Below are 57,671 nucleotides of genomic sequence, written 5' to 3'. Positions count from 1 at the left end.
GCACCCCACCGATCCGTTCTGCGGCGTGACCCCGCTCGAGGCCGCCGGCCTGTCCGTCGACCTGGACGTCAAGGCCCGCACCTACAACATCTCATTTATCGACAATGACGGCAGACCGGGCGGCATTGTCGGTATCGACCTGGACGGCGTCGACTCCGCCGAAGTCGAACGGATCCAACGGCGCCTCGCCCCAGGCGCACACAACGCCGGCCAGCTCACCCTCGTCGGCACCGGCCCCGGCGGCGTCACCTACGTGGACACCTCCGCCCGCCCGCGGGAGATGGCATACGAGACGCTGGCCAGCACCGCCAAGAACGAGATCCTCTCCGCGTTCGGCGTGTACGAGTCCGTCATCGGCAACGCCAGCGAGCGGACGTTCAACAACGCCGACCGCGAAGAGTGGAACTTCTGGGCACACACCGAGCTGCCCCACCTCAACCTGATCGCCTCGGCGTTCGACCCAGACCTGTCCGACGACTGGGTGATCCGGTTCGACACCTCCCAGGTCCAGGCCCTGGAGTTCCCCCGCCGCCAGGCCCGCGAGGAAGCCCGCAAGGAGTTCGAGGCCGGGCTGATCACCATCGACGAGTACCGGGAGATCGCCAAGCGCCGGCCGTTCAACACCCCCCAGTCCCGCGCGCTGTGGATCAGCCCGCAGAAGGCGCCCGTACCGGCCAACGACCAGGACGCGGCCGCCCTCGGACTCGCCCCTGACCCCGGCCTCGGTGGCGACCCCGCCCTTGACGGTGGCCTTGGGGCCGACCCCGCCGCGGCGCTGCCCCCGGCCCCCGGAGACGGGCCCGCCGCCGCGGACGTCGCCACAGCCCGCGCACTCGAGACGTCCCCGACCGCAGCGGACGACGTCGCCGCAGCCCGCGGGCAGGCGCCCCTCGAGCTGCCGGCCGGACCGGCGGCGACCGCCGCGGACGACGTCGCGGCGGCCCGCGCCGAGAGCACCGACGCACTCCCCGGAGATGCGGCCGACGACGTCGCGCGCGCCCGCGCCACCCGCATGCAGCCCGACTCCGGGCCCGCGGCCGAGGACGTCGAGAACGCGCGCGCCCCGATCGAGACTAAGGCACTCCCGCGGGACGGGTTCGAGGTCACCGACGCCGATTTCGACGCCCTGGCCATGGCCGTGCAGGCGGCCCTCACCGCGCTTCTGGCACGGCAGGAGGGCGTCATCGTCGCCCGGCTCCGCGCCCCGAAGACCCGCAAGTACACCCGGTTCTGGGAGCCGGAAAACGAACACGACACCCGCGGCGGCGACGCGAACATCGACGAGGACCGTGTCGTGTCCGCCGCCCGCTGGGCAGAGGAGACCACCAACACCCTCGCCCCGATCCTGCAGCGCGCCGCCACCGCCACCGCCCGCAAGCTGAGCCAGGCCCTCACCGGTACGGACACGGTGCCCCCGGCCGTGGCCGCGGCCGCGCTCGTCACCGCGATGTACGCCGGCGAAGCCATCACCGCCTTCCTCGGCGAGCTCGCCGAAGTGCTGCGGGAGACGCAGGACAACGACTCAGACCTTGACCTCGACACCCTCGTGCACACAGTGGGCGGCTACTACAACGCGGCCGTGCCCGCCCTGGTGGCCCGGACTGCCGAGACGTGTGCCGTCGCCACCATCAACGGGGCCGCGGACGCCGCGGCGGAGAGCGCTGGCCCCGACGTCGTCCGCACCTGGGTCACCCGCCGGGACGACCGCGTCCGGCCCGCGCACAAGGCACTGCACGGCAAGACCCTGCCCGCCGGCACCCCCTACCAGATCGACGGCGCCCAGCTCCGGTATCCCGGCGACCCCTTCGCGCCGCTCGCGCTGACGATCAACTGCCGATGCCGCCTCCACTACGCCACGGACGAAGAGGTGAGCTGACGTGAACATCTACCCCGCCACGCTCCAGCACCTGGTCGACGCCGACACCTACGACCTGAACATCGACCTCGGCTTCGGGATCAGCACCCGCCAGCGCGTCCGCCTCCTCGGGCTGAACACGCCGGAGAAGAACACCCCCGAGGGCAAGGCCGCCAAGGCGTGGGCCGCCGACTGGTTCACCCAGCACGCCCCGGGCCTGGTGGTGCGGACCCACCACAAAGAGAAATACGGCCGCTGGCTCGCCACGATCACGGCCGCCGACGGCGCATCCCTGAACAGCGCCCTCCTCGACGCCGGTCACGCCGCTCCCTACGACGGCACCGGTCCCCGCCCCGTCCCCGCCGCCAAGGAGTCCCCGTGAAGACTGCCGTGCAATTCCTCCGCCGCCACACCAGCCGCATCCTCTGGGGAACGTGGGCCGCGTTCTTCGTGATCTACGAGACGGTCACTCTGGTGAACAAGCAGGACGACGACACCCTCAGCGAGACCACCCGCAGAGCCTTCCGCACCCGCACCTCGAAAACCGGAAGGGCCCTGTTCACGGTGACTGTCGCCGGCGGCGCCGTCTGGTTCCTCTTCCACATCCTGACCGAAACGATGTAGGCCGCCGCCGTGGTGTCGCGCCCGCACGCCAGGGCGCGACGCTAACCACCTGCACTGTGCATGGTCCGCGGCATGCTGAATCGCCCCGCTGCTGCGCACGCTGAGTTGCAGGCCCTGAGTGACGCCCTCGAGGTCAAGGCCGCCCGCCGTAAGTGGAACCCCGCCCTGCACCCGCGCGACAGCAAGGGCAGGTTCATCGAGACCGGCGGCACTGTCCGCCTGTGGGGCGGCAAGCTCGCGCGCGTCGTCCGAGCACTCCCGCATGACCGCATCCTCGTCCAGGACCAGAGCGGCCCGAACGAATTCCGCGGCCGCCGACACACCACCAGCGCCAAGTGGGTGTCAATGGTCACCCGCCCCGACGGCACCGCGCCCACCGAGGACCAGGACAAGGTCGCGGCGGAGGACGAGAAGCGCCGCAAGGACCCGCGCCGCGGCAACGGCCTGGCCCGGGACGACGACGGCGACCCGGACACCCCGAACGACCCGCACGACGTCGACGACCAGGGCCGCCCCATCGGCGACGATGACGGCGACGGCCCGGACGACGATGACGACGAGGACGAGCCGGCCGACGGCCGACACCCCCTCAACACCGACGCCCTGCCGAACAAGCGGCACGAGAAAGGCTCCCGATTCAAGGACGTCGCAGCCGTCCGCCAGCACTTCCACCAGCTCGCCGCACGACCCGACACAGGGCCGGACATGGACCGGTTCCTGCGGTCCGTCGCCGAAGACGACGACCTGGTGACCAACCGCACCGGCGGCCTGGCAATCCTCCGCGACGACTCCAGCGGCCGCTGGTACCTGACGGCCACCGGCACCGGTCAGCGCATGGACGCCGCCGGCGACTTCGACTCCCCGCAGGAAGCCTCCCGGTTCGCCGACCACCTCGCCCAGACCACCGCCGACACCGCGACACCCGGCGGGTTCGACTTCTCCAACCCCGACCTCGACCGGGCCGCCGGCTCCTGGCGCTCCACCAAGGGCGAGAACATCCAGGCCGCCATCACCCGGGCCCGTACAGAGTTCGACACCACCCCCCGGCCCACGGCGAAGAAGACCACAGCACCCAAGAAGCCGAAGACCGACGCTCCAGGCGGTGAGCGCCGCTTCGCCACCATCAACGCTGTCCGCAAGCACTGGGAGAACGGACCCGACCCGGTTCGAGAAGGAGACGACAGCGAACGCTCCCGCAGGATCCAGGCGAAGAACGGAGAGACCGCCGCCCGCAAGCTCCCCCGCGCCCAGCTCTCCCCCGCCGGGCACTTCGTCCTCGTCCGGCGAGGAAACGTGTGGGACCTTCACCACACCGGCACGTCCCTGCTGGTCGCTCACGGCTTCGCTTCAAAGCCTTCGGGCATGGCGGCGGCCCGCGACCTCGAGGCCGTGCGCGGTGATGACGGGCAGCCGCTCGACTGGAGCACTCCCGGAAGCTACACGTCCCACACCGAGGGCACGGGCAAGGCGGCCATCGCCAAAGCCCAGGCAGACGCTGACGCTTCCCAGGCCAACAAGCGCGCACAGAACCAGCCTGGCCAGAACGAGAACGCTCCCGGAACGCAGAACGACCCGGCTGCGGGCACCGGCGAAGGAAACACCGACGCGTCCAGCAGCGACACCCCAGAGACGGTCAGCCGCGACAGCCTCAAGCACGGCGACCGCGTCACCGTCACCATCAACGGCCGTGACATCGAGTGGCCGGACAGCACCCGCAGCATGCCCAAGCCGGGAACGGTCACCGTCGAGGGCACTATCGCCTCGACCTACTCGCCCGGCCCGGGAACGACCGGCGCGCCCCTGGTGGACGTCACGCTGACGGGCCCGGACGGCAAGGTGATCGTGTCTGGCGACACCGCCCGCGTTCTGCGGATGCCGACGCAGGTGCAGGTGTCCGGGAACACCGACGGTTTCACCCCCGAGGAAGTCCGCGCCGACCGTGTGCGCGTTGGTGACGTCGTGGCACGTGGCATGTTCGGGCACGTCGTCACCCGCGTGGACCGGTACGAGGGCGGCCGCACCTTCACCACCCGCAGCCTCGGCGGCCGCGAGGAGATCGATCAGTTCGGCGCGCGCCCCGGCGACATGCTGTCCGTCGTCCCCAGGTCCCGCCGGCGTCTGGAAGACGTGCAGCGCGACAGCGGTGCCCGTATGCAGGCGCATCCCGCCGTTGGTGATGCCAGGGTCGCGGCCAGGGATGTCATCAGCGACTGGGGCAAGGTCAACGAGCTCGCCGAGCGGCAGTGGCCGGACGGGGCGCCGGAGGAGTTCCGCGCCCTGGCCCAGCACATGCAGAACGTTACGGACGCCCCGAAGGGCCCCGAGGGCTACCAGCAGAACGCGGACGCGATGCGTGGCGCTCTTGCCGCCCTCGAGGGCCTGGACACCGAGAGTCTCGACCAAGACCTGCAGCGGGCACTGCTGCAGCTCGATGACCGCCTCGACGCCAACGCCGACCGGTTCGAAGCCGACGCCCGAGCGATCCGGGAGGCCAGGCGGAAGAAGGAGACCGCGGCACAGGCACAGCAGCGCGCGCAGGAACTGCAGGCGCGGCCGCCGGTCGCCGATCTCGACACCGAGCAGCTCAATGCCGAGCGGGCTGAGCTCGCCAGCGCTCGCCCGTCATACGAGACCGACGAGATCACCAAGATCCGTAAGCAGCGCCTGACCGACGTCGAGGCCGAACTCGCGCGCCGCGAGAGCGACAACAACCGCAACAACTCGGAGCCGGCGGATGAGCCACTGCGCTACGCGTGGGACAAGCCCGAGGACTTCATCACCCTGACCATGCCGGAGGCCCTCGCCGACTTCCTCAGCACGGAAGAGACCGCGGCGATGGAGGACCCGGACACCCGGAAGGCCCTCAAGGAGGCCAAGAAGGGCCGCAACGGCACGCTCAGGGTGACCGGGCCGGTCGAGGTCCACCGCGCTCTCCTCGAGTGGGCGTGGACGATGGCGGGCGGCGAGGGCCTGGAGTCCGACCCGGATGAGGTTCGGGCGTACAACACCTACACCAAGCGCGTTGACCAGGCTGCGGCTGAACTGCGGGAACGCCGCGCGCAGAGAGAGAAGGACACGCAGGCGCCGGACGCCGACGGCACCGATGACGCCGACGGCACCGATGACGCCGACGGCACCGATGACGCCGACGGCAGTGGTGACGGCGGTGATGGTGACGGCACCGTCAGCATGTCGCCCGACGAGGTGTCCGAACAGCTCGACGCGATACGCCCGGAAGGCTCCAAGGCCCCGTCCACCATGACGGACCCGGAGATCCGCGAAGAGATCGTCGCCCTGATGGAGCGGGACATGGCCGGGGAGCTGTCTGGCGCCGACCGCACCCGCATGCAGGTCCTCGAGGCGGAGGAGGCCCGCCGCGCCGGCCGCAAGCCGAAGCAGGAACCGAAGCCGAAGCCGAAGCAGCCCGTGGAGGAGCCGGGCGGCCTGTTCGACGTCGACCAGCCGGCCAACACCGGGCCGAACAGGGCCGCGGACCTGAACAACCCCGACGACCGGGCCGCCGACGAGTTCGGCACCCCCGACATGTTCGCGGACGCCGAGGGACGCGACACCACCAACCTCCGGGAGGCACAGCTTCGCGCGCCCATGGACCTGGAGTCCGGGGACCGGTTCCTGGACAGCGGAGGCCGCGCGCGCACCGTGGCGCGGAAGCCCGTGCTCACCGGTCGCGGTCGCGTCCTGGTCGTCGACGAAGACGGCAAGGAGCACCTGCTCCCGTCCGATGTCGAGGTGCGGGTGCTGTACCCGGACGAGGCCGCGCCCGAGGTGCCGGACACGGACGCGCCGGAGGCCCCCGAAGGTGACGCCCCGGCCACGGACGCGCCCGAGGCGCCGGAGAACAGCGCTCCGGAGACCCCGGAGAGCGACACCCCCGCCGCGGGCACTGTGAACCAGCCGCCAGCCCCGCAGCCGGAGGGCGAGGCGGGCAGCACCGACCCGATCGGCGACCGCGAACCGGCCGACATGAGCGCCGAGGAGATCGAGAACGAGGTCGACGGCCTGGAGGACGTCACCCGCGCCCTGGAGGAGTCCACCGACCCGCTGGAACTGGCGTACCGGCTGCGCGCTGAGCGCCGGCTGTGGGCGCTGCAGCGGGAGGAAGCCGACCGCTGGGAGCGGGAACCGGAGTACGACAAGGACGGCAAGCTGGTCGAGCCGTCCCGCGGCAGCATCCTCCTCGACCGCGTCGGCGGGTACGGCCTGAACCAGGACGAGGCCCGCGGCGCCGTTTCCAGCGTGGACGAGCTGCCGCCCGCGAAGCCCGGAGGCTACTCGGACGCCGACTGGGAGCGGATCGAGGCCCAGGCGTCCGCCGGCGAGGCGTACCCGCCCACCGACGAGCAGCGGGTCATCATCGAGGGCGCCGCCCGCCGCGGCCTGGACATGCGTGTCATGGCGCTCGCTGGCACCGGCAAGTCCACGACGCTCAAGATGCTGTCCCGGCGCATGCCGAACAAGCGGATCCTGTACCTGGCGTTCAACCGGTCCGTGGCCGATGAGGCGATCGAGTCGCAGCAGCGCGGCGAATACGGGAAGAATCTCACCCCGACCACGGCCAACGCGTACGCGAACAGCATGGTCGACAAGGACCTGCTCGAGCGGTTGAAGTGGCCGCGCCTCAACGATCAGCAGCTCGCCGACCGCATGCGCTGGTACGAGCCGATCCAGGCCGGCGGCGACTCGCTGTCCCCGCGCCGGGCCGCACACTACGCCAACGAACTGCTCTCCGCGTGGGTCAAGTCCGACGACGACGACTTCGCCGAGCACCACCTGCCCGAGGAGCTCCGCAACCGGGCGGCCGTGTTCGCGGCGGTCAAGCCGCTCGCCGAGCAGATGTGGGCCAACCTCACCGACCCGAAGGCGAAGAACAAGGACCGCGACCTGCCCCTGTCGTTCGACCACCCCGTCAAGATGTGGGCACTGTCCCGCAGGGTGCCGGACACCGATGTTCTGTTCTGGGACGAAGCGCAGGACGTGAACCCGGTCATGGAGGGCATCGTCCGCAACATCCGCGCCGCCGGCATCCAGGTCGTCGCGGTCGGTGACTCCAACCAGGCCATCTACGGCTTCCGGGGCGCCACGGACGCCCTGGGGCGGCTCCCCGCAGACGCCACGGCCACCCTCACCCAGACGTTCCGCTTCGGTGACGCTGTCGCCGACGCCGGTAACCGGTTCCTGCGGCTGGTCGGCTCCCGGATGCGCCTCAAGGGCTGGGACCGCAAGAACTCCCACATCGGGGAGATCAACCCGGGCGACGAAACCATGCTCATCGCCCGCACCAACGCCGGCGTCGTTCTCGGCGCCGTGGAAGGACTACAGGCCGGTCGGAGGGTTGCCGTCTCCGGAGGCCTCAACGACCTGCGGAAGTTCCTGGAAGCAGCCGAGGCGCTCCGGGACGGCAAGCGCACCAAGCACCAGGACCTGGCCCAGTTCAACGGCATGGCCTGGGAAGACATCCGCGAAGAGGTCGCGGGCGACAAGAACCTCAAGCAGCTCGACAGCATGTTCAAGCTGATGGAGCGCCACAGCGAAGACCTCGAGGCGCTCCTGAACGCGGTGCGCATGCCGCGGCCGCTGGTGGAAGACGACGGCGAGCACATGTGGGTCAAGCTCGCTTTCGGCGACAGCAACTTCGAGACCACGAAGGAATGGCTCAAGCGCCAGGGCTTCGGCTGGGACGGCGTCAGCAAGCGGTGGGGGTACCCGCCGCCGAGGAAGGGCGATTACGTCCCCGAGGACGAGCGCGCCCGGATCCTGCAGAAGGTCGAGCAGTACATCGCCGACCGGTACACCGCCCCGCCCAGCAGCAGCGGCGGGCAGGTCGTCGACCAGGCCGCCCCGCACGATCTCCTCGTCTCGACCGCCCACAAGGCCAAGGGCTTGGAGTCCGAGCGCGTCCGCATCGCCAGTGACTTCTTCACCCCGAAGGAGACACCCGAGGGAGGTATCGACTGGGACACCATCCCCGGAGACGAGGAGCTGCGCCTGGCGTACGTCGCGGTCACCCGCGCGACGGACGTCCTCGACATGGGGTCCCTGGGGTGGGTCATGGACGCCACCCGGGGCGACGACCCCATGGAGGAGCCTGACGGCGACTACACCCGGGACTGGAAGATCAGCGACTTCCAGGCTGGCGACCGCGTCACCTTCTGGTCTGAGGACGGGGAGAGCGTCCTCGCGGGGACCGTCTCCGCGATCGACGGCGTGGAGCTGCGCGTCCGCACGGAGGACGGCCGCACCGCGCCGATCACCGCAAGCCGTGTCGTGCGCCGCAACGGGCAGGACCAGCCGCGCCTGGACGTGGCCAGCCCCGAGGAACTGGACGCGGCCCTGAACAGCGGCCAATTCGTCCCGCCGCAGCAGGGGGGTGCGGTCCGCATCCCGCGGCAGGAGGTTCAGGAAACCCTCAATCAGATCCGCCCCGAGCCGACCGGTGGGCAGGACGACAACGACAGCAGCGACAACACCGATGCTGGCAGTACCGGTAACGGTGGTGACAGCTCCGAACCCGCCGCCACCAGTGACGACGATGGCGACGAGACGTCGATCGCCCGCACCCTGCGCGACCGGTTGCCCGCGCTGCCCCCGCTGCCCCCGGACCCGGGCGACCACATCCGGCACATGGGGAAGCGGGAAATACTCCTGCAGATCCGCCGCCCTTACGAGCACGCTGCGGCCCACCTCGACGGCATCCTGTCGGGGAACCCGCCGACCGGCGACAACCGCGAGGACCTGCGCAGGGCCCGCGTCCGTATCGCAGAGACCGCTGAGGCTCTCGACCGGTATGAGGCCGAGCTGCCGGACCTCGAACAGACGCGGTCCGTGCGCGCAGAGCTGCAGGACATGGACGCCGTCATCGACCAGGCCATGTCCGCACTCCCGGAGCGGACCCCGCAGCCTCGGGGCGAAGGCCCCAACGGCGGCACGCTCTACCACCCGTCGGACCTGCGGGACGGCGACCTGATCAGTTTCCAGGGCACTGAGCCGATGGACACACGGAACCAGGTCCACACCTACCGCGGCATCTTCCACGACCTGTCGATGGGCACCCCGAAGGACCACGAGACGGGCGAGACGGCCATTCGCCTTGAGCGGATGCTCTGGAACGAGGAAGCCCAGCAGTGGGAAGGCGACAACCGGGTCGAGTACGGCTACCTTGCGCCGGGCGACCTGGTGGAGAAGTTCACCCCGGAGCAGTGGGACGCTCTGCAGCGCCCCGAGCAGTCCAACACCGACGACTCTGCAGGCGCCGAGGAGATTCCGCTGGCGCCGATCGGCGACACACCGCCGATTGCGATGAGCGACGACGAGATCGCGGCGGAACTGGAGGCTCTGGAAGCGTGGCGGCAGCGGCACGTCGTGCCGAGCGGCGAAGGCCCGCGCGTGCCCCGCAGCGATCTGTCCCCCACGGTGTCGAGGATCGGCAACCGCCGCGGTGCGCTACTCGAGGCGCAGAACCAGCGTCAGGCCGTCCGTATACGGGAGGAGCAGGACGCGCAGAAGGCCCGGGAGAAGGCCGACGCTCTGGCTCGTGCCGTGGTAGGCAAGAAGGCCGCCGACGGTAGTTCACCGGTGTCTCTTGACGGTGAGCAGATCGGCACGGTTGAGAAGCTGGGCAGCAAGTGGTCGTACACGCACGTTGACGGCACCAGCAGCGGCCCCCTCCTCAAGTCCAAGGCCGATGCCGTGGCTGGCCTCGTCCACCTGGTCGACTTCCGCCGCGAGCAGGAGGAAGAACTCGCGCGGAACGACGCCGCACGCAGTGAGACCCCCGACGGCTGGGTTCTCGGAGACCGCGAAGACGTCGCCGAGAACGACATCATCCGCGTGCCACGCATGCGGAAGGACCGAGATGGCCGCCCGTATCCCGAGGGCTGGAACGCGCCGGTCCGTGTCACCCGCGTGGAGCGCAGGGACGACGGCACGACCACCGTGTCGTTCGTCAACTCCGACGGTTCGTATGCGTGGGGAAGCCCGCTGTTCCTGCGCGGTCCCGACGACACGTTCGCGTGGGCCAGCGACCGCACACGGCCGGAGCCGACCCCGGCGTGGCACCACGAGCTGCGCGCCCGCATGCGCGACATCCACGACGACATTCTCACCCTGCGGAACCACTCCGAAGGGATCGACGACCAGGACCGCATACAGCGCCTCCAGGACCTGCTCGAGCGCGTTGAGGACGGTAGCGAGGACCTGCAGGCCGACCTTCGCCGCCTCGTCGGCGAGACCGCGTGGCTCAAGGAGGAGTTCGACAACCCTGATCTGCCGTACGAGACGCGGAGATACAGGTCTTGGGCCTCTGCTGCGCACAACAAGGCGCGGCGGGCGCTCGAGCACCCCGATTTCCAGCAGGGCAGCACGGATCCGGTGCAGGACGACGAGTTCGCGGCGGTGCGGCAGCGCTACGACGGCGACATGGTTCCCGCCTCCGAGATCCGGCTCGGGGACTGGGTGCACACCGTCTCTGCAGACCCCGCTTACAACGAGCCGATGCACATGGTGGGGCGCGTCATCGGCGTCACACCGGTGCTCAGCAACGGACAGGTCCGCATCGAGGTTGAGGCGGATGTAACGCTCAACGGCACGGACACCGTCCGGGCCGAGTTCGCGATGATCCGCGCCACTGACCTGGTGGAGCGGCTCCCGGAGGGCAACCCCGGACGAGAGGACTCCTCCGACCTGGCACGTCGGATCGAGGCCGATCACGGTCGGCGTCGTGCGGCCAAGGTGCGTGTGCCGGAGGGCTGGCAGGCCGTTGACGGCTCCCAGATCCAGCCCCGCCCCGGCGACCGCTTTCGGATCGTCGCGCGCAGGGGCGGCGGCTCGGGCCCCAACTCGGGCCCCGAGCACATGAACATCACGGTGGAGCGGCCGGCCCAGCGAGACGGCTACTGGCGCGTCAAGAACCAGCCGCTGAGCTTCCGCCCGAGCGACATCGTGGCCATTCCCGATGGTTCCGATGCGCGCGGCAGGGACGACGACGCACCCGAGAGCGGCAAGCCGAACACGGACGGTCCGGGCAACGCTCCGGTCCTCGGTGGTCAGGCCGCCGCTGCTCCCGACGCGGGCCCTCGCCGGTTCTCGAGCGTGGACGAGGTGCGGGACCGCTGGAAGCGCGGCGACTTGGACCCGGCACCTCACGCCGACATGGTGCTGCCGTCCCACAAGCACGGCATGCGGTCAACGGATGCCGACACCGACACGCTCGAGCTGTCCGAGGGCGGCCGCCTGGCGGTCTTGCAGGTCTCCGAGGACATTGGGCCCGTTTGGTCGGTCGTGGCGCCGGGGTCCATGGCGGTCATCGCTCGCGCATACAACCGTGACGATGCCCTTGCACAGGCGCGGATTTTGGAAGGGGTCCGTGACACCGATGGCAACCTCTTCCCGTGGGACGCACCGGATGCGGCGGAACGCGCACTGACGTTCCGCGGCCCCGACGGTGAATCGCTGGGGACAGTGGTCGCTCAGCGCATGGTCTCCCAGGGCGGAGACGAGGGGGTACACAGCTTCTGGCAGAAGGAAGCGCGGAGGTACCTCGACAGCAAGCGCGAGCTCAGCAACTACTACGACGAGTGGCGCACGCGGCAGGAGGCGGACGGGTACACGATCCCGCTGAACCCGTTGGACACCCAGGCCGGCGATGAAATCACGGTCCTGCACGCCTATCCCGGCCCTTACGACTCGGGCCCCCGCACCGCTGGTATCACGAACCGCGCCCGGCTCGAGGATTCCGCGCGCCCTGACCCGCTCGGCCAAGGCGCGATGTTCCCCTTCCTGGTCGACTCGCATTGGTCGGTGCGGACTGAGGAGAGCCCGGAGTTTACGGACGAGCAAGCCGATAAGACGGGAAGGGCACTGATTCGGTCGCTGCGTTTTCGGAGCACGGCCGACCGCCCCGAAGCCTTCCGTCGGCCGAGGCCTGGGGAGCGCGACGCGGCAAGCCAGGACGGCGACGACCGAGCGGCGCGTGCGCAGGCTCTGTTCGGCGAGGGCCTGAATGCCGTGGGCGGCGAGTCCCTCCCCGAGATGCAGGAGCTGCGTGACCGCCTGGACCGCGCGGACGACGCCGACGACCGGGACGCGGAGCTCCGCGACATCGCCGACCGCATGGACGCGCTCGCCGAGCAGTACGAGCTCGCGGGCCCGCAGGGCGAGCACGCCGCCGACCGGTTCCGCCTCGCCTCCCGTGCCGCTCGCGGTGAGCGGGACCAGGACAACGAGCAGCAGAACAGCCAGGACGAGGAGCAGCAGAACCAGAACACCCCGGAGAACGAGGGCGAGCAGGACAACGACAACGAGCAGCAGGACCAGGACAACGAGGAGGACAACCAGCGACGCCGGGACAGCGACCTCGACGGAGGAGCAGCCGACCCCGACGGCGAGCCTGACGGGGGCGGTGCAGACGCGCCTGGCGACGGAGGCGACTCCGGCGACAACGGCGACGGGCCCGACAACGCCGACGGTGGGGAGGACGGCCCGGACGACGGCAACGACGACCAGGAGGAGGATGAGGGGAAGCGCCGGCGTCGGCGGAGGCGTCGTAACCGCGACGGCGGCAACGGCGGCCCCAATGGAGGCGGCCCCGGCGGGCCTGGCCTGCCACACATGAACATGCCGGAGTCCGATACGCCCTCCGGTGAAGGCGACGAGGGCGACGGCCGGACCCCGGCCCGGCACCGTGACGTCGACTCCCTGCGCAGCGCGTGGAAGGCCGGCGACGGCCTCACCCCGGCCGAGGACACTCCAGAGCGGCGTGCCCACCTGGCCGAACTGGCGGACCGTGAAGGCCTCGCCCTGTCGCCCGAGGGCGGCCTGGCGATGTGGCCCGAGCAGCAGGACGACGGCAGCACCGTGTGGCGCTTCGCTCAGGCCCGCAACGGCACCAACCTGCCCGGCATCGCCCTGACCTCCGACAACCCCGAAGAGGCCAGCGAGCTCACCGCACGGTTCGAGGACCTCACCGACCGCAACGGCGACCTGTTCGACTGGAATCAGCCCTGGGGCCCGGCGGCCGTGGCCGCATGGCGCGACGGGGAAGGCCGCAACCTCCCGCAGGCACTCCGCGCGGTTCAGGAGGACTACGAGCGAGAGCGGGCCAGCGCGTTCGTCCTGCCCGAGGACCTCACCACCCTGGACGACGCCGAGCTCGAGGCCGCCTACCTGCGGGGCTTGGGCCCGAAGGACGAGCTTCGCGTCATGGCGGAGATGGACCGCCGGGACGGCTACGTCGACGAGAAGGTCCGCGCCGCCATGGGGGACACCCCGCCGGCGAACGCCGAAGAGGCCGAGCGCGAAGGCAAGGCCATGGACGCGGCTCTCGGCTTCGGGGACACGGACGTCACCCAGCCCGCTCCGGCCACCCCAGGGAACCTGCGCCGGGAGTTCGACGCCCTCGATGAGGAGCGTTTCCAGGCCGCGATGGAGGCCACCGGCGGCCGGTTCCTCTCGCCGGAGGCTGAGGCCGCCGGCGTCGACCCCCGCGAGGTGTTCTCCGGCCGCAAGTACAGCAACAAGCGGGCGAAGGAACTGGCCTCGCCGGAGCTGAACCTCTGGCTGTTCGGTGACGAGACCACTGCGGGCAATGGCCGGCTCACGTACTCGCAGTACCGGCAGCGGGAAGCCGACCGTGCGCTGCACCTCGAGTTCGCCGACTGGAACGAGGCCCGCCACCGAGCCGCGATCGAGTTCACGAACGGCTACTTCTACAAGCAGAAGTACAAGTACAGCGCGGACAAGCCCAACGAGACGGAACTGTTCTCCGGCGGCAGCCTGTCCGCGGGTGACCGGTGGAGGGAGTACGCCAGCGAAGAACTGGTGGAGTGGTACGACCTCAACGGCGGCCGCGTCACCTTCAACCAGTGGAAGCAGCAGCGCCGCGAGAACGACCGCATCGCACGGCACCAGTACGAGGAGGAGCAGCGCGCCGGGTCCGCAGAGACGGACACCCCGCAGCCCCTCACGGCTGACGACGTCGCCCCCGCCCGGCCGTTCGATCCCCAGCGCGCCGAGAACATCGACGACGCTGTGCTCCGATACGGAAGTGCTGACCGAGCCGACGCGTTCGCCGACCGTGCGGAGCTGCGCCCGGACGGGGACGGCGGCGCACAGGCCGTATGGCTGGACGGGCGCCGGATCGGCACCGTCTCCATCCATTCCGCAGCCCCCGGTACGGACCCGGTCTGGGACGCCCGGCCCTTCTTCGGCCTGGGCAACGACCGCGCCAGCCGCACCCGGGACCGGAACCTGGCCGTTGCCAACCTGGTCGTGCAGGCAATGCAGGATGGCCCCGCGGACCCGGCCAACCCGGGCGAGGACGTGTGGGACTCGGTCATGCTGCGCCTGGCGGGCACGGACCGGACCCTGCCGGAGCTCCCGGAGTCCCTCCGAGACATCCCGGAGGCCCGCGCCCGGTACGACCGGCTCGCCGCGATGGTGGACGCCTTCCGCGACGGACGCTCCCCCAGCGGAGATCTGCGGGACGACCTGGTGCAGGCACGCGATGACTTCGCGTGGCTGCGCACCGTACTGGCCGACAGCGAAGAGGGCGGACAGCCCGAAGCGCTCTTTGACCTCGACGCCCGCGCGGCCTGGGCCGGTCGTCTCCTTGACGGCTTCGCCCCGGACAGCAGCCGCGAGCGGCCGCACACCTACGACCAGCCGGGTAGCACCGACGCGTCGTCGACCACGCCGGCCACGGACGGCAGCACCCCGAGCCCCGCGGACCCCGCCGACGGGTCGAGGAAGCCGGAGCCGGAGGGGGAGCCGGCCCCGGTCGGTGGACAGCCCGCCCACTGGGCCCGCGTCGAGGACCTGGTGCCCGGCGACATGGTCCGCATGGACGGCACCACCAGGAAGGGCAAGCCGCTCCAGCGCGCCGGGTACGTCTACAAGGGGCCCGAGCTCGTCGACGTGACCCGCCGCGGCCGCACCACCCAGGAGTGGCGCACCTGGGTCACCGAGAACCCCGACGGCACCGGTGCGGGCGGCAACGTCTACACGACGCTCAACGCCACCGCGGCGCGCGCCGAAGCCCCGGACGACGTCACGCCCGGCTCCCCGGCCACCGGCGCCCAGAGCGCGGTGCAGACCGGCAACATGCCCGAGCGGGTCCCGTCCGACCGCAACGGCCGTGCCCTCTTCCCGGGAAGCGCCGTTACCGGCGTGCGGGGCATCCGTACCCAGGAAGGCACCGTCACCGGCGCCACCGATACCACCGTGTCCGTGCGCTGGGACGACGACGACACCGAGGACGGCATCAGCCCGACCACGCTCGCCGTCACCGACAGCGCCCGCCCCGACGGCTGGACGTCCGACGGCCACCAGGTGCGCCCCGGGCACGTCGTCACCGACACCGACGGCGCGCTCCTCGGGCCCGTCGACGAGGTGGAAGGCGACAAGGTCACCGTCAGCACCGCGCAGGGCACCACCACGCGTAGCGCCGGCGATCTGCGTGTCACGGGCGAAGTCAGCGACACCGCCCCCGGCACGGCCCCCGTGACGGACATCGACCACCCGGCGGCCGCCGACCTCAAGGAAGGAGACGTCATCATCCTGGACCGCGATGGCGCGCTCGCCACGGTGGCGGTCACCGGCACCCGCCGGGACGGCGACCGGGTCACGGTCGAGTACGCCGACACCACCACCGGTGAGGTAGGCGAGATCGACATGGACGCCGCGGCGATCCTGCCGCGCGCGAAGGGAGAGAACGGCAACGCCCCCGAGCTGGGCCCGGACGACGCGCCGGACGAGCCCGAGGACCTGACCGTGCACGAGCCGCCCCGCCCCGTGGATCCGGTGACCGGAACCACCATCGACCCGGACCTCACCGAAGGTGACCGGGGCGTCATCGACGACCACGCCAGCGGCCCGGACGACAACCCGGACGCGCAGCAGGCCGCCGCCCGTATCGCCGCGGACCTCCCCGTCACCCCGGAGCAGGCCGCCGCACTCGCTACGCAACTGCGCCAGTCCGCCGACCCGGCGACCCCTGAGGGCCGCGCGGCCCTGCGCGCCGCCGACCACCTGGACCAGGCCGCCGGCCGGACCCCGCCCGCGGGCTTTGACCGGCCCCGCCCGTCGAACGTGGCGCAGCTCGGCGAGGGCGACCTGATCGCCATGCCGGACGAGCGCAACGGCGACCGGTTGGGCATCTTCCGCGTCATCGACATCGAGGACGCCCCCGGCGGCGTGCGCAGCCTGCTCTTGGAGGACGAAAACCAGGTGTGGCGGCGCCGGATCGTGCATGGGGCGATGCCTGTGTGGCAGCTTCCCGAAGCGCACCCTGCACCTCCGGAGCCGCCCGCTCAGGGTGACGGCCAGGGGGAGGACAGCGCGCCGCGCATGAGGGTTGAGGCCCGCTACCTCAGTATCGGTGAAGTGGTGAGCGTGCCCGTCAACGGCGAACAGCGCCGGATGCTGGTGGCTGAGGCGCAGCGCAGCGAGGATCGCAGGACGGTTCAGCTCCGTCTCGTCGGCCATGACGGGAGGTTCATGAGCGCCACCGTAGGCAGCAGCGAAGGCTTCGAGGTGGTGGAGACTCCCGCCGCGGACGGGCCGGGCCGGGCCCTGGACCAGGAGGGCACCATGGCGGTGCAGGCCTCGAAGCTCCAGCCGGGGCAGCACCTGGTGGTGGGTAACGGCCATTCGGACGGGGGCTGGTACACGCGCCGTATTGAGGCCGTCGATGTGAGCGGCCGATGGGTGACGGTGGAGCTCGTGGGGATCGCCGGCGGCCCGACCGCCACGGTCCGCTATGAGCTGTTGGGCGGTCTCCTCGCCGAGACCGTGCTGGTCGCTGGCCGGCCGCGGCGGGCCGTGGAGTGGTTCGTGGGGAACCGGGATCGCCTGGTGGTCACCCCGGACATGGGTGACGAGCCTTCGGCCTCCGCGGCGCCGAGCACCCCGGCCTCCGCGGCGCCGAGCACCCCGGCCCCCGGCCCGGCCCCCGCGGCGGGCGCCCCCGCCCCGGACGCCGACACCACCGACGGAGACGACGACACCGACCCCTCCGGCCCGGACACCGGGAACGCCCCGGCCGCGGCCGTCCCCGACGAGCCGTCCGTGCCCATCGCCCAGGTCCGCCCCGGCAACCTCCGCGCCGGTGACGTCATTGACGCCCCCGTCAGCCGGGCCGGCTACCAGTTCAACGGCCACCGTCGCCTGACGATCATCAGCGCACCCCACCGCAACGGATGGTGGATGCAGCTCACCGGCATGGACGAGGACGGCAACGTCCACGACTTCGGCCTGCACGCCGGCCGCGCCGTGAACGTCTACGACCGGAACCGGCCCACCCCGGCCCTCCCGCCAGTCGGAGAGCTCCGCGACCCCAACCCGACCCCGCAGTCCAGCACCGACCGGATCGCCAGCGACCAGGCCCGCAGCCTCGCCGCCCGCATCATCGGCGAAGCTGTCGCGGGCACGGAGCCGCCCGGAGACATCCACGCCCTGCGCGAGCAGATCGCCCAGCGCCTCACCCCCGAGGCTCTGCGCAACGTCCGGGACGAAACCAGCCGTGACGGCGCCGATGCCCTCGACGCCGCGGGCATCACCGGCAGCGACCGAGACGCCGCACAGCAGACCCTCCGTGACACCCGGGAACAGGCCCACACGGACACCGTGCGGGCGGCCCTGCGCACCATCAACGACCTCGAGCCGCTCCCCGGCGAGAGCAACGAGGACCTGGCGGCCCGCGCCCGGGACCTCCTGCGCCTCATCCCCGGCCAAGTCGCCGACGCGCGCACGGCAACGGACCCGGATGCCGACCCCGACGTCGCGCGGGCGGTCACGGGGCACGTCGACGACGCGATGAACGCGCTCCTGCAGCAACTCCAGGCCGCCGGCGTCGACCCGGGCGACGCCGAGCGGATCGCCCGTATCGTCACCCGGCAGCTCGACGGATCCCGGCAGGCCACCGCCCGCCGGATCGCCCGCCGGATTGCCGCAGCGTCCCCGGAGGCCGCCCGGCAGCCGGGCCTCCTCGCCCGGATCGTCGCCTTCCTCATCCGCCTGGCCAAGCGCCTGGCACTGCTGGTGAAGGCCGGCGCCCGGAAGATCGCCGAGAAGTACCGGTCGGCGCGTGAGCGTCTGCGCCGCCTGCGGGCATTCCTCGGGCGCCTGGTCCGCCGGGTGAGGCAGTGGCCGGAGTCCCGGCGACTGGCCCGCCTGCACCGTGCGGTGAACCTGCCTGACACGGACGGTGGCTCGCTCGCCGGCCGGATCTCCCACTGGGCCGGTCTGATGCCGGAGCCGGGCCGGTTCGGGCAGGCGCAGCGCCGGGTCACCCTCTGGCGGCCGACGACGTGGGGGCAGCTCGCCGCGGGCCGCCTCCCGGGGATGTCGGACCGGATCCAGTGGGCGCCGGACCGGGCGGCCGACGGCGGCCCCGGCCTGGCCGCGCTTCGCCACATGGCGGCCCTGCGGGCGGCCGGCGGCGACGTCGACCAGGACGTCACCCGCCGCCTGGCCGCGGTCCTCGGGGACGACTTCGGGGACGACCCGCACGTCACGCTGCAGCACGCCGACGACTACGTCGCCACCAGCGAGCGGCGTCTGGTCAACCTGCAGGCGGCCCGTAGCAGCGCGACCATCCCGGATGACCCCGACCTCGAGATCGAGATCGACGCGGCCCGCATGGAGCTGTCGACCGCCCGCCGGGAGTACGCGGACCTGCGTGCCCGGTACGCGGCCGCGGTGCCCGACGCCGTGGCCGCGGCCCTGGCCGAAATCCGCGACGTCGGCCCCGACGGCAGCGCCGGCATCGTGTTCGGCCCGGACAGCACCCCGGACGCCGAGCGGGCCGTGCGGGGCGTGCAGCGCGTCCTTCCCCGGTCGTGGCTCGCCACCGGCGCGGTGCGCGGCGTGACGGCCGTGGACGGCGACGAGGGCCGCTACGAGCCGAGCGGGCAGCGCATCACGGTCGCCGACCTGGCCGACGAGGGGCTGAGCACCGCTGGGCACGGTCTGGCGCAGCACCTCGCCCGGCACATCGGGGACCTGGACGCGGCGCAGCGGGCGTTCTGGTTCACCCGGACCCACACGGGCCGGCCGGGCGCCCGCCGTATGCGGTCGAGCGCCCTGGACCGGCTCCTGCGCCGGCAGCAGACGCAACCGGACACCGGTGACAGTCTCGCCCGGTCCGTTCAGGCGATGTTCAACGGCGACTGGTACCAGGACGACGACCTGCGGGCGTTCCTCCTGGGCCTGATGGCCACGAGGTAAGGAGGAAGGCCGTGCTCACCGTCACCGGCTCGTTCGACGACGGTGCGACCTACACAGTGCAGATCACCGGGCGGGCCGCCCGCCCGGTGATCGGGTCGTACCGGGCTGCGGCCCTGGTGGAGCTCCACCTGGGCGAGTCTGTCTCCCTGTCCCCGACCGGCCCCGTCAAGACCGTGGCCGGGGATGACACCGCGTCCGTCCTTGCGGTGCTGCAGACGTTCACCAACGTCATCGAGACGAGCGGGGAGGTGCTGAAGAGGACCCGCGTTCCGGAGAACTGATCCCGGAGACTTGCCCAATTGGGCAAGAATGATCTTGGTTGGGGTGGCGGGTGCGGTGCGCAGGGAGCACTGCCCGGGACACAAGCCGTCGCGCTCGTCATCCTCCGCACTGTGACCAGATACGGATTCGCCATCAAGGCTCTCCCCCAGGGCGGCAAGCCTTTCGGGGAGGAAGACGACGACGAGAACGAGGAGACCGAGGGCACCGAAGAGGCCTCGCTCAAGGGCGCCGAGCCTGGCGTTTCCGACAGCGAGCCCTCCGAGGATCTCCCGGAGGACCTGCCCGAGGATCCTGCCGCGACCGCCGAACCGGCCGATCCCGCGGCGCCCCCGGCCACGGACATGCCACCGGAGGAGGCAGGCGACGCCGAGGACCCGGCCGCAGCCCCCGCACCGCCCGAGGACGACTCCCGCCCCTGGGCCGGCGACATGTACGACGAGGGCGACGAGACCACCCCCGAAGACGCGTACTGCGCCTACACCGGCAGCAACGGCGAACAGGCTTGGCTCGACCGCGCTCCGGACGGCACACTGACCGGGTGGGTCCGCGACGAGACCGGACAGGTGTGGCGGTACACCGACCCGGACGCGTGGGCGACCGACGTGGACGGCGCCCAGATGACCCGCACGCACGGCCCCGAGGGTGAGGACGCTGCGTCCGACCCCGCGGCGCCGGCCGACCCGGCACCGCCGGGGGACCGCGGTGTCCAGGACTCGATGTTCCAAGGCCAGTAAGGAGAGCCGAGAGTGCAGCTCGACCGCCAGGCCTACCTGGTCCGATTCAACGAGGGCAAGGCCGCATACGCCGCGGGGGACCCCTCCGACGCCTGCCCGTACGACCGCATCGGCGACAAGGAACAGCGGTTCGGATACCGCTACTGGACCCGGGGCTGGAATGCAGCCCGTTCCCAGGCTGAGGCGCACCCGCAACAGTCGGCGCCCAGAACAGGACACTAGGCAGACGCGAACGGCACGGTGCCCGGCGGCCCACTGTCGACCGCCGGAGGTTCCCCGCCGTGCCGAGCGCTGCTCCACCCATCAGATCCCCACGCCCCAGCACCAGTCAGCGAGGCACCAGCCGGGCTATCTACGCCGTCACCGGCGTGGTCGACGAGGTAAACGACCTCATCGTGCCCGGTGCTTTCGCCCGCACCCTGGCCTCCCGCCCCGTCAAAACCGTCTGGCACCACGGGTGGAAGGACCCCGTCGGCGTCGTCATCGAGTGCGAGGAGTGGCGGCCCGGCGACCCCCGATTCGCCAGCGTCCCCGGCTGGCCCGCCGAGGCCGGCGCCCTCGTCGCCACCGTGATCTACAACCTGCGCACCCAGCAGGGCCGCGACGCCTACGAGCAGGTCAAGCAGTGGCACGAGCACCAGCAGGCCGCGTTCTCCATCGGCTACCGCGTGCCGACGGAAGGCGCAACGCTCCGCGGCGACGGCGTCCGCGTCATCCACGACCTGGACCTGTTCGAGGTCTCCCCGGTCCTGCACGGCGCGCACCCGCTGACCCGCAGCCTTGAGGTGAAGTCCGCCGCCGGGCACGTGGGCCTCGAGTACAAGACCACGCCCTCCCACGTAGAGATCGACGTCGCCACCCCCGCGGAAGGCAAGGGCGTCAAGGTTGCGGGCCTGGTCGTGAAAGCCGCCGACACCGGCCGCGTGCTGATGCTCCAGCGCGCCCTCAACGACGACGACCCGGCCGCCGGCACCTGGGAATTCCCCGGCGGACACCTGGAAGACGGGGAGGACTCCCTCGCCGCCGCAGTGCGCGAGTGGAGCGAGGAGACCGGCTCGACCCTGCCCGGCACCGCGAGCATCGTCGGTACCTGGGTCGCCCCGAACGGCATCTACCGCGGCTATGTTGCCGTTGTTCCGACCGAGGCGTCCGTTCCCATCAACAAGCCCAGCGAAGAACGCCGCGTCGCCAACCCCGACGACCCCAAGGGCGACGCCACCGAGGTCACCGCCTGGTGGCCGATCACGTCCCTGCCCGACATGCCGCTCCTGCGGCCGGAGTGCCGCGAAGCCCCGTGGGAGCTCCTGGCCGGCGCGGCCCTCCCGCAGGGCCCGGCCCCGAAGCCGATCCGCCCTGTCTCCCCGAACATCCTCGAGGGCATCCTCAAGGCCACCCGCAACGGCGTGGCCCCCACCGAGGAGAAGTCCGCGCGCGCCGCCGTACGGGCCGCCCGCGCTCTGCCGCGCATCGAGCACAAGTCCGCCCGATCCATGGTCACCGAGGCCAAGAATGCCCCCCTGGAGGCCCCCGTGATGTCCCCCAAGCCCCTGCCCGAGTCTCAGGAACAGTTCCGCGCCCGGCTCTCCGACAAGGTCCGCGAGCTCCTCAACCAAGACGGCCAGACGTGGACGTGCATCGAGGGCACCTACCCGGACCGCGTCATCGTGTCCGTGCACTCCGAAGACGAACGCCGCAGCGCCTACTACGCGATCCCGTACACGGTCACGGCCGCCGGCGACATCACCCTGTCCAAGCCGCAGTCCGTCGAGCTCGCCACCATCGTCGTGCCGGAGGGCACCACCGCGCACCGTGCCGCCACCGAAGACGAGGACGTCGACGCGCGCGTCGTACAGCCCACCGTCGACGCACTCACTGACGCCACCGCCCGCGTCAGCAGCACCACCGCCGGCCCGGAGCAGCTCGGAGGCGTCCGCGACAAGGTGCGCGAGCTGATCGCGGCCCTGTCCGCGAAGGGGCTGGACGTCGCCACCGGCAAGGACGAGAGCGAGGAGGGGGACGTCACCACGTTCGCGCGCCGGCCGACGGCGCCCGCCCCGGTCGGACTGGACCTGTGGGACGACGACACCTTCGGCGACGACGAGGACACGAGCGACGAGGACACGAGCTGGGACGACGAAGACGACGAGGACATGGGGGCGGCCGCCCCGCCGGAGGACGAGACCGTCCGCCTGGACGCGGAGGAGGTGAAGGCCGCACTCGCCCTGATGCAGAGCTGAGTTGCACCCCAGAACCCACCCGATTCCGGCGACCCTTCCCTGCCGCCGACAACAAAACAGCAGGTCAAACTCCATGCGCTGCCCGCTCTTGACTACCCGAGCGGGCAGCGCGCGACGTTAACACCCCTCTCCCTCTTCCATACCGCCTCGCGTTGAGGCGTCCCGGTGCTGGCCGGGCGAGCGACGCACGTCAACCGCACCCCAGCATCAGGGAGAGCACCCCAATGCCCACCAGCCGTATCCAGGAGCTGCAGAAGGCACTCCAGGCGAAGTCCGCCGAAGCCGAGCGCATCAGCCAGACGTTCAAGGTCGAGGACGGCGGACAGTTCGTCGTCTCCAGCGAGCAGGCCAAGGCCTTCCGCAAGGTCTCCGGCGAAGCCGCGGAGATCAAGGCCCTCATCGACGCCGAGCAGAACCTGACCGAGGTCAAGCAGTACCTCGACGCCCCGGAGGCGCCGCCGGCCGCGGCCAGCCACTACGGCCAGCGCCCCGGCATGGAGGAGAAGTCGCTCGGTGACCTGTTCGTCGAGTCCGACTCCTACAAGCACGCCATGCAGGCCGGGTTCCGTGACAAGCCGTACATCCGCGCCGACATCGAGGGGAAGTCCATCTTCTCCCTGTCCGCCGGCACGGTGACCCACCAGGTCCTCGGCTCCGCCCAGAACCTGGGCATCGCCGAGCGGCCGTTCCGGAAGTTCCACATCCGGGACCTGTTCCCGAAGTCCACCACCAAGAACGCCGTCCTGTACGGCGCGCGAGAGACCGGCTGGACGAACAACGCCCGCCAGGTCAAGGAGCGGTACGCCGCCGACGGCACGTCGCCAGCGACCGGCGCCGAGACCGACACCTGGGGCCGGGCCCCGCGGTCCAAGCTCACGCTGACGCCCGTGATGTACCCGGTCGCCGAGGTTGCGCACCTGCTCGACGCCCACAAGAACATCCTGTCGGACGAGCCTCGGCTCAAGACTTTCGTGAATTCGCGCATGGTCGAAGGCGTGAAGTACGCCGAGGACTGGGACCTCCTCCACTCCGTCGGCGACGGCCAGTCGATCACCGGCATCTACAACACGCCGGGGGTTCAGCAGTACACCGGTCTGGCCACCGACCAGTACAGCGTCCAGATCCGGCGCGCCATCACCAAGGCCCTGCTCGCCGAGTACGACCCCACCGGCATCGTCCTGTCCCCGACGATGTGGGAGCACGTCGAGGTCGAGGAGGACAAGAACGGCGCCTTCCGCGTCGCCATCGCCGTCGCCATCGGCGCCGAGAAGAAGGTCTGGCGGTTGAACGTCGTCGAAACGACCGCGATGTCCGACACCGACTTCCTGATCGGTGCGTTCGGTCTTGGCGCGCAGCTCCACGACCGAGAGAGCGTCTCCGTCACCGTCTCCTCGGAGAACGGGACGAACTACGAACAGGGCTTGATCACGTTCCGCGCGGACGAGCGTCTCGCGCTGGAGGTGCCCCGCCCGGAGTCGTTCGTCATCGGTACCTGGACCACGCCGACCACCGGCTGATCCCGGCCCGCGCGAGGGGGTGCACCCGGGCCCGCGGGTGCGCCCCCTCCCACGTACCACCCTCACAACTGACGGAGGACGCTCGGTGATCGAGAAACAACCCGTAGGCCTCGCCCAGGAGCTGGACGCTCTCACCGGCGCCCCCGCCACCCACCGGGGCCCCCGCTGCAGCGTCGGCGCCCTCCTGGAAGCCGCGGACCCCGACGTGGCCGCATCCCTCCGCACGGTGCTGGACACCCCCAGCGTCACGGCCACGGCCATCGCTGAGACGCTCAGCCGCTACGGCGACCCCATCACGGCCTACACCGTCGCCCGGCACCGACGGCGCGGCATGCCCAACGGATGCCGGTGCGAGCGATGACCCTGAACCACGAGCTGCAGGCGCTCCTCGAGCCTGCCACCCACTCCCAGAGCCAGCCCCCGCAGGCACAGCGCCTGCAGCCGGCCGCACCCCGCGGCTGGGAGGAGGGTGTGCGGTACGAGCCGGGCGGCACCATGGTCGTCACCGCCCCGCCCGCGGAGAAGCCACCGAACGGGGACGACGAACTGCGCCAGCGGGTCGAGGAGATGGGCCTGTCCATTCCCGACGGGTTCCGTGTCCGCCTAGTGGAGGCCAAGCACGACCCGGCCGCCTGGCACCGCGACAGGGAGGGCGAGGACGCCGTCACCCGGGCCGTGTGGCGCTGCCGGTACGTCATCGAGCCTGCTGCGCCCGCGTGGATGTCCGCCGGCGACGTCGATGCCCTCGTCCGGGACGCGATGCGCCGCCGCCGCAAGGCACGCCCCATCGTCGACACTGCGGAGCGCGCCCTGGTCGTCGTGTACGCCGATGCGCAGGCCGGGAAGGTGGGCCGGGACGGCGGTACCCCCGAGCTCATTGCCCGGATCGCCGACCGATTCGACCGGCTCGACGACCACATTCGTGACCTCAAGGCCGTGGGCCGCGCGCCGACCGCGGCGTGGTGGATGGACGCCGGTGACTGTGTGGAAGGGTTCGAGAACACGACGCAGCAGGCGTTCACCAACGACCTGACCCTGACGGAGATGATCCGCGTGCACCGCCGGGTGACGTTCGAGGGCCTGGACCGGCTCGCCGGTCGCTTCGGGCGCGTCGTCGCGGCGACCTGCGGTTCCAACCACGGCCGTGTGCGCCGTGGGAAGGACGCTGTGGGCCCGCCCGTCGACGACTGGGGCATCGAGGTCATGTCTCAGATTGCTGACGCCTACGCCCACAACCAGGACGCCTACGGGCACGTCTCGTTCGTGATGCCGGAACGGTGGCGGGACACCGTGAGCCTGGACATCGCCGGGCACATCGTCGGCCTGGCCCACGGTCACCAGTACCCCCGCCCCGACAAGGCCGGCGACTGGTGGAGAGGGCAGACGTTCGGCCGCCAGCCCGTCGCGGACGCCGACGTTCTGATCACGGGGCACTTCCATCACTTCCGAGCCCAGCAGATGGGCAACGGTCGACTCTGGATCCAGGCCCCGACGCTCGACAACGGGAGCGACTGGTACGCCGTGCGCTCCGGCGAGGTATCAACGTCCGGACTGCTGGTGTTCAGCGTCGGCCCGGATGGCTGGGACGACCTGCGGATCCTCTGAACGCGACGCAAGCCACCCCGGAACCCCACCTTCCGGCCATGACTGAGAAACCACGGTGGCTACTCACCCAGAACACAGACATGCGCCGGCAGGGCATCTACAACTGGTCGATCCCGGCGTGGGCCGGGACCCTGCCCGACGGCCGCAACTACAACACCTGTCCCTCCGCCGGGATCTGCGCACAGCTCTGCTACGCGAGGCAGGGCGCCTACCGGTTCAAGGGCGTCAGGGCGCGCCACGAGGCGAACCTGATGATGGTGCTCGACGATCTGCCCGGCTGGGAAGCGCAGATGACCGCCGAGCTCCAGCACAAGCGCTACCAAGACCGGTGGGTGCGCTGCCATGACGCGGGGGACTTTTTCTCCCGGGAGTACACCGAAGCGTGGATGCGTGTGATGAGGGCCGCGCCGGGCGTCCGCTTCTACGCGTACACCAAGAGCGTCAGCCTGTTCCGCGAGGTTGTCGAACCGGACCCGCCGGCCAACTTCAAGTGGGTGTACTCCCTCGGGGGCCGCGAGGACCACCTCGTCGACGTGACCATCGAGAGGCACGTCGACATCTTCCCCGACGAGGGGTCCCTCGAGGAGGCCGGATACACCTCCCGTGCGACCGCGACGGAGGGGTGCCTGGTGTCCGTGCTGGGCCCGCAGAAGATCGGCATCCCTGCGAACAACATCAAGCACCTGCAGAAGAGGCAGGGCGACAAGCGGTTCAGCGAGCTGCAGCGGGACCAGGACGCGCGGCGTCGCGGCCCCGGCAAGCAGTACAGCAGCGGCCGCCCATGAAGACGATCATCCATGTCAATCAGCACGTCATCCGACGCAACCGGACGCACGGCGAGAACGAACCCGTCCTGACCGTCAAGACGTACAAGAGCAACGCCTACGCCCACACGGCCATCATCCGGGACGCCAACGGTGCCGAGGTTGCGCGCGTCATCTACCGGCCGGACAGGCCGCTTCCGTGCGGGGCGCACGTGTGGATCGAAACCTACCTGTCAGTGGAAACGGAGTGACCAGCGCCCGCGGCTCCGGGGGATCCACCCCCCGGAGCCGCGGCACCAAGATCGTTCTTGCCCAATTGGGCAAGTCTCCCGCGCTCCCGGTAACGCGCGACCCAAGCACCCGCCGTGCCCCATCCTTCCCCGGCCACCGACCCCAGGAAGGAAACCCATGGGCCTCTACAAGGAAGACGGGACACGCATCAAGCAGTCCGCGTTCCCCGCGACCCCCGCCAGCGACACCCCCATGCGCGTCACCGAGGACGTGTACGAGACCAAGCCGTACGGCCGCGGCGACGGCCGCCCGGAAGGCTCCCGGCGTCACCTGCTCTACCAGGCCGGGACTGTCGTTCCCCAGTCCGAGATCGACCGCCTCTTCACCCCCGCGGCGACCGTCTCGACCATCACCCCGGCCACCGGCCCGGCCGCGGGCGGCACCACCGTCACCATCACCGGCACCCGGCTCGACGGAGTCACCGCCGTGAACTTCGGCGCCACGCCCGGCACCGAACTCAAGGTCGTCTCTGCCACCGAGCTGCGCGTCAAGACGCCCGCCGGTGCAGCCGGCGCTGTCAACGTCGTTGTCGCGGCCGACTCCGGCAACGTCACCAAGACGGGCGGGTTCACCTACTCCTGACCCGCGCGACAGGGCGGCCCCTACGCACGGGCGCGGGGGCCGCCCTGGGCCAACCTACGCCGCGGCCCGCCCCTCGAGGTAGGGCGCGACACAAGCCTCGCCCGGCGTGCAGGGTGCGCGCCGTCCGGACCACCACCCCGAGAGGGAGCCACTCATGGCAGGCACCACCCGCACCCGTAAGACCGCGGCGGCCAAGGCCGCCGAGACCGCCGCGGCGGCGGAGGAGACCACCCCCGCCGAGCCCGTCGCGCCACCGGCCGAGGAGACCGCCCCGGCCACCGACAGCTCTCCGAAGGCGCCCGACGCCGCTCCGCTCGAGCCGCCGGCGGTTCAGGAGCCTCCGGCCGCGCCCGAGGCACCCGTGTACGCCACCCCGACCGAGGTCATCCCCGACGACGAGAACCTCTCCGAGGTCATCATCGACGACGCGACCAAGGAGCCCCCGGCCGATGTGGCGGGCGTGTTCGTACCGCTCACCGAGTACGGATCGGTCCTCGTGTGCACCGTGCGCCTGGTCGAGAAGACCTACCTCGGACCGCACCGCAACCCCGTTCACCGGCTTCTGCAGCCCAAGGGCGCCCACGTCTCCGAGGGCGTCGCAGCCAGGATCCGGGAGCGGCTTGAGGCCCAGGCCGCGCGTCTCGCCGTTCAGGCCGACGACGCGGCTGGCGAGCAGTAAAGGGGGGCCGGGGTGACGTACGACTACAGGCCCATGTACGGCGGGGCGCACTACGACCCCGAACCGGCCGGGGGACAGGTCACCAGCCTGTCCCTCTACGACGGCCCGGACCGCACCACCCTCGTGGCGGGAACAGGGCCAGGCGTCCGGCTGCGTGCCGGCGTCTACCGGTTCGCGCTGCCCGACGTGCCACCCGGCCGTTACTGGGCCACCGTCGCCTTCACCCCGAGCGAAGGGTCCCAGCCCGTCAAGGACCAGTCCCTCCGACTGGATCTCCCCCTCGGGCTGGGTCTCGTCACCTCCCCGGAAGCGGTTGCCGGCGAACTCGGCATGCCGCTCCCCCTCACTCCAGAGCAGCGCGACGACCTGCTCACCGCCATCCGTAAGGCACAGGCCGACGTCGTCGCCTACCTCGGCCAGCCCGTCATCCCCCAGCTCATCACCCGCACCGCCCTCACGCCGTACCAGCGTGGCCGCCAGGAGCTCGAGGACGCCGAGTCGTGGCCGTTCGAGGCCGACGACCTGGTCCAGGTGTCCGCCTACCGCGACCGCGGTGACGGCACCTACGACGTCGACTTCCTCGTCGGTTTCGACGGCGCCGCGAACGACGCGGTCGTCCGGTACGTGACCACGCACGCTGCGGAAGCCGAACGGCTGCGCCCCGGCGGAGTCGGCGCCCAGGGCCGCCGCGTGTCCTCCGTCAGCGCGGAAGGACAGTCGATCTCTTACGAGTCCGCGCCGACCACCGGCCAGGCCGGCTCACTGCCCGAGCTCAGCAGCCTCTCGCGATGGAAGCGCCGCCTGTTCCAGCCGCTGAACCGTCCGGCCCGCCCGCCGTGGCCGTACTCCACCACCCGCTACCGCCGTTTCTGACGAAGGGAGCCGCCCGCACCATGGCCGTCGTGCTGCCGAACGCCGTACTCACCGTGTATGTGCTCGCCCACCCATGGGAGCGCGACGCCAACGGTGTGCCCGTCCCTCCGAACCCGAACGTCAAGCCGGCCGCGCGCGGCACCTGGCCCGGGTCGGTCCTTGAGCAGCCCGACGGCACATGGACGGTACGACTCGACCCCCGCGCGTGGCCGGTCGAGCCGGGCGACACCATCACCGACGAGACCGGCCGGTCCTGGACCCTGTCCAGTGCCCGCAAGCACGCCGTTCCCGGCTGTTCTGATGCCGACTACGTCCAGGCGGCCGCCACCCTCAACCCGCCGGAGGTGCCGTGATGGCCGGCGCGAAGTTCACCCCGGCCCAGGGTCTCGAGGAGCAGCTCGCCCGCATGCTCGCCCCCGCCGTGCGTCGCATCGCGGTCCAGGTGGAGGTGGAGGCGAAGCGGCTGGCCCCGCCCACCAAACGGTGGGTGACCGTCGGCGACAACCGGGTCCGCCCCACCCACGTTGCCGCGCAGGGCCAAGTGGTCCCGGGGAACCTTCGCTTCAAAATCAACTCGATGGACTGGGACATGAAGCACCGAGGTCTCGGTGAGCACACCTACATGCTCCAGCCCAAGGACGAGAGCTCGCGGGCGGTCGCCAACATCAAGAACTGTCGCTGCACCACGCACAAGGACCCGAAGGGCATCGCCCGGCACATCACCACCGGCCAGCCCGTCATCGCGGGGAAGAAGGTCACCGTCACCGTGTCGGTGGAGGCGGACCAGGTCGTCGAGGCCGAGGTGGGCACCGTCTACCCGGGCAACCTCCGGGCCGAGGGAACGTTCTTCATGTCCCGGGCGGCCGCCATCGTCGCTGCCCGCCGCTGACCCACGACGCGACACAAACGGCTCCGGTGCGCACAGTGCGCGCCATGGCTACGAACACCACCACCAAGAAGCCCGCCGTGGCCGCCGCGGCGGAGGAGTCCACCACGGACGTCACCGACACCCCTGCGGCCCGCCCCAAGCGCGCCCCCGCCCAGGCCCCGCCCGTCGTCGGCCCACCTCTCGCCGTGGGCGCCGATCCGGTGTCCGTCCGGCTGTCGCACCACCTGACCATCGACGGCGTCGACTACCGGCCCGGCTCCGAGATCAGCGTCTCTCCCGACTACGCCCGCCGGCTGCGCGGGCAGGGCTACATCGCCCGTACCTGATGACCGAACTGACACTCGCGGACGCCGATCCGGTCTCCGAGATCCTCGCCTGGCTCCAGCAGAGCAACCAGGCCGCCGACGCACTCGGCGGCCCCGGTCGCGTGTCCGGCATCGCAGAAGCGCCCTGGCCGCACCTCCTGGTGGGTCACGGCCCCGGAGGGGACCTGCGAGACCTGAACTGGGCCATCTCCCCGGAGGTGACCCTCGAGGCGTGGGGCGACCCGGGCGGCTGGCCAGGGAAGGCGGAACTCCGCAGAATCCTCCTGCGCTGCGCGAAGGCGGCGCAGGAGCTGGGGGAGGCGCCCCATGTCCCTGGCCGGCCGGTCGTCAGCGGCATCAAGCCGTCCGGCTTGCTGCTGTGGTCCCCCCTCGCCGACGGGCAACCCAGGTGGGTCATGAACCTCTCCACCACCCTGCACCCGTGAGGACGCGACGTTAACCCTCCCGGCTCTCCAAGGTGTCCGCGCCCTAGCACCGGACACCAAGGAGAGGCCCGCCATGGCCGGCGAGACCACGAACAACAACGAGATCGTCATCCCCCAGCTCAGCCGCGTCTGGCTGGCCCCCGTCGGGACCACCGCCCCGGCCGACGCCACGTCGGCCATGCCTGCCGGCTGGTACAGCGTCGGACTGTTCACCGAAGACAGCCTCAAGTTCAACTCTGAGCCCAACTTTGAGCAGGTCCGCAGCGCGCAGTCCGCCTACCCCACCCGTACGTTCCAGACGACCGACGCGGCGACCATCGAGGTCGACCTGCAGCAGTGGTCCGGCAAGAACTTCCGGGCCGTGTACGGCGGCGGCTCCATCACCGTCGTCACCCCCGAGGGAGGCGGCTCCAAGCACTTCCGGTTCGCCCCGCCCCGGATCGGGGGCCGCACCGAGATCGCCGCGGTCATCGAGGTCATCGACGGCGGCAAGCACTACAGGTACGTCATCCCCCGCACCATGCAGATGGAAGGCGTCTCCAAGGACCTCGCCAAGACCAAGGAGTCCGTCCTGCCGCTGCGCCTGGCCGTCCAGGGCGGCGACGACACCGATGCCTGGTACGTGCTGACGGACGACCTGGCGTTCCAGCCCCCGGCGCCGACCATCACCAGCGTGACCCCGTCCACCGGTCCCATCGCCGGCGGTACCAACGTCACCATCGTCGGCACCAACCTCGACAGCGCGACCGGCGTGACGTTCGGCGGCGCGGCAGGCACCGGCCTGGTCATCGAGAGCGACACGGAGCTGACCGTCACCACGCCGGCCAGCACCGCCGGCGCGAAGGACGTGGTCGTGACCACCGCGGGCGGCACCGTCACCCAGGCCGGCGGCTTCACCTACGAGTAACCCGCTCCCGGGCCGCCCCTCCCCGCCCCAGCACAGCAGGGGCGGCCCACGGCGCGACGTAAGCCATGCGGCACTGCCACTGTCCGCGCGCTGCCGCACCAATGCGACCCAGCTACGCACACACGAGAGGTCACACCCATGTTCGTCATCGACCTGGACGCCGAGCGCCGCGAGGTTCAGTACCCCCACGGCATTCCCGTCCGTCTCGGCGGAGAGCAGTTCCTTTTCCCGGCGGAGCTGCCGGCCGAAGCGCTCGATCCGCTCCTGTCCGACGAGCTGGACCTGGTCGGTCTCCTCGGCGAGGTCATCGAGTCCGCCGACGGCGACGCCGGCGTCTCGGAGGTCATTGCCGCTCTGTTCCGGCGCCCGTCCCTGCCGCGGAAGTTCCTCGGCGCGGTCCGTGAGACGTACGCGATCCTCCTGCTCGAGCAGTACGAGGACTTCACCAAGCAGCGCCCGTCCGTCGGCGACTACGTCCGGCTGACGACCGGCCTGGCCAGGGTTTACGGGGTGGAGTTGGGAAAGCTCTTTCGGTCGGCCGACTCCTCCGAGAACGCTTCGGAGACGTCGAATCCGACCTCTCCCGCTACCACCACGGACTCGACGCCCGAGGCGTCTGGCTCCGCCCCGGGCAGCCAGGATTCATCGGCCTCCGACGGCTGATCTCCCTCATCGACCGTCTGCCCGACGACTCCAGCGTCCGCTCCGCCCCGCTCGGCGGCTGGACCAAGGACCTGGAACTCCTGGCGCTGATCGTCGACGAGATCGGGCTCCTGGCCGCCGACAAGCGGCGTGAGGAACCCACCCACGTCATCCGTCCGCCTCGCTACGAGGAACGCACGACGCGTCGGCCCCGCAGCTCCACGCCGCCCCCACCGCCGTCGTCGCCCGCCCCGCAGCAGGCGCCCCGCATGACCGGCCACCGGCAGATGCTCATGGCCGCCATGCAGAGAGGAATGGTTCGCAGTGGCTGAGGGCCTGCAGGCCGGCCGCCTCGACGTGCCGGTCGTCGCCAACCTGGCCGGCTTCGCGGAAAAGCTCCGCACGGCAGTCGAGACGGCCGCCGAGGGCCTGGCCGCCCAGGTCAAGGTCGAGGTCGATTCCAAGGGGCTGCGCAAGCGGCTGGAGAAGGCCGTAGAGAAGGCGTCCCGGGGCGTCACCGCGACGGTCCGGGTCAAGGTCGACGAGAGCCGGTTCCAGGCCGAACTCGAGGCGCTGCGCCGCCGCGTCGACGACGCCGACCTTCGCCTACCGGTACGCCCGGACGGCGAAGGCGATGGCGGAGGGCAAAGCGGCGGACTCCTCTCCCGCCTCCGGGGCCTGATCACCGGTGCGCAGGGCGAGGCCGACCGTAACCCGGTCCACGTGCCGGTGCGGATGAGCCTGCCCGGCGGGGGCCGCCGAAGCCTGCGGATGCTCGGCATCGGCGCCCTCATCTCCCTGCTGCAGCCCGCGGTCGCCCTCATCGGGCAGTACGGCGCTGGCCTCACCGCGCTCGTGTCCGCGGCCACCCCGGCTGTGGGTGTCCTCGGAGCGATACCCGGTCTGATCTCTGCGGCGGCCACCGCGGCGATCGGCACGACGGTCGCGTTCAAAGGCTTCGGTGAAGCGCTCAAGCAGTCGAACGCCGCTCAGCAGATGCTCGCCCAGGACGGCAAGGTCACTGAGGCGCAGCAGAAGAAGCTGAAAGAGGCGATGGACAAGCTGTCGCCTTCCGCCCGCGAAGCAGTCAAGGCGGTGTCTTCACTCCAAACGGAGTGGAGCGAGGTCCGTATGACGGTCAGCGACCGGTTCTTTTCCGAGGTCGCCGACGACATCAAGCCGCTTGCCAAGTCGGTGTTCCCGCTCCTCGAGGACGCTCTGGGTGACTCTGCTGCGCAGATGGGGTCCCTGGCGGAACGCGGCGCGAAGTTCATGCAGAGCGGCCCGTTCCGCAAAGACTTCAAGACCATCGCCTCGTCGAACTCGCGGATCGTCGGCCACATGGCCGACAGCCTCGCCAACGTCGGCCGGGCCACCATGGACTTCCTGGTGGCCTCCGGGCCGTTCGCCGAGCGGGTCGCACGCGGCGGCGAGCGGATGACCCAGTGGTTCCGGGCCTCCGTGAAGGCCGGACGGGAAACCGGCAGCCTCGCCCGCTTCCTTGACCACGCTGGTGACAAGGCCGCACAGCTCGGCCGCTCCACCGGTAGCCTCATCAAGGGACTCGGCGGTGTCGGCAAGGCCGCCATGGACACCGGCAACGCGCTGGTCGACGGCCTCGAGGGCAGCATGAAGCGCTTCGAGCGCTGGGCCAACTCGGGCGCCGGCCAGAAGGCCATGCGGCAGTTCTTTTCCGATGCCGCGCCCGTGTTCACCGAGGTCAACAAGATGTTTGGCGACCTGATGCGAGGGCTGGGCCGGTCCATGCGGGACGGCGGCATCCTCGACCTGGTCCGGCAGATCCGAACCGAGCTGATGCCCGCCCTAGGCGCGTTCTTCGACGGGCTCGGGCAGACCATCGGCCCGGCGCTCATCTCCCTGATCTCGAACATTGCCACAGCGATCGGAAACCTCGCGGCAGCCGGCTCTGGGCTCGGGGTGCTGCTCATGGCGTTCAGTGGCCTGTTGCAGGTCTTCAACACGCTGATGAGCGTTGTCCCCGGCGCGAACACCGTCCTGGCTACCCTCCTGGGCACGATGCTCGCCCTCAAGGTGGTCAGCAGCATCGCCGGCCTGATCGGCCGGTTCGGGACGTCGGTGGCGGCCGCGGGCACCTCCGTGCGCGGTCTCGGCACCACGATGAGCGGCACCATGGGCCCTGGGGTCATGGGCCCGCAGATCAGCATGTGGCAGCGGATGGGCCTCGCCTACCAGGGCGCGGCCGCGCAAGGCGGTCGTCTGTCCGGTGCCCTGCGCGGTATCGGTGCCGCCAACCGGGTCGCCTCCCGTGCCATGGGCGGGATGATGGCTGTCATGGGGGGACCGCTCGGTCTTGCCATCGCCGGCGTCACCATCGGTCTGGGTCTCCTCGCCGCCAAGCAGGAGGAGAACGCCCGCGCGGCCCAGGCGCACAAGGAGCGCGTCCAGTCTCTGTCACAAGCCCTGGCCGACTCCAATGGTGTCATCGACGCCAACGTCCGGGCGCAGGCCGTGCAGCTCCTCCAGGGCACCGAGCTGGCTGACGGCAACGGGCGGCTGGTCGACGTCATGCGTGATGCGGGCGTGAGCCTGACGACGCTCACCGACGCCTACCTGGAGCAGGAGGGCAGCATCGGCGGCCTGCAGAAGAAGCTGCAGGAGCTGGCCGACACGCACCGGGTCTACAAGGACATCGCGGGCGGCAAGGCGTCGGTCCTGGACTACACGGAGGAAGGCGAGAGGTACAAGGCGGCGGCCGACGCGCTCAAGGCGGTCAACGGTGAGCTGGGCAAGAGCAAGCGCGACAGCAAGGAAGCCGCTGACGCGATGCGTAACGCCGGAGATGTGGGTGCCAGTTCCTACAGCCGGCTGACGACCGCGGTGCAGGACTTCAGCGACAAGACCAAGTCGGCCGACGAGCGGGTGGACGCGCTCAAGCGGGCCCTGGACGCCCTGAACGGCAACACGCAGAGCGTCCACGACGCGCAGGCGCAGCTCAACTCCGTGATGCTCCAGATCGACGACACCATGGGGTCGAACATCGAGAAGGCCGAAGGCTGGGGCAAGGCCCTCATTGCCAACAACGGCCTGGTCGACACCTCCACCCGCAACGGCCAGACCCTGAACAGTCAGCTCACAGAGCTGCGGGACTCCATGCTGGGCGTCACTACCCGGGCGGTCGAGGCCGCGGAGAAGGGCGCCATGCCCATGGCGCAGGCGATGAGCCTGAGCAGCGATGCCATGGAGAAGGCCCGCGCGAAGGCCATCCAACTCGCCGTGGACATGGGCGTTCCGAAGGAACAGGCCAAGGCACTCGCCGACCAGATGGGGCTGGTCCCGGACACCGTCACCACTCTCATCGCCACGACCGGCGTCCCCGAAGCGACGGCTGAGGTGCTTGCACTGCAGGGCCAGTTGTCGCAGATCCCGCCGGGGAAGTCCATCCAGATCAAGGCGCCCTCTATCGAGGCTCGCGAGCAGCTCGAGCTGTTGGGCTTTTCTGTGCAGCGCATCCCCGGCAGCAAGAACGTGTCGGTGACCGCGCCGACCGGCGGGGCGCGCGCGAACCTTGGCGCGCTGGCGGAGGACATCGCTGCCGCGCCGGACAAGAAGAAGGTCACGGTCGAGGCGATCATCCGGCAGGCCGTTGGCGACCTCAAGGGCGTGCAGGAGAAGGTGGCGGGCCTGCCCAAGGGCAAGTCCATCGAGGTCAAGACCCCTACTGCGGTCGCTCAGAGGGCGCTCGAGGATCTTGGGTACAAGATCGAGAACGTTGACGGGAAGAACGGTAAGACGGTTCGGATCACGGCCCCGACCAAGACGCCGTTGGCGAACGTGCAGACCATTCAGGGCGCGATCAACGGTCTGACCGGGAAGACCGTGCACGTCACGGTCAGGTACTCGGAGTCCGGGAAGCCCTCGGTGGTCGGCCGGCCGCAGGCTGATGGTGGCATTGTCCGCTTCGCCGATGGCGGTATCCGCGCCGCCCGCGGCCGTATCCAGGCATTCGCAAACGGAACGGAACGGCACATCGCGCAGATAGCAAGACCGGGCGAATGGCGCATATGGGCGGAGCCTGAGACCGGAGGCGAGGCATACTTGCCTCTTGCAAAAGCAAAGCGTAAGCGGAGTGAGCGAATCCTTGACCGGGTCGCGGAAATCTTCGGCGGCATGGTCGTCTACCCCGGCCGCGGCGCCCTGCGGAACTACGCGTCCGGCGGCATCCGCACCTCCGGCGTGGCCGCGGCACGCACCCGTGCGACCGTCGCGGCCGCGACCTCGGCCCTGGTCGGCGGGGATCTGAACCTGACCATGACGAGCGCGCCTATGTCGCCGAGCCAGGCCCTGGGCGACGCCATGTTCGAGCTGCGCAGGATCAAGCTGGGAGGGGCGTATGCCGGCTGAGGGCGAGTGGAGACTGTCGTACAGCGCGCGGGGGGTCCACCCCGGGGCGAACTTCACGTTCGGCACCGTGCGATCGGGCTACTACCTGCTCGACGACGTCGAGATCAAGGACGCCGACGTGACCAACGGGGATACCCCGCTGCCACGGGAGGACGGTCTCCGGCACGGACAGGACTTCACCACCGGTGCGACCATCACGTTCGAGGTAGGGGTGGACACCGTCGACGCCGGCGGCACCCTGCTGGCCCGGCACGGCGCGAACCTGGACGCGGTGTCGGTCATGAAGCAGGCGTGGGACGCGAAGGCGATCCGCGACGTCATGGCCACGCCCGCGGTGCTGTCCACCATGCAGGGCGGCCGCGCGCGCCGCTGGTACGGGCGGCCCCGCAAGTGCGAGAAGGCCGCTTCCAAGCTGACCCGGCAGGGGTACACGCCGATGGTGGCAAACTTCGCCGCGTCGCACACCGGGAGTTTCGACGACATCGAACAAAGCGTGCGCGTGGACATGGCACCGCCGCCGCACCGCGGCATCAAGGGGCCCCTCAAGGCGCCGCTGATGATGGTCGGGGAGAGCGCGGCCCGCGCGCCCGGGGAGATCGTGGTACGCGGTAACCGCCCGACGTGGCCCGTCATCACTATCGTGGGGCCGATTGCTCAGCCTGCGTGCGAGCTGGTCGGACGGTGGAAGGTGCAACTGAACCTGACCCTCGCGGCGGGCGAGCGGGTCGTCATCGACCCGCGGCCGTGGGTGCGGACGGTGAAGCGAGGCAGTGCAAGCGTTGCGGGCCTGATCACTCGAGGGTCCCCGTTCCTCGAGCACCTGCTGATCCCGACCGGCCGGCAGGACTTCGTGCTGCGCGGCACGGACGCGACCGCCACGGCATACATGACCGTGGCCTGGCGCGACGCCTACGCGTACATGTAGCCGGCCCAGGGCGCGACACAAGCCGTACCGGCCCGTGATCCTCCGCTGTCCACGAGAGCAGCAGCGGAGGAGAAGCGAGATGTGGGACAGCGTTCCGTGGTTCACCGAGGGGCAGGCGGAGCACTCCACGGAGGTGGCGCGGCTGTTGGCGTATGCCGCGTTCGGTGGGGGGCAGGGCATCGTCGGGTCCGGGGACCTGGCGGTCAGGGCCTTGTCATCGCCTGCGGCTCAGGTGCAGGTGCGGCCGGGGGCGTGCGCGATCCTCAACCGGGCGGCCGGAGCGACCTATCAGGCGTACGCGGGCCGGCTGCCGACCTCGGACACGGTCAACATCGCGGCGACCGGCTCGTCTGCCCGAACGGACCTGATCGTGGCCCGCGTTGAAAACCCCTACTCCTATGGGGAGACGTGGCCGCTCCCCTCCAACGCCGCTACCGGCCCGTACATCTTCACGCGAGTGATCTCCGGGGTGCCGAGCACGACCACCGACGTGCGGCAGGTCCGCCCGAACGACTCAGCGATCACTCTGGCCCGCATCACCATCCCGGCGAACACGTCAGCGATCACCCAGGGAATGATCAAGGATCTGCGGAGCATGGTCTCCTCCCGCCGAGACCGGGTCCTCTACACCGCGTTCCCCGGGACTCTGTCGACCATGGGCTACTCGGACAACAGATGGCACAACTGGCCCGGCGCCGCGTCCTGGGACATCGACGTGCCCTCATGGGCAACCCGCATGAAGATCGTCATGACCTTCGCCGGGCTGCGCATGACACGGTCGGACATCTACGCGCGGATGCAGACCAAATTCGGGTCGATGCTCGGTCAGGACACCTACATCGACGACGACTCCGGCACCGGCACGCGCCGCTCCACCATCGTCCTCGCCGACAACCACGCGGTCCCCAGCTCCATGCGCGGCACCACTCAGACCCTGTCGGTGCAGACGTACATGTACCGCTCGGAGACCGGTGATCTGTCCGTCGACGCCGGCACGTCGATCGTCGCCGACGTCGAGTTCGTCGAGAAGCCGGACGAAGAGGAGGTGTGAGGGGTGCCGGCCGGGTGGCGGTTCATCGCGCAGAGCGCACTCAGCGAGGAAGTGCTGGACTGGCAGGTGCCGTTCGCCCTGTCGTCCAACCCGAAGCGGGACCTGTCCGGGCCGGGCTCGATGACAGGCACGATCGAACCCGAGTACGCACGGATGCTCGGGCCGGACGGACAGCCGATCCTGCAAGAGTGGGGCACCAAGATCTACCTGGAGGTGGACGGCTCGATCCGGTGGGGCGGGCTGGTGACGAAGACGGCATACGACGGGGAGCAGGCCAAGGTCAGTTGCGAAGGGTTCTCCTCGTACCCGCACGGCATTCCGTTCGATGACTACATCATCTCGGGCCAGAAGATCACACCAAAAGACCCGTATGCGGGCAAAGACAAGAATCATGACGGGTATATCGATTTCTCGAATCCCAAGCGGAAGGTCCCGCCGGCGCCGAAGCCGTACGGCGGCCCCCGCATCGACGTCTACGACGCCTTCCGCAAGATCTGGTCTCACGTGCAGTCGAGACCGTTCAGCGACGTCGGCCTGGTGATCGACAGTCACGACAAGGGCGAGCTGCTCGGCGCCAAGGACGGCAGCGACCCGTGGGAACTGGCCTGGTGGGACGCCCCCGACTGCGGGCAGACCCTCGACAACCTCGTCAAGCAGTACCAATTCGACTGGATCGAGACCCACGCCTGGAAGGACTCGACCAGCAACACCATCACCCACCGGGTGAGGCTCGGCACGCCCCGCCTGGGACGCAAGCGCACTGACCTGCGCTTCGCTCAGGGCGAGAACATCATCGCCATCGCCAAACCCGAGGGCATGGGCGACGACTACGCCAACGAGGTCATTGTCCTGGGCCGCGGCGAGGGCCGGAAGATGAAGCGCGTCCAGGTGGCGGACTTCGCCTCGCGGACCTGGGGCACCAGACGGCTGCGCCGGGTGGCCACCGTCACCGACAAGACGCTGACCTCGGGGGAAGCACTCCGCAAGCGGGGGCAGCAGGAACTCAACGGCCGCACGGCCGCCCTGCAGATTCCCGCCGTCCAGATCATCGACCACCCCAATGCCCGGTTCGGGTCGTGGTCCCTCGGTGACGACATCCGGGTGCAGGTGCACGTGCCGTGGGTGGGGGACATCGACGTGTGGCACCGCATCGTCTCCGACGAGATCAGCGCCGACGGGCTCGTGACCTTCACCCTGAAACGCTCCGACAGCTTCCACTACTGATCAGGGCGCGACACTAAGGCCGCAGGACGTCGACCATCCCGCGCCATGGTCAGCTTCCTGGACTCCCAGACAGACGCCAAGCGCTTCGCGGCGCTGCTGGCGGACTACGAACGGCGGCTCCAGGCCCTTGAGCGCACCTCCAAGGCCGCATACACGTCCATCGAGGGCGGCACCCTCGACATCTACACCGAGGACGGCACGCTCGCCGGGTCGGTGGGTGTGCAGCCGGACGGCGGCATTGCGCTCGTGCCGAAGCCCGCGGCCGCTGTCCCGCCGCCCACGCCCGGCGCCCCGACCGTGGTCTCCGCCCTGGCCGGGCTGGTCGTCACCTGGGACGGCTGGTGGGACGACTCCAACGCCCCACCCACCGACTTCGCCGCAATGCAGGTGCACCTGGGCCCGGCCGCCGACTTCACCCCCGACTTCACCACCCTGACCGCAGCCATCACCGACGTTACCGGCGGAAGCGTCACGGTCGCAGTGGAGGGCTACGCCGAGCGCTGGGTGCGTCTGGTCGCCCTGAACACCGCAGGCCTGACCAGCGCCCCCTCAGCGGCTGTCGCAGGCAAGGCACGCCAGGCCGTGGAGCAGGACCTCATCAACGGGATCGTCACGGAGGCCAAGCTCGCCGAGAACGCCGTCACCAAGGCGAAAATCGCCCTCGGGGCCGTGGGAACGACCGCGCTCGAGGACGGTGCGGTCCTCGAGGAGAAGCTGGCCAAGGCCGCGGTCACCTTGGGGAAAATCGCCGACGGCGCGGTCACGATCAACGCCCTCGGTGGGGCGCTGTCCGACTCCGCGGTGCAACGCTACGTCGACGCGATGGGCGATGCGGCCGCCTGGACCATCACCGACAAGAGCGCCGGCGCCACCTGGGAACACCTCTCCGGTATCGCTGATGCGCCGACCGGCCGGACCGTGGGCCGGGCGACCGGGTACATACGGCTCCTCGGGAAGACGGCCATCCCCTACGAGCCGGATGTGCTGTACCGGCTCAGCGCCCGGGTACGGATGACCGGCCCGGCTGGCGGGACGGATGCCTTCTATGTCGGGGTGGCCGGTATCGGCGCCGACAAGACGACGCTGGTCAACCGCAACGGCACGCCGGGCAGCACGAACTCGCACTTCTACGTGGCCGCCTCCGGCAAGGCCATCACCACGGCCGAAGGCTGGGTGCAGGTCATCGGCTACCTCAGCGGTCGGGCCGCGGCCGGCGTGGCCGGTTCTCCGGGCCCGAACAATGACCCGCGCGTACCGGGGCTCGCGCATGCCGACGTGCGGTTCATCGCCCCTTACGTGTGGCTGAACTACAACTCCGCCAACGGCACGCAGACCGGAGTCATGGAAGTGGACTGCGTGACGCTGGAGGCCCTGAAAACCGGCGTCGTCAACTCCACCAACCTGATCGCCGGCTCGGTCACCACGGCCGCCCTGGCGACTGACGCTGTCACGGCCGGGAAGGTCGCGGCGGACGCGATCACCGCGCGGGAGCTCAAGGCCGGGGCCGTCACCGCGTCAGAGCTGGCAGCCGGCTCGGTCACGGCCCAGGCCGTTGCCGCGGGCGCGATCACCGCGGAGAAGCTCACGATCGTCGGCAGCCCGAACGTGCTGGCCGACCCCTCGTTCGAGGGCGCAGGCGGTGCAGCCATCGCCGAGAAACAGACGTACCTCGCTCAGGACAAGACGTTCGGCAACGGCTCCCCCGCCTCGTTGAAGATCGACGCGGTGGCGGCAACCGCTACGAACCGGTCGGCTGAGCTGACGCTGCTTCCCGTCACCCCAGGGGATCAGCTCTACCTCGCTACCGACTACTACCCGTCCGCGGACTGGGCCGGCGCCAATGCCAACATCCATACACGGTGGGAGAAGGCGGACGGCACAGTCCTCAGCTACGGCATTGTGAGCGCCACCGCCCCCGCCAAGGGCGTATGGGGCCGCCTTGCGGGGGCCGTCACGGCTCCGGCCGACGCCGTGCAGGCGCGGGTGCGCGTCGAGTCCGTCTCGGGAACGGCCGGCGCCGTGTGGTTCGACAACGCCGCGGTGCGCCCGGTCGTGCCTGGAGTGCAGATCGCGGACGGAGCGATCACCGCGCCGAAGATCCTCGCCGGGGCGGTGACGACCGACAAGCTCGACGCCCTGGCCGTGACCGCCGAGAAGGTCGCGGCCCTGGCCATCACGACTGCCAAGCTCGACGCCCTGGCCGTGACCGCGGACAAGCTCGCCGTGAACTCCGTGACGGCGACGAAGATCCAGGCCGGGGTCATCGACGCCACCCACATCAAGGCAGGCGCGATCAGCGCGGACCGCCTCGCGGTCGGTACCGACGGCAACGTGATCGCCGATCCCAGCTTTGAGGGGGGCTTGTCGGACCAGCGGGTGGCCGACAACGCGAACTGGTCAGTGGTCGCATCCGGCAATGGCAGCCCGCGCGCGATCCGTACGGACGCGACGAGCACGGCACCAGTCACCCGGTTCCTCGTCCTGGGGGAGCTGCCGGCAGTGCCGGGCCAAAAGCTCTGGCTGTCGGTGGACTACCTCGCCTCTGCCGACTGGGTGGGCGAGAGCATCAACATCTACGGCGAGTGGCTGGACACGGCCGGGGAAGCCCTCGCGTACAGCACCGTGTCGTCCGGCGCGACACCGGTCCTCGGTGCGTGGACGACCATGTCAGGTGTGCCCGGCATAGCGGCTCCGGCAGGCACCACGCGGGTGCGGATCCTGATCAACTCCTTCAACTCCAGCGCCGGCACAGTCACGTACGACAACGCCGCATGCCGCGTCGTCATGGCATCCGGCGTTGCGGGCGCCCGCGCGGAACTCAGCCCGCAGGGACTCCTGCTCTACGACAGCACCGGCGAGGAAGCTGTTGCGCTGGCCACCGGCCGCCCCAACTACCTGACGCTGTCCGCGGCCGGCACGCCGGTTGCCACGATCGACCAGGAAGGCAAGGCCGGGTTTCAGTCCTTGGCCGTTGCGGAGGGCTTCACCGTGGGCGGCGACGACATCGCCACCCTCCTCGACCAGCGCCCACGCGGCATCATCGCCTACGGCGTGCCCACTGGGACGGTGACGTCCACGGGGACGGAAATCGGCTTCTACGAGCTGCCCGCCATGATCGATGCCGGGCGGATGTACCGCATCAAATTTCACGCGACAGCCGACTTCGACTTCGCCAACGACGGCGAGGCAAGGATCTACCTGCGTGATGGTGGGGAGGCGTCGCCCACAATCGCCTCACCGGTACGCCAGATGGCGATTCTGACACCCTCGCACACCGGCAACTACTGGACGGTTGAGCTGGAGCACATCGCCCCTGCCAGCGCCTTCGGTGTGGGCCTTCACCGGTTCCTGATCAGCTTCTTCAACAGCGGCGGAAGCAGTGGTCAGACGATGGAGCTGGGTCTGTCCATTTCGGAGCGGCATGCCTACTTCTTCATCGAGGACATCGGCGCCGCAATCCCGGCGACCGGCGTCGCCAATACTGGCGGCGGCACAGCCGCCCCACCGATCCGGCAGTACACCAAGACGTACTCGGCGACCTGGTCCGGTTCGTACGCCTCGCGCGGCTCGTACAACTCGAACCACGGCAACTCCTGCTATCAGGGCTACTACAGCTCCACCAATGGCATGCAGGCGAGCCTGATCGGTTTCTCGTCCTCCCTGGCCACCGACTTGTCCGGCGCCAGCATCCAGAAGGCAGAGGTCTATCTGTACTTCGATCACTGGTACAACAACAGCGGCGGCAAGGCCGTGGTCAAGGCCCACAACCACGCGTCACGCCCGTCCACGTTCTCTTGCGATGCCGAGTCCAAGACGATCTCTTGGGCGAAGAACGAAGGCAAGTGGGTGGACATCACCAGCGTGTTCGACTCGACCAGGTGGCGGGGCATTGCCCTGGACCCAAACACCTCGGGCCTGACCTACTACGGCCGCGCGCGCGGGTACGGCCAGACCAACCCTCCGAAGCTGCGCGTGACCTACACCAAGTGAGGAGGCTGCACCTATGCCCGCCCTGCCTGTCCCGCTGAGCGTCATCAGCGCTCTCGCCCGGGAGCCGTCGCTTCTGCCCCGGGTCCGCATGGCCATCGCCGTGGTTGCCCAGGAGGTATTCGCCGAGGACCCGGCAACACCAGGCCACACCATGCGCTGGAACTTTTCCAAGACGGTGCTCTACCCGACCGACGTCCAGGCCGCGGCCACTTTGGTGGGCCTGGTCGCCAGCCAGCCCATGCTCGACGCGGTCGCGGCCACTGGTGCCACGGACGCCCCGAGCATTGCCGCGGCCCTCACCGACGAGCAGCTCCTCGACGCGATCCGGCAGGGCTGGAACACATCGGCCGGCGTCAGCCCGGCCATGGCACAGCCGGGCACGCCCCTGCAGGAGGAGACGTAAACGGCAGGGGTGTTGCAGCGTTCCGGGCTGCGGGGAACCGCGGGTCTTCCCGGACCCCGGCTCCCGCACACCCGATCTGATGACCGTTGACCGAGGAGGCGCCCCATGGAATGGCTTACCTCTCTGGCGCCCGTCCTCAGTTCCGTCTTCGGCATGACTGGTGTGCTGGGCGGGGCGTGGCTGGTGTACCGGGGGAACCGGAAGAAGACCGAAGCCGACACCCAGGCGTCGGAAGCCAGCACGTTCGTGTCGTCCGTGCAGACCGTGACACAGGGCTTCACGCAGCTTCTGGAACAGCAACGCGCGACGAACGCGCAGACCCTCGAGCGGGTCGCCACCCTGGAGAGCCGGGTCGAGCGGTTGGAGGAGGAACAGCGGCAGTGGCGCCGCTGGAAGGTGGCCGCGGTGGAGTACATCCATCAGCTCCGGGCCCTGGTCGCCAAGCTGTACGAGCGCCCCGCGCCGGCGCCCCCGCTGGAGATCGCCGAGGACCTGGCCGATGACTCCGACCGCTGAACCCAGCGGGCGACGCAAGGCGCCAGCGGCCGCCACAGTCCGCCCGACACACAACTCCAGTGAAGGGCGGACCCATGTCTGCAACGCTCGAATCCCTCTCGACCGGCGCCCAGGTCGGTGCCGTGCTGCCGCTGCTCACCGCGGTCGTACAGCGGCCCGCCTGGTCGGCGAAGAACAAGAAGATCGTCGCGGTCGTCGCCGCGCTCGTCGCCGGCGTCGCCACCGTGGCGGCGGACGGCGGCTGGTCCCAGTTCCAGCACGGCCAGCTCACGGCCGCGACCGTCCTCGGTGTCCTGGCCGCCTCTCAGACGAGCTATGACCTGTTCTGGAAGCCGTCCAAGCTCGCCCCCTGGCTCGAGGCCCTGACGACCAGGAAGACGCCTCAGCAGGCCGAATAGGACCGGCGGCGCCCGCTCAGCCCTCGACCGGCGGGTACCATCTGCACAGAGGTGGCCGTAGCGCTACCGCGAGGAACGCGTTTGAGGTTCCGGTCAGGGTCTAGTGGCGTTAAGACACCGCCCCTCCTTCTTCGGTTGGGGGTTCAGGGGTGCTCCTCTCCGCCCAGTGGTGGCCCTGGCCACATGGGATCGAGTAACCGGGTGTGTGTAGAGCGCTCGGGGCCGGGGAGTGGATGCTCCTGCGATGATCCGGCACACGCCCTTCGCGGCCGTACGGCCACCTCGCCCTGTTCCACCAGGTGCATCACGACACAGTGGCCCGAGAGCACGGGGCACGCCGGAGACGGAGGACCACCCCCCTATGGCCGATGCGCAGCAGGTCGCCGCCGAGATCAAGCGACTGTCCCAGATGGGCCCGGACGCCTTCATGGACGCAGTCGTCGCCCACGTCACGGGTAGCGCTGACGGGCGGACCCCGCGAGACGTGCGGGGGGCGGCGCTCGAGGATCGCCGGCTCGCCCCACACACGCTGGACGCCCTCGAGACCGCTCTGCGGCGGGCGAAGTCCTACAACCCTCTTCGGGAGGGGGAGAGCAAGCGGGAGCAGCAGGCCCGCATCGCGCCGTGGCGGGCGAGGCTCAAGGCCGCCATGGGGCCGGTCCAGGACGTCGTCGACGACCTGGCCCATGAGCATGCGAAGGAACTGGCGGCGCTCGACGACGACGCGTTCACCGACCGGTGGACGGCGTTCGTCCTCGACGAGCCGGTCCCTCCGCCGACGTCTCCACGGGTCGAGGCTCTCGCGTTTCGCTCACCGAGAGTAGCCAGGAGGGCGGCGGACATCTGCCGCCTGATGTTCGAGGAGCCAGCCCGGTTCATGCCCGAGCCCTCGCCCGGCGAGGGCCGTAACGCTCGGGAACAGCGCGTCGAACTCTTCCGTCGGCGGGTGGCGTCGGAGGCCGGGTTCCTGCGCTACGCCATCCAGTACGCGGAGGCGCGCCAGGGCCGCATGCCCAGCGAGCCGAACCACCGGCTGCAGGCACTCAAGCTCTTGGGCAAGGCCCACCCCCAGGAGCTGCTGCAGCTCCTGCGCCAGGTCCGCGGCGAGGACCGCGCGGCCGTGAAGGAAGCGCGCCGGGAGCGGCGGGACCTCCGCCGCGCGGCGCGGCCGGGCGCGCGGTAGAGCGCGCCACTGCTGGATCGCCGATCACTCAAGGGCGCGCCTGGCGGCGCGCCCTTCGTCGTATCTAGGCGCGCCTGGACGCGCGGCCGCGCGCGGGGGGACGGCGCGCCACAGGGTTCACGGCGCGCGCTCGAGGACCTTCCCCGCGCCGCGGGGCGCGCGCCCTCGAGTGGATGATGGCGCGCTGCAGGGCTGCGCCTCATTGGGGAACCGCGCCGCGCCTGGGCGCGCGCCGGCACTGGGCGCGCGGCGCGCCCCGCGGGAAATCGCAGCTCACTGGGCGCGCGCCTGGTCCGTGCGCGCGCGCTCGGCATGGCGCGCCTGGGCGCGGCGCGCGTGGGCGGGCGCGCGCGCCATCACCGGACAGGCGCGCCGCACGCCGATCCGAGGGCGCGCCCACGCGCGCTTAGGCGCGCCGCGCGGCGCGCGAGGAAGGCGCGCCTGGTCAGCGCGCCGCGCGGTTCATGGCGCGCCACGGCGCGGCCTCGAGGCGCGCCTGAGCGCGCGCGGGGGCGGCGCGGCGCGGCGCGCCTGGGGTGGGAGAGGAACGGGCGCGCCATCTTCGGGCGCGCCCGCGGGGGGAGCCAGAGGCGCGCCGCGCGGTGCTGAGGTGAGGTGAGGTGACGAGAGCCGGGGGAGGAGACCGCGCCGGGAAGCGCGCCCGGGGGCCTTGGGCGCACGTCACGTCACTTCACTGCCCGGCGGGCGCGCCGCCGAAGTACGGGGCGAATGCCTCACGGATCTTCGTGTCCACGTGCGGGGCCTTCTGGTAGTAGGCGGCGAGCTCCGTGTGTCCCTCCCGCTCGAGCTGGGCGATGATCTCGGGGCGCTGCGCGAGGAGGTAGTTCCGCAGCGGGATCATCTCCGGCTCGCCCTCCCCGGAGATCGGCGCCAGGTGCTCACTTAGCGTGCGCATCAGCACGCGGGCCTGAACGTCCGCCTCGGCGTGCAGGGCATCGAGAGCGATCTTCGTCTTCCGGTCCGGTTCGCGCTTGGGCGGGCGGCCGGCGGCGAAGTCGGCGAGCCGCTGCGCACCCGGGGCAGGGCGGTCCTGCGGTTCCTCGGCCTCGGTGGTGTCCTCCGGGGACTCGCCGGGCGGCGGCCCGTCTTCGGCCTGCGGGTCCGGCGGCGGGGGCGTGTCGTCCTCGGCCGGCGGCTCCGGCTCCGGGTGGACCTGGTGCTCGCGGGCCTGGTCCTGCCCGGCCGGGGGCGGGGCGGGCGTGTCGGGTTCGGCCTTCGCGCCCGGCGTGGAGGCGGCGGCCTCGGCGGCTTTCCGGCGCTTCTCGGCCTCCTCCTTGACGTACGCGAGGGAGCGGGTGATCAGGTCGTCCGCGTTGAGCTCCCCCCACATCTTCGTGAAGGTGGGCGTCTGCTTGAGGGTGCGGGTGCCCCACTCCGCGCGGATGGCCTGCAGGCGCTTCTCTGGGTCGGTCGGGTCCTTGAGCGCCTGGTGGATTAGCTCGACGACCTGCCTCCCGGCCTGGTCCGCCTTCTGGGTGCTCTGCTGCGCGGGCGGCGCTTCCTGCTGTTGCCGCTGGTTCCGCTGCTGGGACTGCTGCGGGGGTCGCTGCTGCGTCTGCTGCGTTTGCTGGGCCTGCTGCTCGTCCAGGTACGCCTCGGGCCGGGCCTCGGTGACCTGGCGGGTGGCGGCGGCCTCGTGGAAGCCCATGCGGCGGAGCAGGGCGTCGATGCTGAACTTTTCGAACCGCTCGCTCTGGCCGGGGGTGACCTCCCAGTGCAGGGTGCGGACACCGGTCAGGTACGCCTCGCCCAAGGCGTGGAGTTCGACGATGGCGTCGACCGCGGCCGGGAGGTTCTTCTCGGCCTTGATCTTGCGGGTCCGCTCCCGGGTGGGCTTGTCGTTCTCGAACGCGATGACGAGTTCCTGGCGGGCGAGCAAAAGCGTGGGGCCGGAGTGACGGCGCAGGTGCCACAGGATCTCGCCCCACCGGTCCTTTGCCCGGTTCCACAGGTCGGGATCGACGGTGACGGGGAGGTCCGGGTTCGGGCCGCGGCGGCGGTCCTCCTTCGCCCTCTTCTCGGCGCGCCACCGGGCGTAGATGGCCTGCTCGTCGCTGAGCATGTCCCACAGCACGCTGACGTTGTCCACCACGATCATGTTCCGCTTGCCCTCGACGGCGGGCGGCTGGGCGACGGCCCACCGGACGGCATCGAGGATGTCCTGGTAGCTGCCATCGTGGGGGACGATCTCGTAGTTCGCCCCGGGGATCCGGCCGTAGTAGTCGGCGGTGCCCTCGGAGCCACCGATCTCGATCCAGTAGGTCATCCCAAGCAACTCGGAGGCGGTGCCCTCGGCTGCGATGCGGCTCTTGCCGGTCTTCTCCGGCCCCGCGAGGAGAATCATCGGCGGGTTGGGAAGGCAGGTCGGTCTACGGGATCGGCGTGGGCGCTGAGGCGCAGTGATACCAGGCATCTGGGTTGTTCCTCACTTCGTGGTTCCCCGGGTTGCTCTCCCGCGGAGGATGCGACGGCGGAGGCCTTAGCCTCTCGCCGTTGACATCGGTTACCCATTCTACCCCTCGGTGGGGGTGGATCAACGCCTGTTCAGCAGATCGGTTACGGGACTTGGTGCTGTCGGGTCGTGGTCCTCGCGGTGCCGGGCGTACCAGGCGTCAAGGTCCTCGGCGCCCTCGGCTTCGGCCTCCATCTCGTCCTCGGGCAGGGCCGCCCACTCGGCGACGTCTTCGGCGTACTCCCGTTCCACCGTGCCCGGGTCACGCAGGCCCAGAGCCCCCGCGATCTCCTCCCATGACGCGCCGGCCAGGGCCTCGGCGAGGACGACGCGGTCGATGATCTCGTTGGTCATCTGCCGCAGGCGGCGGGCTCTCCTGATGCGTTCTGCGGGGCTGAGAGGCTCAGCCGTGGCCGCGACTTCCTGCCGGGCTAGGTCGGACAGGTCGCGGAGTGCGCGGGCGGTGGCGATCCGGGCCAGGATCTCCGGTGTCATGGAAGGGTCCGATCATGCAGGCGGCGGGCGCCCCAGGTCTCGGGGGCCCGCCGCTTCGGTACGGGTAGGGGCAGGATGCCCTACGCGGTCGTTGTGGTCGTCAGGTGCTTCGCCAGGTCCTCGGGACCGAAGTTCTCCGGTACGGGGATGCCCTGGTCGCTGAGGTGCGCGGCGTACCGGGTCAGCAGCCGGTTGCGTACCTTCCGGCCGTTCTGGGCCGTCTGGCCCAACGCGCGGCCGATGGCGGCGCCGGTCAGGTCCCCGCCCTGGTTGAAGCGCTTGAGCTGTCCCTGCTCCAGGGCGGCCACGACCACGCCGTACAACTCGTTCTCCGTGGCCGGCAGAGGGGCGTAGGCGTCGGCTTGCTCCTCGGTGTTGTCGTTCTCGGCATGGGCCGCCGCAGGCTCAGCCGGCTCGGGGGTGTTCTTCGGGGCCTCCGGCCGGGCGGGGACGGTGGCCGTGACCTGACGCGACCTACGGGCGGTCGCCGCAGGCACGGGGGTGGGCCGGGGCGCGGGCGGGGCAGGGAGCGCCTGCAGCTCCTCGACCGGCTCGACGGGCTCGGCGAAGATGCCCGTGGGCTCGAGGCCCGCCGCGCGCAGACCGGCCGGGGCTGTCTCGGCGAGCGGGACGCCGGCGCTGACGAGCTGCAGCGGCAGCAGCGACGCCACGGGCGCCTTCCTGCGCCATGCCCGCCCGAATCGGCCGCGGAGCTGCGCCTGGTAGACGAGTCGTTCCTGCTCGAGCTTGAGGACCTGGTCGTACGAACGCAGCTCCCACAGCTTCATCCGGCGCCAGAGCAGGAACGTCGGGCCCGGGGAGAGGAACCAGCGGGCCCATCGGACCTTGTCCATCTTCCGGCCGGTCGCCGCGCCGATCCGCACGGCGTAGACGTGCGCGGCGATCTCGGAGACTGCGACCCACAGCAGGGACATCGCGCCGTGCGCCACCTTGGACCACAGGGAGGTGCCGGCCGCGACGTTCAGGGCGCAGGTGACCAGGCTCAGGGCCCAGGGGACGATCCGCGCCCACCACAGCGGCATGCCCATACGGATCAGGAGCAGGTACGCGCCGGTGAACACGGGGATGGCCGAGTCGATGGCCGTGGGCAGGACCCACGGCTCACTGAAACCCCAGTCCGCGGCCTTGAGCGACACCGCGTCGAACGACGCGAAGAAGCCGAAGCCTCCGACCGCGGCCCCGCCGATGACGATGGCTCCGGCGCCGAGGCGCTCCCAGCGGCTGAGCGGGGGGATGCCGGAGTCGTTGGAGGGCTTCGGATCGCGGTCCTGCCGGGCACGGGTGAACGGCAGCTTCAAGACACCTTTCCTCTCGTTCGGGTCGCCCGGTCGGCTTATGCTCATGGCCTCCCGGATCGACTAAACGATATAGCGTCTTCCGTCTGCTGTGCCGGTGTTGACGCCCACTTCCCGTCAGGAAGAGGCGCATAGCGGGTGATTCGACGCTGGTGCTACCAGTCGAGTTCCTTCGCGGGCTTCCGCCGGTCCGGGCCTACGACCGGAACCAGGTACGCGGAATCCTCCAGCCGCGACAGGAACCGCGCCCCGAGGATCTCGGCGATTCCCGGGATGGGCCGCTCCTTCGTGCGGCAGCGGTGCAAGTTTGTGGAGTACGCCGTCGGCCGGCCGGCCGCGATCCGGGCGTCCACCAGGTCGATGGTCTCCCTTCGGGCGAACTCGCTGGCGACCGTGTCCATCTCGCCGCACAGCTCATCCAGGATCAGCAGGTCGCAGGTGATGAACTTGGCACGGACCTGGTGGGTGGTGAGGTCGTGCGGTGCGGAGTCGGGGCGGCGCCACGTCAGGTAGGTGGCGTGCTTGAGGAACAGGACCCGCAGGCCCAGGTCGGCGGCCTCGTTGCCGAGAGCGGTGAGCGCGGTGGTTTTCCCGCTGCCGACGTTCCCCGGCATGATCGCGTTCAGGTGTGACGGCCGCCCCCCGCTCCTCTTCGCGGCGACGAGGGAGTCGAGCCACTGCTGCAGCTTGTCCGGGCTCTGATTGGGGTCCAGGTCCTTGAAGCGGAAGCGCAGGTACTCCTCGTGCGCGGCGTCGACCATGCTGTTCCTCCACGCCGCTTGGGCCGCGCGCGCCTTCGGCACGGTGATCTTGTCCCACACTTCGCCCTCGTCGTCGTCCGCCCGGCGGTCGGGCACGCCGAGCTGGGACATATCCGCGCCGCCGCGCGCCAGCACCTCCCGCATGTGGGCGGTGACGGCGTCGAGACGGTTGAGGCCGCGCGTCGTGGCGGGGGCCGGGGCGTCCGTCGTGGCTGTCATGGGGGTCGCCCTCCTTGCTTACGGTCGTTCGATGACGCCGAACGTGACCTCGTCCGGCTCGTCGGGGGTGCTGCTGGTGGTCGGCGTGCCGCTGTTCTGGTCGCCCCAGTTGGCGGTGTCGCTGTAGGCCGGCGGCCGGGAGCTGCCGAAACGGGGCCGGTCGATGTGGACACCGGCCGCAGCCGCGCATGCGTCCTCGAACTGCTGCTGACTGGGGAACGCGCGCTTTGTGTCCTCGAGGGCCTGGGCAACCGTGCCGCGGTCGTATCCGGCCGCGAGGGCGTTACGGACCAGGTTCCTGACGCCGTGATAGGCGCGGCTCCTGTTGCCCACGTATCGGGGGATGACCCCAGCGTCCGCCAGCTCGTCCACGCGGCCCTTCTTGGCGGGCTGCCCGTTCTTCGCCGCGGTGCCCCACCACCATTGGGCCCCCGCGGTCGCGCCCTCGTCGAGCGCGGCCTTCTCCGCGGCCTTCTTCTCAGCGGCGGCTGCCTTCTCCGCGTCCGCGGCCGCCTTCTCCTCCGGCGTCCGGCGGGGGCGCCGGGTGCGGGCGGGCTTCTTCGGCGGCGCGGCCGGCTGCTCCTCCGCCGGCTCGGGCTCGGGCCCCGGATCGGCGGGCGGTTCCTCCTCGTCGCGGGGGTCGGGCGCGAACCCGTCGCTGCCGAAGGTGCCGTCGGGGTACTCCACGAGGAACGTGCCGTCCTCCTGCTCGACGACGGGCACGGCCGGGTCTCTCTGGGTGCTGAAAATCTCGTGATCCCGAACCCACTGCTCGATGGGGGTTCTGGAGATGGCCGTGCCCATGACGCACTTCCCGTTGCGCAGCCGGCGCCGCTCGAGGCGGTAGTAACCGTGCACGGCGAGCTCACGCAGCGCGGTACGGACGGCCGCTCGTCCTTCGCGGCCCTCGCCCTTGGAGAGCTGGTCGGACCGGACCTGCCATCCTTCCGCCTGGTCCAGGAGGAAGACCAGGAGCGCCAGAGCGCGGTAGCTGATTCTGGTGTCGCGGACGGTCTTGGAATCGACTATGACGTACGGAGGGCGGCTCGGATTGTGGCGCAGCCCTCCGGCCTCGGACGAGCGGTTCATGCGGAGGCCTCGCTGGAGTCGTTGGTCAGGCGGAAGTACGTGCGGTGCGTGGCGCGGCCGTTGTCGCGTATGAACCGACGGTCCCGCTCGGCGACGCCGGCGGCGCGCAGCTCGGCGAGCGCGCGGCGTACGGCGTGGGGCTTGACCTTGAGGCCGGAGGCGATGGAGGGGACGTCGACCCAGTGGTTCCGGGGGTGCGTGGCGAGCTCGCACAGGACGCGGAACGCGCGGTCGGACAGGTCCGTGGCCTCGATGCGTGTGGTCTTCACGGCGGTGGTCATGGTGGGAGTCCCTGGGGAGAGGGGCCCGGCCGCGGTGGGCCGGACCCGGACGGTCAGCGTCACGCGTCGGTGCTGTCGGGTACAGCGCCGGGCAACAGCTCCGGCATCTCCCGCAGCAACTCGTTGAGCTCACCGCGCCGGTACGCCGCGAGCAGCACGTCCTTGCCGACCGGCCGCTTCTTGAACGTCTCCCAGGTCCAGGTGACGGTGCCGGTGGGCTTCCCGCCCGGCACGAACTTGAGGCCGGGGACGATCTCCCCGTTGCGCGAGTCGAAGATGACGCCCGTCTCCGGGTCCCTCTGCGCGTGGGTGAGCACCGCGGTCTCGAACGACTTCCGGCGGACGATGACCACCTCGATCTCGCCCTTCTCCTCCGCGTACGCGTCGAACGCGGCTTCGTCGTCGACCACGAACTTGGGCCGGGTGGTGTTGACCTTGTAGTGGCCCACCTTCTGGCCGCCGATCTCGATGACGAGGTCGGTCCGCTTGTCGTCGGTGAAGCTCTGGACGAGGAGGTCCTTCGGTGCGTCCTTCTTCGGCTGGATGACCTCCTTCTGGTGGTCCTCCATCGCGCGGGCAAGGGCGCCGATCAGCCCGAGAACCGTCAGGGGGACCTCGGGGGTTTCCTCGCCCTGGGTGTCGTCAGCGACGTCGTGCGACATCTGGGTGTTCCTCTCTTCCCCGGACGCCAAGGCCCGGGTTCCGTGGTGTCCCGGGCGGGGTGTCTCGGGGGCGTCGCATAGAGGTACGTCGCCAGCCGATTTTTGTTACACCTAGGCCCAGGTAGCTGGGTTGCTCTCCCAACTGCCCCGAATAGTACACCCAGGTAAATCGCTTGGGGAGAAGGCGACGTTAACGGCGCGCCCACCTACGTTCCTCGCGGCTTTGCAGCGTTCGGTGACGTCACCGGAAGCGGCAGCGCCCCGGCTCCACCCCCATCCGGAACAGGGGGCGGGACCGGCCCGGCAGCGGGTGAGGGACGGCCATGACGGCATGCCCTAGCTTGCGAGGCGGGGCGCCGCGGTAGGAGTCCGCGGGCTCGCAACCCTCACCCGCTGTCGGACACCGACCGCGTGGGAGAGGACTGCACCAGCCGTGACCGAGACGATCGCCGCGCCGCGTTACATCGCCTACGTGCCGCTCACCGACCTGACGCCGGCGCCCCGCAACCCCAAGCGGCATGAGCTCGAGCTCATCATCGCGTCGATCGACATGCATGGCCTGGTGGAGATACCGGTCGTCGACGAGCGCACCCAGAAGACCCTTCACGGCCACGGCCGCCGCGAGTCCCTGCTGGAGATGCAGGCCCGCGGCATGCGCACCCCGAGCGGCATCGTCGTCGATGAGGACGGCGGCTGGCTCGTCCCCATCCTGCGCGGCTGGTCCTCCAAGAACGACGCCGAAGCCGAGGCTCTGGCCATCAAGCTGAACCGGCTCCCCGGCGAGGGAGGGTGGGACCCGCGCGAGTTCGCCGAGGTCCTCGAGGACCTGGCCACCAACGACGCGGAACTGTTCGACTCCCTGGCCATCCCGCACGAGGAGATCGACAAGATGCTGGGCCTGGTCGACCCCGAGACCTTGCCCGGCGGCGGCCGCGAAGACGAGACGGCCCTGCTGCACCTGCCCGACGACGGGGAACGCGGGGACGGTCTCAGCCCCGACGACGAGGGCCGCGCCCCCCACACCACTTGCCCGGCCTGCGGGCACCTGTTCACGTCCGGCCACTGACCCCCTGCCGCTGAGGTACGCCCATGTCCACCCGACGCAAGGCACACCGGCCCCGCCCCCGCGCCGGCCGGCCGCGCCTGCTCTCCGAAGAGGTCGAGCAGCGACTCGTCGCAGCCTCACGCACAGGCGTCGCCGTCGAGCTGGCCGCGGAGATGGCCGGGGTGTCCCGCTCGAGCTTCCTGGCATGGATGGCCCGCGGCCGCGCCGAGATCGAGGCCCGCGAGGCAGGCGAGAAACCGGACCCCGAAGAGGAGCGGTACGCCGAGCTGTTCGTGAAGGTCCGCACCGCCCGCGCTACCGCGGCCGCGCGCGCCATGGCGAACATCCGCCGTGTCGCGGACGGCGGGATCGTCACCAAGGTCACCACCCGAAAGTTCCGTGACCCCGCCACCGGCCAGATCGTCGAGGAAACCGTCGAGGACCGCACCCCGCCGGACTGGCGAGCGGATGCCTGGTACCTGGAGCGGCAGTTCCGCGACCAGTACGGCAAGGACGCCACCCTGGCGGTCGAGATCACCGGCCTGGGCGACGTGCCGACCGGCCCGGATGATCAGGCCGTGGACCTGTCCGAGCTCGCCGAGCGCCTGGACCGCACTCTGTTCGCGGTCGAGTACCCGCCCGAGCTCGAGGACGGCAGCGTCGTCGACGCCGAGGTCATCGACCCCTGACGGCAGCGCGCGACGTTAACCCCTCCGGCCCTGCACGGTGCCCCTCCTTGACCACCAGCGGAGGGGCACCACCTATGTCTGTCAGCATCGTCTCCCGTACCGACTGGGGCGCGAAGCCCTGGGCGGGCAACCCGACCGCCGTTCCCTCGAGCCGGCGCGCTTTCTTCTTCGTCCACTACGACGGCGCCCACCCGATCGGCTACACCGGCAACAAGGTCCCGCAGACCATCGACCGCGCGCACCGCAACCAGGGTTGGGCCGGGATCGGCTACAACTTCGTCATCGACCAGGACGGCACCATCTACGAGGGCCGCGGCTGGAACCTGCAGGGCGCGCACTGCCCCGGTTTCAATGTGACCGGCATCGGCGTGCAGATCGCCATCGGCGGCGACCAGGAGCCCAGCGACAAGGCCCTCGCCGCGTGCCGCGCCCTGTACGAGGAGGCGTGTAAGAAGACCGGCCGGACGCTCGCCAAGAAGGGCCACAAGGACGGCATCGCCACTAAGTGCCCCGGTGAGCACCTGTACGCGTGGGTCCAGGCGGGCATGCCGGCCGGGGACTACCAGCCCGCCCCGGGCGGCTCCAGCGGTACGCCCTCCACCAGCACGCCGACGGTGGCCCGCTACCAGGTCACGATCAACGGCCTGACCTACGGCTACGGCGCGACCGGCGCCCACGTCACCAAGGTCGGTGAGGCCCTGGTCAAGCGCGGGTTCGGCAAGCACTACAAGGAGGGGCCCGGCCCGCGCTGGTCGGACGCGGACACCAAGAACTTCTCCGGCTTCCAGGTCTCGCTCGGCTTCAAAGGCACCGCCCCGCACCAGGCCGCCGACGGTGTGCCCGGCGAGGCGTCCCTCAAGGCCCTGCTCGGTTCGCTCCCGGCCAAGGTCACCGCGAAGCCGTCCCCGCCGAAGTTCCCCGGCCGCGACAAGTTCGGCCCCGGCAAGTCCAACGCGTACATCACCCAGCTCGGGCAGCAGCTCGTCCGCAAGGGATACGGCAAGCACTACACCAAGGGACCCGGCCCAAAGTGGTCGGAAGCCGACCGCAAGAACGTGGAAGCGTTCCAACGCGCCCAGGACTGGACCGGCTCCGACGCGGACGGACTGCCCGGCCCCGAAACCTGGTCCCGCCTGTTCTCCTGACCCCTCCCTCCCGGCCGGTCCGCACCCCGCGGGCCGGCCCCAACCCTGAAAGGCCCAGGTCTGTGGCAGGCGAAACCGTCATCACCGTCGTCGGCAACCTCGTCGACGATCCCGAGCTCCGTTTCACCCCCTCCGGCGCCGCGGTCGCCAAGTTCCGCGTCGCCTCGACCCCGCGCACCTTTGACCGGCAGACCAACGAGTGGAAGGACGGCGAGAGCCTGTTCCTGACCTGCGCCGTGTGGCGGCAGGCGGCCGAGAACGTCGCTGAATCCCTCACCCGCGGCATGCGCGTCATCGTCCAGGGACGGCTCAAGCAGCGCTCTTACGAAGACCGCGAGGGCGTCAAGCGCACCGTGTACGAGCTGGACGTCGAGGAGGTCGGCGCGAGCCTCAAGAACGCCACGGCCAAGGTGACCAAGACCAGCGGCGGAACGCAGCGCCCGGCGGCCGCAGCGCAGGGGCGTCCCCCGGCGGACGACCCATGGGCCGGACCGCCCGCGGCCGGGCCGGGCGGGGACGAGCCGCCGTTCTAGCCGACCGCATACCGGAAGGGGGCCCCGGAGCAATGCTCCGGGGCCCCCTTCTGGCCTGTTCAGACTGCGGTGGTCCAAGCCGAGTCGAGGATGACCAGGTTGCCCTCGGGCCCGTCCTGCCCGGCGGCGGGGGGCTCGCCCGGCGCCGCCGTGTCGGGCACAGGAGGCGGTACCTCGTCGGCGGGAGGACCTGCCGCGGGCGGGACGCCCGGCTCATCTTCGGTCGGCGGGGCGGGCGCCTCCTGGGCGGGGGGAGGGTCCGCTGGAGCGGGCGTCTCCTCCACGGGCGGGGCAGGACTCTCCGGCTGCGTCGGCGCCGGGCTGGCCGGCTTCTCCGGGGCGGGGGCCTGCGACTGCTCGGGTGCCGGGTCCGCCGTGGCCGGCTTCTCCGGGGCGGGGGCCTGCGACTGCTCGGGT

At 70.6% G+C, this 57,671-nt stretch carries 42 protein-coding genes and 1 pseudogene (1 of these 43 running past the window's edge); 35 read left to right on the top strand and 8 right to left on the bottom strand.

Annotated elements, in window-relative coordinates; translation table 11 throughout:
• From FHS37_RS32655 to FHS37_RS40640, 31 genes are all read left to right on the top strand, one after another.
• Positions 1 to 1,876 carry the 3' portion of a phage portal protein gene (locus FHS37_RS32655; protein ID WP_184827925.1) on the top strand. 608 nt of this gene lie to the left of the window's left edge, so 1,876 of the gene's 2,484 nt are visible here — the last part of the coding sequence; its start codon lies off the left edge, out of view; the stop codon is at positions 1,874 to 1,876.
• Between the two features lies 1 nt (position 1,877).
• A complete protein-coding gene (locus tag FHS37_RS32650; protein WP_184827923.1) occupies positions 1,878 to 2,237 on the top strand; it encodes a thermonuclease family protein in 360 nt (119 codons plus the stop codon).
• Positions 2,234 to 2,479 (top strand): hypothetical protein, encoded by a 246-nt coding sequence (locus tag FHS37_RS32645; protein ID WP_221500619.1) that lies wholly within the window; start codon positions 2,234 to 2,236, stop codon positions 2,477 to 2,479. Before FHS37_RS32650 ends, FHS37_RS32645 begins: the two co-directional genes overlap by 4 nt.
• Before the next feature lie 72 nt (positions 2,480 to 2,551).
• Positions 2,552 to 19,720 (top strand): UvrD-helicase domain-containing protein, encoded by a 17,169-nt coding sequence (locus FHS37_RS32640; RefSeq protein WP_184827921.1) that lies wholly within the window; start codon positions 2,552 to 2,554, stop codon positions 19,718 to 19,720.
• A gap of 11 nt (positions 19,721 to 19,731) precedes the next feature.
• Positions 19,732 to 20,001 (top strand): hypothetical protein, encoded by a 270-nt coding sequence (locus FHS37_RS32635; protein WP_184827919.1) that lies wholly within the window; start codon positions 19,732 to 19,734, stop codon positions 19,999 to 20,001.
• Positions 20,002 to 20,112: 111 nt separating this feature from the next.
• Positions 20,113 to 20,736: a hypothetical protein gene (locus tag FHS37_RS32630; RefSeq protein ID WP_184827917.1), complete on the top strand. Its 624-nt coding sequence runs from the start codon at positions 20,113 to 20,115 to the stop codon at positions 20,734 to 20,736.
• Between the two features lie 12 nt (positions 20,737 to 20,748).
• Positions 20,749 to 20,958, top strand: coding sequence for a hypothetical protein (locus tag FHS37_RS32625; protein WP_184827915.1), 210 nt, complete (start codon positions 20,749 to 20,751; stop codon positions 20,956 to 20,958).
• Between the two features lie 146 nt (positions 20,959 to 21,104).
• Positions 21,105 to 22,973 carry an NUDIX domain-containing protein gene (locus FHS37_RS40645; protein ID WP_184827913.1) on the top strand — a complete coding sequence of 623 codons (1,869 nt, stop codon included), beginning with the start codon at positions 21,105 to 21,107 and terminating at the stop codon, positions 22,971 to 22,973.
• Between the two features lie 224 nt (positions 22,974 to 23,197).
• Positions 23,198 to 24,490, top strand: a complete 1,293-nt coding sequence (locus FHS37_RS32615; protein WP_184827911.1) for a phage major capsid protein — start codon at positions 23,198 to 23,200, stop codon at positions 24,488 to 24,490.
• A gap of 85 nt (positions 24,491 to 24,575) precedes the next feature.
• Positions 24,576 to 24,851, top strand: coding sequence for a hypothetical protein (locus FHS37_RS32610; RefSeq protein WP_184827909.1), 276 nt, complete (start codon positions 24,576 to 24,578; stop codon positions 24,849 to 24,851).
• Positions 24,848 to 26,095, top strand: a complete 1,248-nt coding sequence (locus FHS37_RS32605) for a metallophosphoesterase family protein (protein WP_229890204.1) — start codon at positions 24,848 to 24,850, stop codon at positions 26,093 to 26,095. The genes FHS37_RS32610 and FHS37_RS32605 overlap by 4 nt, the downstream gene beginning before the upstream one ends.
• A gap of 38 nt (positions 26,096 to 26,133) precedes the next feature.
• Positions 26,134 to 26,880 (top strand): GP88 family protein, encoded by a 747-nt coding sequence (locus FHS37_RS32600; RefSeq protein WP_184827905.1) that lies wholly within the window; start codon positions 26,134 to 26,136, stop codon positions 26,878 to 26,880.
• The gene (locus FHS37_RS32595) at positions 26,877 to 27,110 is read left to right on the top strand and encodes a hypothetical protein (RefSeq protein WP_184827903.1); all 234 of its coding nucleotides are present in this window, start codon (positions 26,877 to 26,879) and stop codon (positions 27,108 to 27,110) included. Before FHS37_RS32600 ends, FHS37_RS32595 begins: the two co-directional genes overlap by 4 nt.
• A gap of 157 nt (positions 27,111 to 27,267) precedes the next feature.
• Positions 27,268 to 27,732, top strand: coding sequence for an IPT/TIG domain-containing protein (locus FHS37_RS32590; RefSeq protein ID WP_184827901.1), 465 nt, complete (start codon positions 27,268 to 27,270; stop codon positions 27,730 to 27,732).
• A 154-nt stretch (positions 27,733 to 27,886) separates the two neighbouring features.
• A complete protein-coding gene (locus FHS37_RS32585; protein ID WP_184827899.1) occupies positions 27,887 to 28,411 on the top strand; it encodes a hypothetical protein in 525 nt (174 codons plus the stop codon).
• A 12-nt stretch (positions 28,412 to 28,423) separates the two neighbouring features.
• Positions 28,424 to 29,284: a hypothetical protein gene (locus FHS37_RS32580; protein ID WP_184827897.1), complete on the top strand. Its 861-nt coding sequence runs from the start codon at positions 28,424 to 28,426 to the stop codon at positions 29,282 to 29,284.
• Positions 29,285 to 29,304: 20 nt separating this feature from the next.
• Entirely contained in the window at positions 29,305 to 29,637 is a 333-nt protein-coding gene (locus tag FHS37_RS32575) for a hypothetical protein (RefSeq protein ID WP_184827895.1), read from the top strand.
• A complete protein-coding gene (locus FHS37_RS32570; RefSeq protein ID WP_184827893.1) occupies positions 29,637 to 30,173 on the top strand; it encodes a structural protein in 537 nt (178 codons plus the stop codon). The genes FHS37_RS32575 and FHS37_RS32570 overlap by 1 nt, the downstream gene beginning before the upstream one ends.
• 44 nt (positions 30,174 to 30,217) lie before the next feature.
• A complete protein-coding gene (locus tag FHS37_RS32565; RefSeq protein ID WP_184827891.1) occupies positions 30,218 to 30,499 on the top strand; it encodes a DUF7210 family protein in 282 nt (93 codons plus the stop codon).
• Positions 30,499 to 30,924, top strand: coding sequence for a hypothetical protein (locus tag FHS37_RS32560; RefSeq protein ID WP_184827889.1), 426 nt, complete (start codon positions 30,499 to 30,501; stop codon positions 30,922 to 30,924). Before FHS37_RS32565 ends, FHS37_RS32560 begins: the two co-directional genes overlap by 1 nt.
• A gap of 73 nt (positions 30,925 to 30,997) precedes the next feature.
• Positions 30,998 to 31,831 carry a phage tail tube protein gene (locus FHS37_RS40180; protein ID WP_184827887.1) on the top strand — a complete coding sequence of 278 codons (834 nt, stop codon included), beginning with the start codon at positions 30,998 to 31,000 and terminating at the stop codon, positions 31,829 to 31,831.
• A 138-nt stretch (positions 31,832 to 31,969) separates the two neighbouring features.
• Entirely contained in the window at positions 31,970 to 32,494 is a 525-nt protein-coding gene (locus FHS37_RS32550; protein WP_184827885.1) for a hypothetical protein, read from the top strand.
• A 303-nt stretch (positions 32,495 to 32,797) separates the two neighbouring features.
• On the top strand, positions 32,798 to 36,856 hold the full coding sequence (locus FHS37_RS32545; protein ID WP_184827883.1) for a hypothetical protein: 4,059 nt from the start codon (positions 32,798 to 32,800) through the stop codon (positions 36,854 to 36,856).
• A 67-nt stretch (positions 36,857 to 36,923) separates the two neighbouring features.
• Positions 36,924 to 37,781: a hypothetical protein gene (locus tag FHS37_RS32540; RefSeq protein WP_229890203.1), complete on the top strand. Its 858-nt coding sequence runs from the start codon at positions 36,924 to 36,926 to the stop codon at positions 37,779 to 37,781.
• A 79-nt stretch (positions 37,782 to 37,860) separates the two neighbouring features.
• Positions 37,861 to 38,832 (top strand): hypothetical protein, encoded by a 972-nt coding sequence (locus FHS37_RS32535; RefSeq protein ID WP_184827879.1) that lies wholly within the window; start codon positions 37,861 to 37,863, stop codon positions 38,830 to 38,832.
• Positions 38,833 to 38,835: 3 nt separating this feature from the next.
• Positions 38,836 to 40,056: a hypothetical protein gene (locus tag FHS37_RS32530; RefSeq protein WP_184827877.1), complete on the top strand. Its 1,221-nt coding sequence runs from the start codon at positions 38,836 to 38,838 to the stop codon at positions 40,054 to 40,056.
• A 45-nt stretch (positions 40,057 to 40,101) separates the two neighbouring features.
• Positions 40,102 to 44,046 (top strand): hypothetical protein, encoded by a 3,945-nt coding sequence (locus FHS37_RS32525; protein WP_184827875.1) that lies wholly within the window; start codon positions 40,102 to 40,104, stop codon positions 44,044 to 44,046.
• A gap of 13 nt (positions 44,047 to 44,059) precedes the next feature.
• Positions 44,060 to 44,449, top strand: coding sequence for a hypothetical protein (locus tag FHS37_RS32520; RefSeq protein ID WP_184827874.1), 390 nt, complete (start codon positions 44,060 to 44,062; stop codon positions 44,447 to 44,449).
• Between the two features lie 153 nt (positions 44,450 to 44,602).
• Positions 44,603 to 44,965 carry a hypothetical protein gene (locus FHS37_RS32515; RefSeq protein ID WP_184827872.1) on the top strand — a complete coding sequence of 121 codons (363 nt, stop codon included), beginning with the start codon at positions 44,603 to 44,605 and terminating at the stop codon, positions 44,963 to 44,965.
• A gap of 74 nt (positions 44,966 to 45,039) precedes the next feature.
• On the top strand, positions 45,040 to 45,363 hold the full coding sequence (locus FHS37_RS32510) for a hypothetical protein (protein WP_184827870.1): 324 nt from the start codon (positions 45,040 to 45,042) through the stop codon (positions 45,361 to 45,363).
• A gap of 361 nt (positions 45,364 to 45,724) precedes the next feature.
• Entirely contained in the window at positions 45,725 to 46,546 is an 822-nt protein-coding gene (locus FHS37_RS40640; protein ID WP_184827868.1) for a hypothetical protein, read from the top strand.
• Between the two features lie 691 nt (positions 46,547 to 47,237).
• Here the strand turns inward: FHS37_RS40640 and FHS37_RS32500 are convergent.
• From FHS37_RS32500 to FHS37_RS32470, 7 genes are all read right to left on the bottom strand, one after another.
• On the bottom strand, positions 47,238 to 48,911 hold the full coding sequence (locus tag FHS37_RS32500) for a hypothetical protein (protein ID WP_184827866.1): 1,674 nt from the start codon (positions 48,909 to 48,911) through the stop codon (positions 47,238 to 47,240).
• 189 nt (positions 48,912 to 49,100) lie between these two features.
• Positions 49,101 to 49,514, bottom strand: coding sequence for a hypothetical protein (locus FHS37_RS32495; RefSeq protein WP_184827864.1), 414 nt, complete (start codon positions 49,512 to 49,514; stop codon positions 49,101 to 49,103).
• Between the two features lie 80 nt (positions 49,515 to 49,594).
• Positions 49,595 to 50,833, bottom strand: coding sequence for a DUF2637 domain-containing protein (locus tag FHS37_RS32490; RefSeq protein ID WP_229890202.1), 1,239 nt, complete (start codon positions 50,831 to 50,833; stop codon positions 49,595 to 49,597).
• Between the two features lie 152 nt (positions 50,834 to 50,985).
• On the bottom strand, positions 50,986 to 51,810 hold the full coding sequence (locus FHS37_RS32485) for a P-loop NTPase family protein (protein ID WP_184827860.1): 825 nt from the start codon (positions 51,808 to 51,810) through the stop codon (positions 50,986 to 50,988).
• An 18-nt stretch (positions 51,811 to 51,828) separates the two neighbouring features.
• Complete coding sequence (locus tag FHS37_RS32480) at positions 51,829 to 52,899, bottom strand: hypothetical protein (RefSeq protein WP_184827858.1); 1,071 nt, start codon at positions 52,897 to 52,899, stop codon at positions 51,829 to 51,831.
• Positions 52,896 to 53,180, bottom strand: a complete 285-nt coding sequence (locus tag FHS37_RS32475) for a helix-turn-helix domain-containing protein (RefSeq protein ID WP_184827856.1) — start codon at positions 53,178 to 53,180, stop codon at positions 52,896 to 52,898. Before FHS37_RS32475 ends, FHS37_RS32480 begins: the two co-directional genes overlap by 4 nt.
• A 59-nt stretch (positions 53,181 to 53,239) precedes the next feature.
• Positions 53,240 to 53,842 (bottom strand): hypothetical protein, encoded by a 603-nt coding sequence (locus FHS37_RS32470; protein WP_184827855.1) that lies wholly within the window; start codon positions 53,840 to 53,842, stop codon positions 53,240 to 53,242.
• 433 nt (positions 53,843 to 54,275) lie between these two features.
• On the opposite strand from FHS37_RS32470, the gene FHS37_RS32465 reads away from it, so the two are divergent.
• The 4 genes from FHS37_RS32465 (at position 54,276) to FHS37_RS32450 (ending at position 57,254) form a co-directional block, all read left to right on the top strand.
• Positions 54,276 to 54,908, top strand: coding sequence for a ParB N-terminal domain-containing protein (locus FHS37_RS32465; protein WP_184827852.1), 633 nt, complete (start codon positions 54,276 to 54,278; stop codon positions 54,906 to 54,908).
• Between the two features lie 23 nt (positions 54,909 to 54,931).
• Positions 54,932 to 55,576, top strand: coding sequence for a hypothetical protein (locus FHS37_RS32460; RefSeq protein WP_184827850.1), 645 nt, complete (start codon positions 54,932 to 54,934; stop codon positions 55,574 to 55,576).
• A gap of 74 nt (positions 55,577 to 55,650) precedes the next feature.
• Positions 55,651 to 56,721 (top strand): peptidoglycan-binding protein, encoded by a 1,071-nt coding sequence (locus tag FHS37_RS32455; RefSeq protein WP_184827848.1) that lies wholly within the window; start codon positions 55,651 to 55,653, stop codon positions 56,719 to 56,721.
• A 62-nt stretch (positions 56,722 to 56,783) separates the two neighbouring features.
• On the top strand, positions 56,784 to 57,254 hold the full coding sequence (locus tag FHS37_RS32450) for a single-stranded DNA-binding protein (RefSeq protein ID WP_184827846.1): 471 nt from the start codon (positions 56,784 to 56,786) through the stop codon (positions 57,252 to 57,254).
• A 59-nt stretch (positions 57,255 to 57,313) separates the two neighbouring features.
• Here FHS37_RS32450 and FHS37_RS38960 read toward each other — a convergent pair.
• Positions 57,314 to 57,671, bottom strand: a pseudogene (locus tag FHS37_RS38960) (hypothetical protein); the annotation flags it as partial.

It is taken from the genome of Streptomyces griseomycini, assembly GCF_014203535.1.
Lineage (GTDB): Bacteria > Actinomycetota > Actinomycetes > Streptomycetales > Streptomycetaceae > Streptomyces > Streptomyces griseomycini.
Note: the sequence above shows the minus strand (reverse complement) of the source record. Positions and strands in the feature narration are given on the sequence as shown.

Bases quoted from the DNA above. Each gene is read 5' to 3' on its own strand.
- FHS37_RS32640 (WP_184827921.1), top strand. From the start codon at position 2,552: ATGCTGAATCGCCCCGCTGCTGCGCACGCTGAGTTGCAGGCCCTGAGT.
- FHS37_RS32615 (WP_184827911.1), top strand. From the start codon at position 23,198: ATGCCCACCAGCCGTATCCAGGAGCTGCAGAAGGCACTCCAGGCGAAG.
- FHS37_RS32605 (WP_229890204.1), top strand. From the start codon at position 24,848: ATGACCCTGAACCACGAGCTGCAGGCGCTCCTCGAGCCTGCCACCCAC.
- FHS37_RS32600 (WP_184827905.1), top strand. From the start codon at position 26,134: ATGACTGAGAAACCACGGTGGCTACTCACCCAGAACACAGACATGCGC.
- FHS37_RS32595 (WP_184827903.1), top strand. From the start codon at position 26,877: ATGAAGACGATCATCCATGTCAATCAGCACGTCATCCGACGCAACCGG.
- FHS37_RS32590 (WP_184827901.1), top strand. From the start codon at position 27,268: ATGGGCCTCTACAAGGAAGACGGGACACGCATCAAGCAGTCCGCGTTC.
- FHS37_RS32585 (WP_184827899.1), top strand. From the start codon at position 27,887: ATGGCAGGCACCACCCGCACCCGTAAGACCGCGGCGGCCAAGGCCGCC.
- FHS37_RS32575 (WP_184827895.1), top strand. From the start codon at position 29,305: ATGGCCGTCGTGCTGCCGAACGCCGTACTCACCGTGTATGTGCTCGCC.
- FHS37_RS32570 (WP_184827893.1), top strand. From the start codon at position 29,637: ATGGCCGGCGCGAAGTTCACCCCGGCCCAGGGTCTCGAGGAGCAGCTC.
- FHS37_RS32565 (WP_184827891.1), top strand. From the start codon at position 30,218: ATGGCTACGAACACCACCACCAAGAAGCCCGCCGTGGCCGCCGCGGCG.
- FHS37_RS32560 (WP_184827889.1), top strand. From the start codon at position 30,499: ATGACCGAACTGACACTCGCGGACGCCGATCCGGTCTCCGAGATCCTC.
- FHS37_RS40180 (WP_184827887.1), top strand. From the start codon at position 30,998: ATGGCCGGCGAGACCACGAACAACAACGAGATCGTCATCCCCCAGCTC.
- FHS37_RS32550 (WP_184827885.1), top strand. From the start codon at position 31,970: ATGTTCGTCATCGACCTGGACGCCGAGCGCCGCGAGGTTCAGTACCCC.
- FHS37_RS32535 (WP_184827879.1), top strand. From the start codon at position 37,861: ATGTGGGACAGCGTTCCGTGGTTCACCGAGGGGCAGGCGGAGCACTCC.
- FHS37_RS32525 (WP_184827875.1), top strand. From the start codon at position 40,102: ATGGTCAGCTTCCTGGACTCCCAGACAGACGCCAAGCGCTTCGCGGCG.
- FHS37_RS32520 (WP_184827874.1), top strand. From the start codon at position 44,060: ATGCCCGCCCTGCCTGTCCCGCTGAGCGTCATCAGCGCTCTCGCCCGG.
- FHS37_RS32515 (WP_184827872.1), top strand. From the start codon at position 44,603: ATGACTGGTGTGCTGGGCGGGGCGTGGCTGGTGTACCGGGGGAACCGG.
- FHS37_RS32510 (WP_184827870.1), top strand. From the start codon at position 45,040: ATGTCTGCAACGCTCGAATCCCTCTCGACCGGCGCCCAGGTCGGTGCC.
- FHS37_RS40640 (WP_184827868.1), top strand. From the start codon at position 45,725: ATGGCCGATGCGCAGCAGGTCGCCGCCGAGATCAAGCGACTGTCCCAG.
- FHS37_RS32500 (WP_184827866.1), bottom strand. From the start codon at position 48,911: ATGATTCTCCTCGCGGGGCCGGAGAAGACCGGCAAGAGCCGCATCGCA.
- FHS37_RS32495 (WP_184827864.1), bottom strand. From the start codon at position 49,514: ATGACACCGGAGATCCTGGCCCGGATCGCCACCGCCCGCGCACTCCGC.
- FHS37_RS32485 (WP_184827860.1), bottom strand. From the start codon at position 51,810: ATGACAGCCACGACGGACGCCCCGGCCCCCGCCACGACGCGCGGCCTC.
- FHS37_RS32480 (WP_184827858.1), bottom strand. From the start codon at position 52,899: ATGAACCGCTCGTCCGAGGCCGGAGGGCTGCGCCACAATCCGAGCCGC.
- FHS37_RS32475 (WP_184827856.1), bottom strand. From the start codon at position 53,180: ATGACCACCGCCGTGAAGACCACACGCATCGAGGCCACGGACCTGTCC.
- FHS37_RS32470 (WP_184827855.1), bottom strand. From the start codon at position 53,842: ATGTCGCACGACGTCGCTGACGACACCCAGGGCGAGGAAACCCCCGAG.
- FHS37_RS32460 (WP_184827850.1), top strand. From the start codon at position 54,932: ATGTCCACCCGACGCAAGGCACACCGGCCCCGCCCCCGCGCCGGCCGG.
- FHS37_RS32455 (WP_184827848.1), top strand. From the start codon at position 55,651: ATGTCTGTCAGCATCGTCTCCCGTACCGACTGGGGCGCGAAGCCCTGG.